42 protein-coding genes, 1 pseudogene and 1 CRISPR repeat array are annotated in these 57671 nt (G+C 65.1%); of the genes and pseudogenes, 27 read left to right on the plus strand and 16 right to left on the minus strand.

All coding sequences use genetic code 11. From position 1 onward, the window contains the following. Positions 1-55 precede the first annotated feature (55 nt). A CRISPR array of direct repeats spans positions 56-612; the repeat unit is 36 nt; unit sequence GCCGCAATGGAGCCCGGTCATTTCGACCGGGAAGAC. Between the two features lie 173 nt (positions 613-785). Together cas2 and GOAMR_RS08370 are read right to left on the minus strand one after the other, a co-directional pair. After that, on the minus strand, positions 786-1073 hold the full coding sequence (gene cas2, locus GOAMR_RS08365; RefSeq protein ID WP_005185534.1) for a CRISPR-associated endonuclease Cas2: 288 nt from the start codon (positions 1071-1073) through the stop codon (positions 786-788). Positions 1074-1079: 6 nt separating this feature from the next. Further along, a complete protein-coding gene (locus tag GOAMR_RS08370) occupies positions 1080-2732 on the minus strand; it encodes a CRISPR-associated endonuclease Cas4/Cas1 (protein ID WP_005185542.1) in 1653 nt (550 codons plus the stop codon). Positions 2733-3083: 351 nt separating this feature from the next. On the opposite strand from GOAMR_RS08370, the gene GOAMR_RS08375 reads away from it, so the two are divergent. The 4 genes from GOAMR_RS08375 to csb2 are packed head-to-tail and all read left to right on the plus strand — an operon-like array spanning position 3084 to position 10114. Then, entirely contained in the window at positions 3084-5492 is a 2409-nt protein-coding gene (locus tag GOAMR_RS08375) for a CRISPR-associated helicase/endonuclease Cas3 (protein ID WP_005185545.1), read from the plus strand. Then, on the plus strand, positions 5489-7708 hold the full coding sequence (cas8g1, locus tag GOAMR_RS08380; protein ID WP_005185548.1) for a type I-G CRISPR-associated protein Cas8g1/Csx17: 2220 nt from the start codon (positions 5489-5491) through the stop codon (positions 7706-7708). The genes GOAMR_RS08375 and cas8g1 overlap by 4 nt, the downstream gene beginning before the upstream one ends. A gap of 28 nt (positions 7709-7736) precedes the next feature. Further along, entirely contained in the window at positions 7737-8660 is a 924-nt protein-coding gene (gene cas7g / locus GOAMR_RS08385) for a type I-G CRISPR-associated RAMP protein Csb1/Cas7g (RefSeq protein WP_005185551.1), read from the plus strand. An 11-nt stretch (positions 8661-8671) separates the two neighbouring features. Continuing rightward, a complete protein-coding gene (gene csb2 / locus GOAMR_RS08390; RefSeq protein WP_005185554.1) occupies positions 8672-10114 on the plus strand; it encodes a type I-G CRISPR-associated protein Csb2 in 1443 nt (480 codons plus the stop codon). Positions 10115-10120: 6 nt separating this feature from the next. Here the strand turns inward: csb2 and GOAMR_RS08395 are convergent, their stop codons facing one another. The 5 genes from GOAMR_RS08395 to GOAMR_RS08415 are packed head-to-tail and all read right to left on the minus strand — an operon-like array spanning position 10121 to position 17613. Next, positions 10121-10609, minus strand: a complete 489-nt coding sequence (locus tag GOAMR_RS08395) for a hypothetical protein (protein ID WP_005185557.1) — start codon at positions 10607-10609, stop codon at positions 10121-10123. Next, positions 10606-11466 (minus strand): ParA family protein, encoded by an 861-nt coding sequence (locus tag GOAMR_RS08400; protein WP_005185560.1) that lies wholly within the window; start codon positions 11464-11466, stop codon positions 10606-10608. Before GOAMR_RS08400 ends, GOAMR_RS08395 begins: the two co-directional genes overlap by 4 nt. Positions 11467-11487: 21 nt before the next feature. Further along, positions 11488-14421: a Z1 domain-containing protein gene (locus GOAMR_RS08405; RefSeq protein WP_005185562.1), complete on the minus strand. Its 2934-nt coding sequence runs from the start codon at positions 14419-14421 to the stop codon at positions 11488-11490. Then, the gene (locus GOAMR_RS08410) at positions 14418-15857 is read right to left on the minus strand and encodes an ATP-binding protein (RefSeq protein WP_005185565.1); all 1440 of its coding nucleotides are present in this window, start codon (positions 15855-15857) and stop codon (positions 14418-14420) included. Before GOAMR_RS08410 ends, GOAMR_RS08405 begins: the two co-directional genes overlap by 4 nt. Continuing rightward, entirely contained in the window at positions 15850-17613 is a 1764-nt protein-coding gene (locus GOAMR_RS08415) for a hypothetical protein (RefSeq protein ID WP_244427346.1), read from the minus strand. Before GOAMR_RS08415 ends, GOAMR_RS08410 begins: the two co-directional genes overlap by 8 nt. Positions 17614-18080: 467 nt before the next feature. On the opposite strand from GOAMR_RS08415, the gene GOAMR_RS08420 reads away from it, so the two are divergent. From GOAMR_RS08420 to GOAMR_RS08505, 19 genes and pseudogenes are all read left to right on the plus strand, one after another. Continuing rightward, a complete protein-coding gene (locus tag GOAMR_RS08420; RefSeq protein ID WP_005185571.1) occupies positions 18081-19244 on the plus strand; it encodes an SPFH domain-containing protein in 1164 nt (387 codons plus the stop codon). A gap of 260 nt (positions 19245-19504) precedes the next feature. Next, complete coding sequence (locus tag GOAMR_RS08425) at positions 19505-20722, plus strand: TFIIB-type zinc ribbon-containing protein (protein WP_005185577.1); 1218 nt, start codon at positions 19505-19507, stop codon at positions 20720-20722. A 2-nt stretch (positions 20723-20724) separates the two neighbouring features. After that, on the plus strand, positions 20725-21195 hold the full coding sequence (locus GOAMR_RS08430; RefSeq protein WP_005185584.1) for a hypothetical protein: 471 nt from the start codon (positions 20725-20727) through the stop codon (positions 21193-21195). After that, on the plus strand, positions 21195-21767 hold the full coding sequence (locus GOAMR_RS08435; protein WP_005185586.1) for a hypothetical protein: 573 nt from the start codon (positions 21195-21197) through the stop codon (positions 21765-21767). The genes GOAMR_RS08430 and GOAMR_RS08435 overlap by 1 nt, the downstream gene beginning before the upstream one ends. Before the next feature lie 73 nt (positions 21768-21840). Then, on the plus strand, positions 21841-22650 hold the full coding sequence (locus GOAMR_RS08440; RefSeq protein WP_005185588.1) for an SDR family NAD(P)-dependent oxidoreductase: 810 nt from the start codon (positions 21841-21843) through the stop codon (positions 22648-22650). Between the two features lie 172 nt (positions 22651-22822). Further along, complete coding sequence (locus tag GOAMR_RS08445) at positions 22823-23869, plus strand: alpha/beta fold hydrolase (RefSeq protein ID WP_005185591.1); 1047 nt, start codon at positions 22823-22825, stop codon at positions 23867-23869. Positions 23870-23972: 103 nt separating this feature from the next. After that, positions 23973-24851, plus strand: a complete 879-nt coding sequence (gene scoE, locus GOAMR_RS08450; RefSeq protein ID WP_005185592.1) for a (3R)-3-[(carboxymethyl)amino]fatty acid oxygenase/decarboxylase — start codon at positions 23973-23975, stop codon at positions 24849-24851. 82 nt (positions 24852-24933) lie between these two features. After that, positions 24934-25464 carry an FcoT family thioesterase gene (locus GOAMR_RS08455; RefSeq protein WP_005185594.1) on the plus strand — a complete coding sequence of 177 codons (531 nt, stop codon included), beginning with the start codon at positions 24934-24936 and terminating at the stop codon, positions 25462-25464. Then, on the plus strand, positions 25461-27035 hold the full coding sequence (locus GOAMR_RS08460; protein WP_005185596.1) for a long-chain-fatty-acid--CoA ligase: 1575 nt from the start codon (positions 25461-25463) through the stop codon (positions 27033-27035). Before GOAMR_RS08455 ends, GOAMR_RS08460 begins: the two co-directional genes overlap by 4 nt. Before the next feature lie 3 nt (positions 27036-27038). Beyond that, positions 27039-28343, plus strand: coding sequence for a lipopolysaccharide biosynthesis protein (locus GOAMR_RS08465; protein WP_005185599.1), 1305 nt, complete (start codon positions 27039-27041; stop codon positions 28341-28343). 97 nt (positions 28344-28440) lie between these two features. Then, the gene (locus GOAMR_RS08470) at positions 28441-30927 is read left to right on the plus strand and encodes a LuxR C-terminal-related transcriptional regulator (protein WP_005185602.1); all 2487 of its coding nucleotides are present in this window, start codon (positions 28441-28443) and stop codon (positions 30925-30927) included. Next, positions 30924-33458 carry a LuxR C-terminal-related transcriptional regulator gene (locus GOAMR_RS08475; protein WP_005185605.1) on the plus strand — a complete coding sequence of 845 codons (2535 nt, stop codon included), beginning with the start codon at positions 30924-30926 and terminating at the stop codon, positions 33456-33458. The genes GOAMR_RS08470 and GOAMR_RS08475 overlap by 4 nt, the downstream gene beginning before the upstream one ends. A 190-nt stretch (positions 33459-33648) precedes the next feature. Continuing rightward, positions 33649-37869, plus strand: coding sequence for a beta strand repeat-containing protein (locus tag GOAMR_RS08480; protein WP_005185609.1), 4221 nt, complete (start codon positions 33649-33651; stop codon positions 37867-37869). Between the two features lie 490 nt (positions 37870-38359). Then, a pseudogene (locus GOAMR_RS25800) lies at positions 38360-38452 on the plus strand (ATP-binding protein); the annotation flags it as partial. 390 nt (positions 38453-38842) lie between these two features. Further along, on the plus strand, positions 38843-42541 hold the full coding sequence (locus GOAMR_RS08485) for a nitrate reductase subunit alpha (RefSeq protein WP_005185610.1): 3699 nt from the start codon (positions 38843-38845) through the stop codon (positions 42539-42541). Next, positions 42541-44205, plus strand: a complete 1665-nt coding sequence (gene narH / locus GOAMR_RS08490) for a nitrate reductase subunit beta (RefSeq protein ID WP_005185611.1) — start codon at positions 42541-42543, stop codon at positions 44203-44205. Before GOAMR_RS08485 ends, narH begins: the two co-directional genes overlap by 1 nt. Next, positions 44202-44861, plus strand: coding sequence for a nitrate reductase molybdenum cofactor assembly chaperone (narJ, locus tag GOAMR_RS08495; protein WP_005185612.1), 660 nt, complete (start codon positions 44202-44204; stop codon positions 44859-44861). Before narH ends, narJ begins: the two co-directional genes overlap by 4 nt. Before the next feature lie 3 nt (positions 44862-44864). Then, a complete protein-coding gene (gene narI / locus GOAMR_RS08500; protein ID WP_005185613.1) occupies positions 44865-45614 on the plus strand; it encodes a respiratory nitrate reductase subunit gamma in 750 nt (249 codons plus the stop codon). Then, positions 45611-46819, plus strand: coding sequence for an MFS transporter (locus GOAMR_RS08505; protein ID WP_005185615.1), 1209 nt, complete (start codon positions 45611-45613; stop codon positions 46817-46819). The genes narI and GOAMR_RS08505 overlap by 4 nt, the downstream gene beginning before the upstream one ends. Positions 46820-46962: 143 nt before the next feature. Here the strand turns inward: GOAMR_RS08505 and GOAMR_RS08510 are convergent, their stop codons facing one another. The 9 genes from GOAMR_RS08510 to GOAMR_RS08550 form a co-directional block, all read right to left on the minus strand. Then, complete coding sequence (locus GOAMR_RS08510) at positions 46963-48000, minus strand: NAD(P)H-dependent amine dehydrogenase family protein (RefSeq protein ID WP_170319133.1); 1038 nt, start codon at positions 47998-48000, stop codon at positions 46963-46965. A gap of 415 nt (positions 48001-48415) precedes the next feature. Then, positions 48416-48601, minus strand: a complete 186-nt coding sequence (locus tag GOAMR_RS08515; protein ID WP_005185621.1) for a type Z 30S ribosomal protein S14 — start codon at positions 48599-48601, stop codon at positions 48416-48418. Between the two features lies 1 nt (position 48602). Then, the gene (rplE, locus tag GOAMR_RS08520) at positions 48603-49181 is read right to left on the minus strand and encodes a 50S ribosomal protein L5 (RefSeq protein ID WP_005185625.1); all 579 of its coding nucleotides are present in this window, start codon (positions 49179-49181) and stop codon (positions 48603-48605) included. Between the two features lie 2 nt (positions 49182-49183). Further along, complete coding sequence (rplX, locus tag GOAMR_RS08525; RefSeq protein WP_005185628.1) at positions 49184-49501, minus strand: 50S ribosomal protein L24; 318 nt, start codon at positions 49499-49501, stop codon at positions 49184-49186. 1 nt (position 49502) lies between these two features. Further along, positions 49503-49871 carry a 50S ribosomal protein L14 gene (gene rplN, locus GOAMR_RS08530; protein ID WP_005185631.1) on the minus strand — a complete coding sequence of 123 codons (369 nt, stop codon included), beginning with the start codon at positions 49869-49871 and terminating at the stop codon, positions 49503-49505. Between the two features lie 201 nt (positions 49872-50072). Next, positions 50073-50393: a response regulator transcription factor gene (locus GOAMR_RS08535; protein ID WP_050942645.1), complete on the minus strand. Its 321-nt coding sequence runs from the start codon at positions 50391-50393 to the stop codon at positions 50073-50075. Between the two features lie 202 nt (positions 50394-50595). Then, entirely contained in the window at positions 50596-51642 is a 1047-nt protein-coding gene (locus GOAMR_RS23570; RefSeq protein ID WP_005185636.1) for a hypothetical protein, read from the minus strand. Next, positions 51639-52979, minus strand: a complete 1341-nt coding sequence (locus GOAMR_RS23575; RefSeq protein WP_005185639.1) for a sensor histidine kinase — start codon at positions 52977-52979, stop codon at positions 51639-51641. Before GOAMR_RS23575 ends, GOAMR_RS23570 begins: the two co-directional genes overlap by 4 nt. Beyond that, entirely contained in the window at positions 52976-53686 is a 711-nt protein-coding gene (locus tag GOAMR_RS08550; RefSeq protein ID WP_040514761.1) for a response regulator transcription factor, read from the minus strand. The genes GOAMR_RS23575 and GOAMR_RS08550 overlap by 4 nt, the downstream gene beginning before the upstream one ends. 124 nt (positions 53687-53810) lie before the next feature. Between GOAMR_RS08550 and GOAMR_RS08555 the strand changes: the two genes are divergently transcribed. The 4 genes from GOAMR_RS08555 (at position 53811) to GOAMR_RS08570 (ending at position 57637) form a co-directional block, all read left to right on the plus strand. Continuing rightward, positions 53811-54587 (plus strand): acetoacetate decarboxylase family protein, encoded by a 777-nt coding sequence (locus GOAMR_RS08555; RefSeq protein ID WP_005185642.1) that lies wholly within the window; start codon positions 53811-53813, stop codon positions 54585-54587. Between the two features lie 131 nt (positions 54588-54718). Continuing rightward, complete coding sequence (locus GOAMR_RS08560; protein ID WP_005185644.1) at positions 54719-55765, plus strand: alpha/beta hydrolase; 1047 nt, start codon at positions 54719-54721, stop codon at positions 55763-55765. 79 nt (positions 55766-55844) lie between these two features. Then, on the plus strand, positions 55845-56378 hold the full coding sequence (locus GOAMR_RS08565) for an MTB12 C-terminal domain-containing protein (RefSeq protein ID WP_005185647.1): 534 nt from the start codon (positions 55845-55847) through the stop codon (positions 56376-56378). A 230-nt stretch (positions 56379-56608) separates the two neighbouring features. Further along, a complete protein-coding gene (locus GOAMR_RS08570; RefSeq protein WP_005185650.1) occupies positions 56609-57637 on the plus strand; it encodes an alpha/beta hydrolase in 1029 nt (342 codons plus the stop codon). Positions 57638-57671: the final 34 nt, after the last annotated feature.

The raw sequence follows: 57671 nt of genomic DNA on the forward strand, positions 1-57671 counted from the left end.
CATTTCGACCGGGAAGACTCGAAGCCCGGCGCAGACCTCGTGTTCGGCGTCTACGGCCGCAATGGAGCCCGGTCATTTCGACCGGGAAGACCCAGCCTTTTTGGATCGACGGAAAGACTGTAGGCGCTAGTGCCGCAATGGAGCCCGGTCATTTCGACCGGGAAGACGCCATCTGTAAGGCGCTAGGCACCGCACTACTACCCGGCCGCAATGGAGCCCGGTCATTTCGACCGGGAAGACTCGGTGGTCGGTGTTGGTGTCGCTTGGCATGACCTGCCGCAATGGAGCCCGGTCATTTCGACCGGGAAGACCCGAAGACCCGGAGTTCTTCGCACTGTTCGCCGATGCCGACGCCGCAATGGAGCCCGGTCATTTCGACCGGGAAGACATGTAGCCGAGCAACTCGTCGACGCTGTCGATGTCGGCGCCGCAATGGAGCCCGGTCATTTCGACCGGGAAGACCAGCTTCCTGCAGAAGCCCCGGCACCCGAGCTGTCTCCTCCGCCGCAATGGAGCCCGGTCATTTCGACCGGGAAGACTTCTGAGCCGCGCATCGAGGTCAAGTGGGCCGACATGGCCGCAATGGAGCCCGGTCATTTCGACCGGGAAGACCGCTCGCGAGATTCACCCGTTCCGACCAGCGGAAACAGGGCACCTCGCGAGAGGTGGTTGGTACGGCATAGCCAGTCCTACGTTACACCAAGTATGAAGTTCTCAAACAACGCTCTGACCAGCGCGCGAGCACTGTCCAGGAAGTTCGACGCGGTCGGACCGCTCGCGGGGGATCACAGGACTGTCGTACCTGATGTGGGCAACGTGCGAGGCTTCCCGAGCTGGGTAACGGCTGCGGCACTGCCCGTGGTCCCGAGGTCGATCATCACGACGGAATCTTCCCGATAGTCCATGACTACATGGATATCACTTCGCCACTGAACCAGTTCAAGCTCCGACAGATCACAGAGGAATACTGAGTATTGCAAACGAGTTCCGTACGCCTCCATGACCTTACAGACCTGCCGCAGCCGGCGAGGTTCGCAGATGTCGTATGCGATGAGGTGTCGCCTTCTGGCCATGGCCACTCACCTCGTGACCATCGGGGTGTACTGCCGGAGTTCACCAATCAGAACTCCTGCCAGGATCCGCGCTTGAACATCGAGCACCCGCCGATATGAGATCTTGTAGCGAAACACCGGATGGGTTACCTGAACGTCCAAACGGCGCTCGTATGCCCGAATCACTTTGCGCCGCCCTTGCAACGTGAGCCAGCACCCGCGACTGCGCCTTTCGAAGTCGCCGCTGGTCACCTCACCGTTGTTGAGCATGCTGAGTATCGCCGAGTCCGCGAGGAGCGGACGAAACTCTTCCATCAGGTCAAGTGCGAGCGCCGGCCGCCCGTAGCGCGGCTTGTGGTAGACCCCGATGTACGGGTCGAGACCGACCGCCAAGCACACAGCCACAACATCCTTGACCAGCAGCGCGTACACGTAGCCGAGGAGGGCGTTGATGGGGTCCGGCGCCGGCCTACGCCGCCGCCCGTTCGTATCGAACTCTTCTGCAAGTTCGGCGTTTGAGTCGCTTACCATCCCACTGAACTCGCCGAAGTAGACCCGCGCCGCCGCGCCTTCAATCCCGAGCAGTTCCGCCGCCGATGCAGCCGAGCGAGCGCTCTCTGCCATCCCAGCAAGAGCTGAGAGCTGCGGTGACACATCGGTGCGAGCATTGCGCCGCAACAACGTTCGCGAGTTCTTGATCTTGCCCGCCACGATCGCCGTCGCGATCGCGAGTGAACGCTGCTCCGAAACCTGGGCTTGCGCGATCCTCAGCTGAACGTACTTCGACATCTCCCCTTGCGCCCACCCACGCAGCCAGCCGTTGTAGCTGAACCACAAGACCGGGACTCCCCTGCTCCACAGCTCGGTGAGAACCTGTGTACTCACCTGAACACTGCCGTACACGCAGAGTTGAGCGACGTCAATCAAGCGCACCTCTACCGGCGCGGCCCCTTTCTGGACTACGCGGAGCCGCCCGCCCTTAATGCCGACCGCCGCGCCCGGTGTCGTGACATACACAGGACGTGCGTCTGGATCTCGCGGAACGATACGTCGCGGGGGTTCATCGTCACGGCGCAGCAGCGCATTCGTCTCGTCCGGCATGCACAATCCGACGAGCGAACACCTCGGGCACCTGTTGCTGGCGACCAGCGGTAGCGGAGGCGTGGGCCGCGCGGCGACCTCCCGCGCTTCATCCGCCAACTCAATCGCCGCAGCGACCTCCACGTCACCAATGGGAATCGTTATCCGACGATTGATTTCCGCGTAGTACAACACACCACGGTCAACCTCGTACCCAGCGTCACGCAGCAGTGCCGCCTGTGCGTAGAGCTGCACGACATCCGCTGACCACGGGGCACCCGATTCCGACGGCTTGCCCTTCTTGGTGTCGACCGGGATCAGGGTGCCGTCGCCACCATCATCGACGCGATCGAGCACCGCAACCAGACCCAGCGCATGAGATTCGATCTGTAACGCCGTGACCTTGACTCCGTTCCCAACGTCCTCGGGTTCCGGAAGCGACCCCGCTCGCTTGTCAACGGCACGGTGGACAAAGCTCCCGTGCTCGGTGTCGTGGCTCGGAGCCCACCTCTTGTCGACCCATTCGAAGTAGAACAAGCGGGGACAGTACACATACTCATTGAGCATGCGGGCCGGCAACAGCTCGATGTCAGCCGTCATCCGATGGACTCCTCTCGCGGGGTCAGGCCTGAACGCGCATCACTCTCGCATGCACCACTGACATTCAGGTGTGTGTCTCACCAATGCCTGACGGAGTGCATCATTGAGAGAGGATCACGTGGCCCCGCGCTCTCCACGGCCGGGCTCCATTGCGGTTTGGACGACAGTTGCACACCGCCTGCCACCGTGGTCCGTCCGCTGGGAACATCTTCTTGGAAGAGAGATGTACCGTCATTAAATCTTACTTGACCATCGCTTGGGCTAGTGCATACACTCACACCTACCCCAGACGGTCTTGCACAACACAGATTCCACCAGAGGCCTACGACAAAGCAGGGAATCGAGGAGCGCATGGCGCAGCACTCAAGCTACGGCGATCTGTTTCGGGCGGCCATGAATGGCCAAGACCCGTACCCGTACCAGTGTGACGTCGCCTCAGGAACGCATCTGCCTGCACTGATCGACGTCCCACCCGGCCTCGGCAAGACCGCGGCTGTGGTTGTCGGGTGGCTCTGGTTCCGTCTCTTCCATCCCAGCGCTGAGGTACGGGAATCTACGCCGCGGCGCCTGGTCATCACCTTGCCGATGCGCACTTTGACCCGACAGACGTACACCGTTGTCCGTGACATCCTTGATGAGCTTCAACTCGATGTCGGGCTCGGACTGCTCACCGGTGAGTCCGGGGACCGGAAAACCAGGCCGTGGCGGCTGGAACCTCACCGCAATGTCATTCTCATCGGAATCACGGATATCGTCACCAGCAGCGCAATGTCGAGGTCGTACGGGTCCTCGCGGTCGTGCTTCCCGATCGACGCCGGTCTCATCTGGAATGACAGCCATATCGTGCTCGATGAAGTGCAACTCATACCCAATGCGACGGCGACCCTCCGCCAGATATCCGCATTCCAGACGCAGCACGGCGCCAGCAGATTCGGGTTGACATGCATGAGCGCAACCGTGACCAGAGCACTTCTCAGTACAGTCGACAATCCGTTCCCATCCGCCGACGAGACCGTCCGGATCGCAGAAGGTGACCAGCCCGAATCGCTCCTGCGCAGACTGCACAGTGCACGGACGATCATCAGGCTCGATGCGGACACCAAGAACGCGAAGGACTTTGCAGCGGAGATACTCCGGCTTCACAGGCCCGGAACGCTCACCCTCGTTGTCATCAACACGGTCGACCGTGCAACCGAAATCTACGTGAAGGCAACCACACTCGCACCAACTACCGGGCCTGCGATAACGCTCCTGCACTCCCGGTTCCGCCCGTACGAGCGGGACAGCTACATCGACCGTATCGGCACCGAGCCTCACGACGACATCCTCATCGCCACCCAGGTCGTCGAGGCAGGTATCGACCTGGACGCTGCCACCCTGATCACCGAGGCCGCACCGTGGTCATCGTTGGTACAACGTTCGGGCAGGTGCAATCGAGCAGGATGGCGCACCGACGCCACAGTGTACTGGGTGGTTCCTCCGTCCGCCGCACCGTATGAGGACGACGATGTCGATGCGACGGTGGCCGCGCTGACGGCAGTCGACGGCGAATCGGTAACCAACGCCGAACTGCTGGCAATACCGGCCAACGAAGCGATTCCGCTCGTACCAGTTCTGCGAGAAAGCGACTTCGAGGCGCTGTTCGACACAGCTCCTGACCTGAGCGGCAACGACTTCGACGTCAGTCCGTACATCCGGGATTCCGACGACATGGACGCCCAACTCACATGGGTCGACCTTGAATCAGCGCCGCCCACACCCGACACAAAGATCCCGGACCCGCAATTCCGCTGCCGCGTGCCGCTGAAGAAGGTCTTGGACGTTGCGACCCGAGCCACAAAGAGGAAGACGATCTGGTCCTACGCGCATTCCGAACGGAAATGGGTGCAGATCAGCAAGATCCGTCCGCCTCGTCCTGGCGAGATCCTACTTGTGGACAAATCCGCAGGTCTGTACGACCCGCACAAGGGCTTCGACCCGAAGTCTGACAAGCCGGTGACCATCCCCGAGCCCGATGACGCGTCGTCACGTGAGTACCGCCTCATCGACAGCGCCGTGACGTCGGACAGCTCCGACGCGGACGGCGGATCGATCGACCACTCCCAGTGGCTGTCACTCGACCAACATCTCACCGAGACGCAGGCACAAGCACGCGTGCTCGTCGAGAACCTTCCGCTGGAGTCCGCACTCAGGGACGACGTAGTCCTCTCGGCGTACCTACACGACCTGGGTAAAGCCCATTCCACGTGGCAGAATGCGCTGCAGGCCACCGGAGAGCCACCGGACCGGAACATCGCGTGGGCCAAGTCCCCCGGTACGTCCCGGCTCGTCTACGAAGGTGATATTACGAGCTTCCGCCACGAACTGGCCTCGGTCGCGATCCTCGATGCCGAGATGTCACATCTCCTCGATAAGGCACACGACCGCGATCTGGTTCGCTACCTCATCGCCGCGCACCACGGTAAAATCCGCATGAAAGTCCGCGACCTCGACGGCGCCGCGACCGGCACCGTGTTCGGAATCGCCGAAGGTAGTGCCGATGTATTCCCCGTCCTGGATGAGCCGGCGCAGCAGGTGTCACTGACAACCGATCAGTTCCGAACTGTCAACCCAGGCGGGCAAGGCTGGGTCGAGATGACCGCCGACCTCATCGAGCGATACGGTCTGTGCCGCCTGTCATATCTCGAAATGCTTGTGCGTGTTGCTGACTGGCGCGCAAGCAGCAGACGATTCCAGATACCTGAGGGGGCAGCGCAATGACAGTCACCACAATCCGCGGCGCGGCCGGGGGCAATCTGCTGCGCTATTTGGCCGCCACCGGTGTATTCAAAGCCGTTTCACGGCAGGCCGACTCACGAGCCACCGCCCGTTTTGTCGGCACCGACCTCGAAATCGATTCGACTGTAGATGATCTCACTCACTGGCTGACCAGCGACTACACGCCCATGCCGCTATTCAGCCCATGGAACGAGGGTAGCGGCTTCGGCGCGAAGGACAAAGCACCCAAAGAGCATATCGCACGGATTATTGCCGCAGGTGACCGACGATTCGATGAGTTCGTTGCGACGTTCAGAATTTGTGAACCCTTCGCCGCCGATTTCCGCGCGGAAGGTCCGAGTAAGGACAAAGCACCGCTGGTCCTGCGGCTCCGCAACAACTGCCCGCCACGGATGGTGGAGTGGATCGACACCGCCGTCGTGGTTCTCGGCGACGGAGAGCTGGCCTTCCCGCCGATCGTCGGCACCGGCGGCAACGACGGTAGACTCGATTTCTCTACCAAATATCACGAAGCCATATCGAAGCTCATCACCACGACGCCCAAAGAACTACGACGCTCCGAGATTCTGGCGCAGAAATTCGTGGTCGACGATCGAACCGGTCTCAGCAAGGGAGCTCCTGGGCAGTTCGATCCGGGAGCAGCGGGCACACCCAACACCTCGCCCTTCGGATCGAGCGACGGGATCGTCAACGAGTGGGAGTACGTCTTGATGATGGAGGGTGCAACAATGTTTGCGTCCTCACCCGCGCGCCGGTTCTCGATGGACGCCCCGCAAGCGGTCAAGGCTCTGAACTCGTCAGCCAGGGTCGCGATGACCTTCTCGACCTTTGGTTCCGACCTCGGAATGGCGGCCGGCAGCCCGAGCGAAGAGAACCGCGGCGAACTGTGGACACCGCTCTGGGAGGATCCGGTCCGGCTGCGTGTGCTGCAGGAACTGTTCCGTGAAGGGCGTGCCGTGTGGAATGGAAGGACCGTTGTCCAGTCGCCGGACATGTATTGCGCCATCCGTTCGGGTGGGACGTCGGACGGATTCTCATCTTTCGACAGATTCACGTTCAGCCGCCGCAACGGGCTGGCGTTCAGCGCGATTCGTGCGGACAGTGTTCGCCCTCGAAAGAGTAACCCGCTTCTTCGACTCGCGGCGGCAACTGAAGACTGGCCGCGTCGCGTCGCACGCGGCAGCGAGGTTCCGGCGACGATCACTCGCCACACGCGAGCTTACGAAAACGCACGCTTCCGGCTCGCCACAGACTCCGGAACGTCACAGATCCGGGCAATGCGAACCATGCTCGCGTCGCTGACACTGGCCGAATCGGCCGTTGGACGTAGCACAACCACGCGCGACAACCACAGCCCCCGCCGGTGCCCCGGCGCCGGCGTCCTACTCGACATCATGCGGTCCGAAGATGCGTTTGGTGACACCTTGACGTCCGATATTGCCTTTCGTCTGGGACTGGGATTGGCGTCGGTCCGCACCCCCCGTGACTCGTCCGTACCTCGCGGGCGGGGCCTCCGGGAGCTCCTGCTGCCGATTTCCTCATCCGCAGGTGTCCAGGTCTGGACCGATTCCGCGATAATTCCGGGACTCGGGATCAAACCACTCGAGTCGCTGCTCACCGAAGCTCTGCGGTGGTACACGCAGTTCCGCGAATCCGGCTTCGACGCAACGACCCTGTCCTGGATCGGGTCGACCGGACCACGAACAGGAGTCAGAGTCAGCTGCCACGACCTCAGCAGGTGGATCGCCGACCGTCGGCTCGATGACGAGGTTCTGCAATGGACACTCGCGCTGATGGCCTTGGACTGGACCGGAATCGACTACAGACTTAACACATCCACGAACGGCCCACTCGATCCGGCATTCGCGGTGTTCGCATACTTGCGCAATGGAGTGCGACCCCCAATCCACGCGGTATCCGACTCGTTGAACGACAAACGCGGCGGTGTGGCACTGACTCCCGAGATCGTCTCGGCGCTCGCGGCGCATCACCCGTCCACGGCACTCGATCACGCACGCCGCAGGCTACGTCAAGTCGGCTGGGGAACAGCCGACTCCGCGTTCATCGGACACACGGACAGTTCCGGAGGCCACCGAATCGCCGCGGCGCTCTTTCCGAACTCATTCCTCGGATCCGAACATGAGCACTTTGTGTATCAGCTGCGACCCGCACCATCAGACAATACCCACGACGAGTAATTCAGCATCGCCTCTAGGAGAACAAGCCATGTCCCAGGTTTCCGCTTCGCGCACCCGCTACACATTTGAACTGGAGCCCATCGCCGGCAGAAGGTTCCAGCCCACCGGCTTCCCCGACCTCGGGCCTGCCATCTACCAGGTCCCCGGCAGGACGAACGACGACCTCATCGTGGAGTCCGCTCAGTCGATGGCGAACCACCTTGAAGGCACAACCTGGAACACTGCGCAGCAGAAGCCCGCAGAGGAGCTCGCAGCGCTGCCCTATGTTCGAGTGGTCAATCCCGACGGCGAGTTTCTGACTTCAAGTCGCCTCGAAGCGCACCGTCTTGCCTCCGCCTACGTCCTCAATGGAAAGGTGGACGGGTCACCGATGAAGGAAGTACTCCCCGAACGTTTTGGGTTGGTCAAGGGCAAACCACTGGACATGGCCTGCGTCTACCGTGAGGTGTTCGCTCTCGACCCGTTGAGCTTGGTCCACGGCGTATTCTTCGCACAGAAACCGTGGGCGTGGCAGCCCAAGGTCGCACGAGCGATCACTGCGTTCATCGAGGCCACGAATGTCGAACCCGCTGTCAGTGGCGGCGTCAAGAAAGACTCGGTCAACAACGAGGCTGAAAAGGGCAAGCGTGACGCCAAGGAAGGCTACGGGATGGTGCCCCACCACCGGACGGAGTACACCGCCGAAACCATCACGATGTATACCGTCATCGATGAGCAACAGTTTGCGTCCTACGGACTTTCACCTGCCGCGACCGAACTGCTGTCCGCAGTCGCCAACTGGGAGGTCGCAACCCTTCTGAACAGCGGGCTGCGTCTGCGTACAGCCTGCGATCTTGTCGTCGCCGGTGGCGACACACCCCCGTCTGTGAACGCTGCCTCCGACCGCCTGGCTGCCGCGGTCGCAGCCGCCTCAGACGATCTGGGCACCATCACCGAAGTCACCTTCTCCTGATCGGATCACAGATGGGTACAACCCTTTCCATCGAGTTTCCGTTCGGTAGGTACCACGCGACCCCGTGGAGTCAGGGCCCCAACTCCGGCGATGTCGAATGGCCACCATCGCCGTGGCGGCTCTTTCGTGCGCTGATCGCCGTCGGTCACACGAGATGCCCCGATGTGACTCCGGAAAGCATCGATTCGCTCCTCATCGAACTCGGAAATCCCGATGCCTACCTGGCCGGCGAACTCTCTGTGGGTTCGACCCGGCACTACATGCCCGACATTGCACACAGCACCAAGGAGCCAGGGCGCACGGACCTGGTGCTCGACGCCTTCGGAGTCTCAAGCGGTCCGCTGACCGTCAAGATTCACTGGGACAGGACCCTCTCGGAGAGCGCTGAGCAAACGCTCCGAATACTGGCCGACCGCCTGCCTTACCTGGGGCGAAGCGAATCGATCTGCACAGCGAAACTCGATGACCACGACCACTGTCCCGACAGCCGGTGGTGGCGCAAGGGGATTACCGGCGACGATTTCGAGTTCAAAGCCCTGCTGGGGGTCGATGGCCCTCCGGTGCGCAACCAGCTCGAAGCCACCACCACCGCCACACGCAAGCGTGGCGACGTGTATCCGGCCGGCTCGGTCCTGATCTCCTACGGACGACAGCGCCCCGCCAGGAGTCCTGCCGTGGTTCGGCCGCACGCCCCGAAGGTGACCGCGATCCAGTTCCAACTTGTGTCGTCGGTGCCCATGCGGATGCGTAACGCGATCCTTCTCGCCGACACATGCCACGCGGCTCTGCGCAAGCAGCTCGACACCGCACAACAGGACAGCCTGGAACTACTTGTCGGCCGTGATGGTGATAGTCCACGTCGCCAACAACACGACCACACCCACATCCTGGTACACCCGGCAAGCATTGCTGATAGCCCTTACGAAGCAGCCGCCACCGCAGATCTGCTGACGCTTTGGATTCCTGGGGGAACCACCGGTGAACTCGCCCAGTCCATCGTTCGGCAGTTGCGCAGAGTCCGCACAGCCCGCGAACATCTCGAGGACCGCTTCCCGGAGCAGCGACTTCTGCTCGTCGGCGTGGGAACACTCGATGACGTTCTGCCGGAGGCACTTTCCCAGACATCGACGCGTTGGCGTTCGCTGACTCCGTATCTCCCCGTTCGCCACAGGCACCGGCGGCAGACGGAGCATGAGCATATTGCCGCCGACTTGGCGAAGGAGTGCTCTTACCGAGGGCTTCCTGACGTCGCCTCGGTGACTGTTATCGAGTCCACCGAAGCTGCACGCAATCTCAGCCAGTTCAGAAGGTATCGGGTCAACGAGCGCATGCCGAAGCAGCGTCGGGGGGTGTACCTCGAGATCGACTTCAGGGAACCACTGACTCAACCAGGGCAGGCTGTTGTGCTCGGACAGCTCTCGCACTTCGGGTTCGGGTGGTTCGCTCCGGTCTGAACCCGCTCAGCGGAACACGCTGCCCTTGTTCTCGGAGGCCTCGACGCGTTCGATGATCCAGGTGACCAGGACCTCGAGTTTGCGTTTGCGGCCGGTCTCCTTGCGGGTGTCGAGTTCCTGTTCGGCGATGATGTCCCGCAACTGGTCCACGGTGAGGGCCGTCAGCCTTGCCGACAGTCCGCCAGCACCGGACTCTCGGTACACCACAAAGGGATCGAACGCGCCCGGCGCTCGTGTCACCCTAGGCTTCGCCGGTGCCCTCCGGCGCGGCACTGAAGTCGCCGGTGCGGGCGCACCGGCCGGTTGGTCGATGAGGGCAGCCACCGAGTCCGCGAGTGCCTTGGCGAAACGAGGTGAACGTTCGGCCTCGGCGATCACCGCGTTCGCGACCCCTGCGATCAGCAGGGCTGCCCTCGGGTTCTTCGAGTCGAGTTGTGCCAGAGCGCCACTCACGGATTGGTACTCGACGCGCCGGCGGCTGTCGTCTGTGCTCACTTGATCTTCTCCCGTGCTTCGGTCATAACGTCGACGGTCAGCCCGCGGAACTGATCGAACTGTCCCTGGTTGCCATACTTGACCTTCAAGGTCCCATAGGGCGCGAACTCCGCGGCCGCCGCTATGGCGTTGGACTCGTTGATGTAGTTCGGCAGGACGTGCTGAATGGTCGGGTCGCGGCGCAGCCGCTTCGTGGTCGAACTATGCACAGACGAGTTGGACTTGTACTTGGTGATCACCACGCCCAGTTCCACGATCGTTCGGCCGATCTCCTCGCCGAACCTGCGCACCCGATTCTGAATCTGGGGAATGCCGTACGTGGACAGGAAGTCCGGGATCGTGGGAATGATATAGGCATCTGCGGCCGCCAGGCCGTTCAGCGTGACCGGGCCGATGTTCGGTGGGCAGTCGATCAGCACGAAATCGTAGTAGTCGACGACTGGTGCGATCGCCTCCCGCAGGAACTGGACGCCCCCATCCGACCTCTCCTGTGAAACCCGCAATGCGCTGAGGTCCTCCTGAAGTTCGATCAGGTCGAGGGAGGACGCCAGGAGGTCAACGGTTGTCACCTTCTTGACCGGTGACACGCCCCGCTGGATCGCCGTCTCCAAGTGGAAGTACTCGTTGTTGCCGTTCACCGCGTCGGCGAACAGGGACGCCAAGGTGTCGCCGCGCTTGTTCAGTTCCGCCCACTGCTGCTCACTGATCATCATCGTGGTCAGGTTGATCTGCGAGTCGAGGTCGATCAGAAGGACCCGCTGCCCGAACTCCGCGGACATGAACTCGGCCAGCCCTGCTGTCACTGTTGACTTGCCGACACCACCCTTGAGGCTGATCGTCGCGATCACCTTGGCCATCGTGTGTTCCTTCCCTCTCAGCTACTGCGCATCGACGATCGCCCCGGCACCCGACTTCTGGGCGGTGAACCCGATCCGGGGACTGGGACAGGCAGCGTACGGCAGCGCATACGTGAACAGCGTTGCGACGTCACGTGCATCGACCGCACCTTTCGCAACATCCTTGATATGCCGCTTCGACGGCGGATCACTCGCGAACAGCAAGATCATCCCGCCCCTCGTGGGTTTGCGGAGCTTGCGTGCGAGTGGACCACCGACGTCCTTCTCGGGGTGACCCGCGATGTGCTCGATCGCGTCCCGTTCACGAACCGCCGTTCCCGTGAAACCGGTCCGGTACTGGGCTTCTTGTCGTTTGCGGTTGACGATCGGAAGCGCGGTGGGGTAGCCGCCGATGCTCACCTTCGCGCGTGTTTTCGGTATGGGCAGCAAGACCGCGAAGTCATCGAGCAGACCGTCGTCCATCGCCCGTTCGAACGCTTCACGGTGTGGGGCGAAGTCCCAGTTGCTGTCCCAGACGAACTGATCAACGGCCTCGAAGATCTCACCGGCGGAAACGATTCCGTAGCATGCGGTGAAACTTCTCGACTCTCCATCCTTGTCCTTGAAGAAGAACTCTCCTTCGTCACCGAGCTGGTCGAGGATCGGCCGGGCCAGGTCGAAGTGTTTCACGTTGTTGGACCCGTCGTTGCGCGGGCCCTGCATCGTGAAGCTAAAACTCTGACCGCCGACACTGCGGTAGGTCATCTTCGCGTTGTACATCTTGTTGGCCGCTGTCGGTTTCAGCCACGGCAACCGCTGGAACACCATCGGCGGAATGTCGCGCGGGATGACCATTGGCTCGCCGGCCTCGTTCATACCCTTGAAGCGGTCCAGTTCGTCGCGGAAGTCTTCCTCGTCCTCGACGATCGCCTCGAATGCCCGGTACAGGTCGAATTCCTTGCCGGCCGGTCCCGGCACCTCGCGTCCGATGTACAGCCGGACCAGGTCCCGGTAGCCCGGCCGGAATCCGAACCATCGGCCCATCTGCATCAGTGTGTCGGCCTGGGCGGTGCGCCGCGTGTAGTAAGTGGTGGTCAGCCCTTCGACGGTGAATCCGCGGCTCAGTTTGGTGCCGCCGACGAGGATCTTCCATACACGGTGTTCCTGGAAGTTCAGCGGCTCCTGCAAGTAGTCCTTGTCCGCGTCACCGTTCACCACAATGACCGGACGCAACCCTTCGCCGATTTTGTCGCAGGCCTGCCCGATGTACTCGACGAGTTTATCGAACGACGCGGGATTCGACGAGGCAGGGTCGGCCCGCGCTGCCGATACCGGCTTGAAGTCGTTCTCCCACAATGCTTTGAGTCGGTCCAACCCGGCGGCACTGCTGTACCCCGCGGACTTCCACAACGCCGTGAACTCGTCGGCCAATGCGGAATGCTCGGCCTGCTTCACCGACTCGTGGACCAGCATCGTGTGATGCCGGAAGTCCCCCGCGTCACCACAGCTCATCCGGAACAGCTTTACCGCACCCGACAGGACGTAGGCATCCAGCGCACCCAGACGTTCGGCGTCCCTGTCGTCGTCGCACTGTGGGCGCAGATCCCGGACGAAGGCACGCTCATTGGAGTTGGCGGGGGTCTTCTCCACTCCGTACCCGAGATCGCCCTCACGATCGTGGAAGTCGGCGCCGCCCATGTAGTTGTCCGGCCGGGGCAGGCTGACGATGAAATCTGTGGGGAAGATGTTCTCGGAGTCGTCGGGGTCGACGAATACGTTCGCGAACGGGGTGGCGGTGTAGCCCACGTACTGGCTTCGTCGCAGTAGTTCCAGCAGGTTGGAGATCTGCTGGTTGATCGCCGTGCGCTCCACCTTCCCCGCGGCGAACTTCTTCGGGTTCTCGGTGTTCACGGACGCCTGGTCGGCTTCGTCGTCGATGATCAGCGCCGGAATCTGGTCGTGCGGCGTCGGGATCTTCCGCATATCGGCGACCAGCTTTTTGAGCACCGTCGAGTTCTTCTTGACCACCGCGACCCGCACATTGCTCGGATACAGGTTGGCCGAATCGATCAGTGGCAGAGAGTGATCCACGAACTCGTAGTGCAGGGTGCCGATACCTTTGGCCAGAGCCTTGTAGTCGTCCACCACGCCTGTCAGCCTCCTGATCGCCGGCGCGTCATTGGAGTGGTTGGGATCGATGATGTGACGCAGGAACTTGCCGTCGAGCCAGTCCTCGTCGTTCTCGTACTCGGCCTCGTCGATGTTCTGCATACCGATGAGCTCCATGTCGAGGCGCCGCTGGGTCTGGGTGCGGAGCAGTTCGATGGTGCCGGTCAGGACAATGATCAGCCGGTAGCCGGCATCGATCGCCTTGGCGACGACGCCGGTGAAATTTGCGGTCTTACCGCTCTGCACGTAACCGACAACGAGACCTTTGGACTGGTACGGTTCGGGCCGCGTCGGGTCGGCGAGCCTGCGCACGACTTCCGTGGTTCCCACATGGAGCGAATCGATCGTCTCCTGCGACCACCCCTTGCGGGCAAGAACACCTTGGTAGGCCCGCCAGTAAAAGCCTTGTGCAGTACGCCGTTCCGGGGTGTACCACGGTTCCCACGGCTGCTGGGCGGCGATGACGGTGGGCATTCCCACCAGTGGATAGGACTCGGTCAGCGCCGCATATGCGGCGGCGGGGATTCCCAGGCGCGAATAGATCAGCTCACGGCGCTCCGGGGAGTTGGGCAGTGTGGCCGAGACCCAACCGGCGACCGACTCCGCATCCCACAGTGTCAAGGCTTTCCGGACCGACGAACGCACCGCGGTCACCTTCTCGTCGACGAGCACGTTCACAAGGGACTCGATCTCCACGGGGCTGCCACCGGCTCCCACCACCCTGCCCGACACCGCGCCGAGAAGCAGCGACGGCGCCATATCCGTTGTGAATTCACGTACCAGCGCATCGATCAGAACGTCGATCATGGTTGCCTTTCGCTCTCCGCCGCCAGCGCCTCGACCAGCACCTGCTGCCAGGCGTCCATCTGCTCCTGTTGCCGGGCGCTATGCCGGATTCCCGTGAACATGTCCTGCGTCAGCAGGAACATCAGTGTCCGCAGGAAAGGCACGTCGACGCCGGTGGTTCGTCGCCCGCCGAGTGCTCTGCGGAACCTGGCGTTGAGCCACAGATTCCGGTTGTCGAGGTCGACCTCGAATACCCGGTCGGTGGGGAGGACGCGCCAACCGATCGCGACAGGGTCTGCACCGGAGGCGAACGTGAACGAGTCGGCAAACTCCTCCAGCACTTCGTCCGGTAGCCCCGACGCCGGCTCGACGATGGTGATCGGTCGTCTGGTGAGCTTGCGTGCGGCTTTGAGCGCGGAAGCTGACGCGTCGAGATACTGACCGGTGATGACGTCGCGCAGCGCGCTGACCAGCGTCCCGCCCACAGTGACACCGGCCTTCTCGGGGTTGACCGTCACATGCGTGCGCAGTTCGGTGCCGACGTCGACAGCGACTCGCGCCAACCCCCATTCGGGTCTGGGTTTCACCACATCGAGCCACCCACCGGGCTGCAGAAGACGGTCGTTGCGGTACACGAATATGCCTTGGGATTCCCTGCCCGGAAGACCACGGATCTTGAACTCCGGCAACGAGACCTTAGCAGGCCAGATGTGCAGGTCGATCGTCGGCATACCAGGCAGCGACAGCGCCACCTGCTGCGGGTACGCGGCATCTCCGGACCGCTTGTACCCGAACGGATCCACTGCCCGCACTGTTCGTGGCGCACCCGCGCGCCCGGCGAGCTCATCGTAGACATCGACCCCGATCGTCAACCCTTGCACGATCAGCCGGTGGAATACCAGGCCAAGCTGGTCTTGCAGGTCTCCGATCGTGGATTCGAGCCACTCGGTGTGCTGCTCCGACTCGTCTCCGGCGGGAAATGTTCGTATTCCGCGCCATTCAACGATTGTTCCGGTGGTCATCGGAAACCGGGGTGTGGCACCGGCAAGCACCTTCCCCGCGTCATCGGATGAGAAGTCCTCACGGACCGGGGCGTCCATGCGGTCGGTGACCGACACTCGCCTCCCGGCAGGTTCGGCGTTCTCCGCTCGCGAATACACGGTGAAGGTGTCGGCCTGGCTGATCGACGCGGCCTTCATCCCGACACCGAACATGCCTTGATCGGAGTCCTGGTACGCCCGCTGCACCCCGTACTCCATCGCCGCCTCCAACGTGGTGCCGTCCATACCGGAACCGTCGTCGATGATGCGCAGTCCGCTGATACGGCTACCGGTTTGCAGGAAACGGACGAGGACGTGACCGGCACCGGCATCGATGCTGTTGTCGATGATGTCCGCGACGGCCGTGACCAGCGTGTGATGCAGTCCCAGCGCACGGATGATGCTCGGATCAGCCACGCGCGGTCCTCACCCAGGCAGCTTCTAGCACGTCGGCGACAGGCTCGTCGATCGCCTGGAATACACGGAGAATCCTGCGGGGCTTGGCATCCGGGGCCAGTCCCGCCGCCGTCGCCAGCACGCCCAAAAGTTCGGGACCCGGAATGGCATCCGGCCAGGGGTACCCGATGAGTGCGGCCGCCACCCGTATAGGCTCGTCTGTGGGCGGCTTGACCACAGCCCGGACATCGAAGCCGGTGGTATCGGACACGGTTAAGAACACGTCGTCACCCACCTGGCAATCCAGGTCCGCCAGAAAACGGCGGACGGTGCCGAAGGTGGGACTCTTGCCCGTCCACCGCAAGACCTGTGTGCCCAGCGGACTCGCAAACTCTCGGATGGTGCCCTGACGGCACCCGAACGCATTCGCCACAGCGATCGGGAGTATCAGGCCCGAGCCCCGCAAGTGGTCAGGGGTGACGGTAATCCGAAAACACCACGCGTCATCAACTCGGTAGAGCCGTTTCACCGGGCGCATCTGCCGATCGGCTTCGCTCGGCGCACTGCCCGAACCGTCTGCAGACGTGAGATTCCACAACCCACGGTCGTCCTCGCTGACCCGCCCGTCATTCCGCAACGCCCGGACCAGCTTCATGCGCGCTCCCGCGAATCCGATCACGTCAATGAGGTCTTCGACGCTCACCGCGTGTCCGACGGCCTCGATGGCGCCGACGGCATGGTCTCCGAGTGTCGCCGCCATCAGCAATGCGTGACCGGCCGCGAGCGGGATCGCGCAACGTGCCATCCAGGACTCGGTGTGTGCGGCATCGAAGTTCAGTGCCGAGGCAACCCGGTCCAGCGGTATGACGCCGTTCACCGATTCGAACTCCCGCAGCGTGTCGATGGTCGCGGCCTTCGACGTCGCCAGGTCCGGGGCAACCGCCCATCCGTCGATGACCTCGAAATAGTCGTCGATACGGTCCAGCGCCAGCCATAGCGGCACGTCCAGCGAAGGCACCTGTTCCGCCAGCACCGGGAACCGGTCAAGGAGCGCGTCGAGCGGAGCGGCAGGGTCGATCTCGGCGCGTATCCCAGCGATGAGACCTCCGGCCGCGGTACCGAAAACACATGCGGCGGTGAGCTGGTCCTTCAATTCGGCAACGATGGTTCCGGCGCGGCTCTTACTGACGTGCAACAGCGAGCTGAGTTGCCCGATACTCACCGGCGGGTCCGCCATCAGATGCCGCCGGAGCACGATCTCCTCACGCTCATCGAGTTGCTCGACGAGGTTGTCGATCTCATCAACCGGGTTCTCGCGGGCAACGCCGCGGAAATCATTCGCGTTGAGTGCTCCGATACGGCTGACCGCCTCGTGGACGTCCTCAGGCGAGTTGTCCTCCACGTGAGCCTCGATCAGCGGACGATCCGGGGCGCCGCGCAGCATACGCCAGCGGGACAACACCCGGAGGTCGTCGACGAGTTGCGTCACCGCCGAATCGTCGCCGTCCGCATCGTCGGAGACACCCACATCCGGTTCGACGAGAATCGCCGCACCCACGACCCCGGCCGCGATCTGCTGCACCGTGTCCGTACTGGTTCCCTTGAGTTCGAGAAGTGTCTCGGCGTCGGCATCGAGGAGCGCGTCGACGAAATCCCGGTTCGCCAGCCGGCGCACCACAGTTTCCGCCCGCGCGGGCAGGTGCAGGGCCCCCAGTGGAGTGGACCGTTTCAGATGCGGGGCAAGATCGCCAAACGGAACGCGTCGGTGGTTCCGCACGATCAACCGGCCGAGGTTGTCGACGAGCGCGTCGAGTTCGGTGTCCGACCGCGTGGCCCGGGGCGAGTCCGAAATCCACCAGTCGAGGACGTCGGTTACCAGCTTTTCGAGCTGTGCCGCCTTTGACGATTCGTACTCGTTGAGCCACGGCAGGAGGTCGATCCACAGGTCACCGCTCAGTGCGGTGTCCACACGTTCATCGAAAGCGAACATCTGCGGTGACGACTCCCTGCGACAGGCCGGTGACGATATGGTCCTGACCGTGCGGTGAACAACCGCATCGGCCGATGGTATACGGCCATAACGGGCGCTGCGTGGTCGCAGGTGGTTTTTGGTCCCATCGACTCACGGGGCCGTCGTGGTCCGGCCACTCATCCGTTGGCACGACATCGTCTCCCGCACCCCGGTCGGAGTGACTAGGCTGGCTAAGGCTCCTGACGCATCACCTACCGGAGGACAGCGAAGACATGGGCGTGATCTCCAAGCTCAAGGGCGAACTCGTCGACATCATCGAATGGTTCGACGACACTCGCACGACGCTGGCGTGGCGTTTCCCGCGCTACAACAACGAAATCAAGAACGGTGCTCAGCTGATCGTCCGGGAGGGCCAGCAGGCGGTGTTCGTGTACCGCGGACAGCTCGCGGACACGTTCGGGCCCGGCAATTATGAGCTGACCACCGAGAACCTGCCGATCATGTCGACCATCCAGGGGTGGAAGCACGGGTTCAAGAGCCCGTTCCGGTCGGAGGTGTACTTCATCAACACCCGCCCGGTCACCGAGCTGCGGTGGGGCACTCCGAACCCGATCACCATCCGCGACCCTGATTTCAAGATGGTTCAGGTGCGCGCCAACGGTATGTGTGTGGTGCGGGTGGCCGATCCGGGGATCTTCCTGCGTGAGGTGATCGGCACCGACAGCAACGTCAACATCGACGAGATCTCCGAGTTGCTGCGCCGCATCATCGCGCAGGCGTTCTCGGACATGATCCTGCAGACGGGCGTCGGCGTGATCGACCTGCAGGGCAAGGTCGGTGAGCTGTCACAGAAGCTGAAGGCGTTCGTCCAGGAACGTGTCGACGACGAGTACGGCCTCGGCATCGAGGACATTCTGCTCAACGTGTCGCTGCCGGAGGAAGTCACCGCGGCGATGACGCGCGGTGTGGCACGCGGCGTCGAGGAGCAGGGCTTCCTCAATCAGGTCAACGACATGCAGCGCTACCAGCAGGGCAAGCTGGGTGAGGCGATGGTCGCGGGCGCGAGCAATCCCGGCGGCAGTTCGGTGGGCGATTTCCTGGGTGCGGGCATGGGTATGGCGCTCGGTCAGCAGATGGGGATGGGCGGCGCGGTCGCCGGAGCTCCGCAGGCCGCACCGGCTCCCGCCGCGGCACCCCCACCGCTGCCGACGGCCACCCAGTACCACGTGGAACAGAACGGGCAGGCCGGCGGACCGTTCACCGCCGCGCAGCTGCAGCAGTTCATCGCGGCCGGGTCGGTGACCAGGCAGACGCTGGTGTGGTCGGCGAACATGGCCGGCTGGACGGCGGCCGGTTCGGTCGCCGAGCTCGCGGCGCTGTTCCCGGCGGTTCCGCCGCCACTGCCGCCGCAGGCACCGCCGGCTCCTCCGGCCTAGATCCGCTCCGGTCCAGATCCACAGCCCAGGTCCAGCGCCGGACCTGAACCCGTCGCGTTCTTGTCCGAGAGGAGTCCCCGATGACCACTCCCCCCGCGCCGCCACCCTTGCCGTCCGACGGCCCGCCCCCACCACCGCACGGCGCCCCGCCACCGCTGCCGCCCACCGGTGCGGGTAACCCGCCACCGATGCCCCCGCGGCAACCGCCGCCCGTGTCACAGGGTCAAGCGCCGCCCGTCTCACAGGGTCAGGCGCCACCCATGTCGCAGCGGCAGGCGCCGCCGGTGTCGCAGGGTCCGGCCGGACCGCCGCCGCAAGGCAGGCCACCGGCTCCGGCCGCACCACCGGATCCGAAGTCGGGCAGGGCCGGCCAGTATCACTCCACCGAGGACACCCGCACCTTCCCATGCGCCAACTGCGGCGCCAACCTGGTGTTCGATCCGGCGACAGGGGTGCTGCGCTGCCCGAGCTGCAACAGCACCCGCGAGATCCCCCGGTCCGACGCCAAGGTCGGCCTGCACGATCTGCGTGATGCCAAGATCGCTGCCGTGGGCACCCGCGGCCTGCTGTCGGCGAACGACCCGGCCGCCTCCGACGAACATCAGGTGGTATGCCAGAACTGTGGCGGCACAACGGTGTTCACCGGAACACTGACCGCCACGCGATGCCCGTACTGCGCCTCACCCATTCAGCGCGACGACATCCAGGACGCCCCCAAGACGCTGCCCGTCGACGGTGTGGTGCCGTTCGGTGTCGACGACAAGCAAGCGCGGCAGAATATCGAGAAATGGATCAATTCGCGCTGGTTCGCGCCGACGGAGTTCAAGAAGTACCGGACGCTCGGCTCGTTCTCCAGCGTGTACTTCTCCTATTTCAGCTACGACACCACCGCCTACACCCGGTATTCGGGTGAGCGCGGCGACGACTACACGGTGGTGGTCGGCGAGGGCGACAATCGCCACACCGAGACCCGCACCCGCTGGACCCACGTCCGGGGCGAGGTGGTGGACAACTTCAAAGATGTTGCGGCCCTGGCGAACAAGGGCGTCGATCCGAAACGCGTCGAGGAACTCAAACCGTGGCCGATCGACACCGCACGACCGTTCACCGGCGAATATCTCGCCGGCCATCTCGCCCGCACCTATGAGATCGGCCCGGACGAGGGGTTCCAGCTGGCCCGCCGCGAGGAGATCGACTCGGCCATCACCTCGACGGTGCGCCGCGACATCGGCGGCGACAAACAGCGCATCTCGTCGTCGGAATCGCGGTTCAACCCACTGCAGTTCCGGTATCTGTTGTTGCCGATCTGGTTGCTGACGGTGGTGTACGACTCGAAACCGTTCCAGGTGTACATCAATGGCGTGACCGGTGAGGTGCAGGGTTCGCGGCCGTACAGCAAGGTCAAGATCATCACGGCGATCGTCGCCGCCATCATCGCCATCGCGGCGATAGTGATACTCGTACAGGCGGTGAGATAGCGGTGGGAATTCTGGTGCTGATCGCCGTACTGTTCGTCATCGTCGGCGTCGTGGTGGCCGCGGTCGCGCTGTTCCTGATGTTGCGCAAGTCTTCTCAGACACAGTTGCAGAAGTCGACGCAGCTCTACCCCGGCAAGATGATCGAGGCCCCCGATGGCTGGGCGCTCGGCCATTCCCCGGAAGCCCGGCTGTTCCGGCGCATCCGGGATGCGGTCACCCCGCTGCACAACGCCACCGGCACCGACATCTCGCTGATCGACGGCCGGGTGCAGATCGAGTTGGCCGCCGACGACGTCGCGCAACGCCTGGTCACGCTCGGCACCGTCGACCGGGCGGTTGCCCAGCCGGTGCTGGCGCGCGCCGAATGGTGGGTTGCCGCACTGGAGTCGGTGGCCGGCAAGCTGATCCTCGGGCAACATCTTGAGGTGGGCGAACTGGATCAGGTCACCAAGCAGAATCCGTTCTCGGGATAGTGTCCGGCACCGAGCGGCGTACTGTGCCGCGCTGGTGGACACCGGCGATGATTGTCGTGTGTGTGGTCACGGCGGCGCTCATGTCGGTGGCGGTGGCGTCGACCCTCCGATGGATCGACTGGTTGTGGTGGGCGGCAGCGTTTCTCGCCCTTCTCGTGGTGGGCGTGGTGTGGCTTGTCCTCGCCGTCGTGGGGCTGCGGGCACGGCAGTGGGCGCTGCCGCTGGTACCGATCCTCATCGTCGTCGTACTGGCGGTACCCGCCGCCGACAACCATGCGCTGCGGCTGGCGGTCTGGTTGTCACAGTCGCAACTGCGCGACGCCGCACGTGCCTGCGATCCGGGTAGTGCAGGCTGGGTGGGACTCGTCCGCATCGAGCGTGCGGACCGTTCCAGCCATCCCCGGGGACAGTGCGAGCTGCGCCTGCACGGCCACTTCTTGAACACCGAGAGCGTGGTGTACAGCCCAGACGGCCGTCCCCGCGACTTCAGCAGCACGGTGTCGGAACACACCACTCGCACCACCTTCCACCCGCTGCCCGGCGGCTTCTACCTGCGTATCGACGAGTGGTGATCCACGATCATACCGTTCTCCCAACCGAATGCCTTACAGTAAGTAATTTGAGGCACAGTGGAGAGGATGACACGTGGATCTGGGATTTGCCGGCGCCGTAGTGGTGGTCAATGGCGGCACCAAGGGAATGGGCCGGGCGGCAGCCGAAACCGTTGCCGCCGAGGGCGCGAAAGTGGCGCTGCTGGCCCGTGGTGAGCAGGGACTCAACGACACCGCCGCGAGGCTGACCGAACTCGGCGCCCCCGACGTTCTGCCGATCCCCACCGACCTCAACAGCCGCACCGACATCCAGGCCGCGTTCGCAGCCGTCGGTGACCGCTGGGGTGTGGTGAACACCCTGGTCAACGCCGTGGGCCCGGTCGACGTGGGCATCGGCCCCCTCGACACCATCGACGACACCAACTGGCACGCCACCTTCGACATCGGCACGCTCAGCGCCGTCAAGTGCGTCCAGGCGGCACTGCCGCTGCTCCGCAAGGCCGAGTGGGCGCGCATCGTGAACGTATCCGCGCATTCGGTGCGCCGCCAGTCGCCCACGTTGATCGCCTACACCGCCGCCAAGGCCGCGCTCACCAGCGTCAGCAAGAACCTGTCGCAGACCCTCGCGCCCGAGGGGATCCTGGTCAACACCGTCTCCCCCGGCTCGTTCCTGTCGCAGGGCCTGCGCGATTTCCTGTCCCGGCTCCCCGACGATCGTCGCCCCGACCTCGACGACCTGTACGCGGTCATGGACGCGATCGACGCCGAGTTCGGCCACCCCGCGTTCATCCGGCGGGCGGCCCTGCCCGCGGAGATCGGGCCGGTGATCGCGTTCGCCGGATCCCGCGCCAACACCTACATGACCGGCGCCGACCTCAACGTCGACGGCGGCTCGGACTTCTGAGTTCCAGCTCCGGCCCACCCCGCAACCAGGCGATTTTAACCGCTCTTGACCCTGAGAGTCCGCTGTGAAAAGATTCGCGGCGTCAGGCTTTTAGTTAGGTGAGCCAAAGCAAACCTAGTCCGGCATCGTCGGCGTCAGGTTGCGGCCGTCGGGGTATGTCAGGAGGAGCGCGATGCCGCTGGACCGACGAGTCCTTCGCCAGGCATCCGCGGACCGTCCGGCAGGCTCCACAACCGAGCAGTTGCTGGCACGACGCTGGTCACGCGCACTCGGCGGCGTCGAGGTGGGCCCCGACGACACCTTCTACGACCTCGGCGGATCGTCGCTGCAGGTGGTCGAGATGCTCGACGAGTTCCGCTACGACTGGGCCGTCGCCCTCGCGCCCGCCGATCTGGTCGAACACCCGACACTGCGTGCGTTCGCCGCCCATATCGACGACGTCCGCACCCGCGGGTTCCGCGCCCGGACGTCGACGACCATCCGGCTGCAAGAAGGCTCCCCCACCGGGCCGGCACTGTTCTGCGTAGCCGGCGCCGGGGCGTCGACGCTCAGTTTCGTCCGGCTCGCCGCCGCGCTCGAACCCGACGTCGGCGTGTACTCGCTGCACGGGCGCGGCCAGGAGACGCGGGGCATTCCCGAGCTGACCATCACCGGACAGGCACGCCGCCAGGTCCGCGAGATCCGCAAGATCCAGGCCGACGGCGTGTACCACCTGACCGGACATTCCTCGGGAGCTGTCGTCGCCCTCGAATGCGCACGGCTGCTGCGCGCCACCGGAGCCCAGGTGGCCCCGCTGGTGCTGATGGATCCACGGGTACCGGCACGTTCGGCACCGGCGGTCCCCTCCACGACGCCGGCGGCACCGGCGCGGGCCGCAGCGAGGCCGCCGGTGCGCGAGCGACTACTCACCCACGCACGTGTCCTGGCCTGCGGAATCGTGCAATTCGACGTGAAGACGCAGCAGGACATCACCTGGGAACGCGGACGGCGCTCCCACGATCGCCACCGGCTGTGGCCGTTCGATCACCCGATCACCATCGCCTTCAGCACCGAGTACACCGACCACAGCGATCAGTGGCGCCGGTTCACCTGCGCCCAGACGGATTTCGTCAAGATCTGCGAGCGGCACAACGACCCGCTGCGCGACACCTTCGTCGCCACGCTCTGCGCCGATCTGATCACCGAGCGCACCCTGGACAGCCTCAGCCACACCCCATGACGGCCCTTTCGCACGCACCCTCCGGGCACCCGTGATCGGTTTGCAAAGAAATGGTAAATAGTGTTAGCTAAGGCTTACCTAATACCATGAGTGATGAGGCGTTATGGAGTTTTCAACCGCATCGGCAGATCGGCTCGGCGTCACGGTTCGTGGACTGATTCCGCAGGTCGCCACCGACGATGACATCAAGCAATTGCACGACGCCGTGTTCGAGCACAAACTGGTCATTCTCAAGAACCAGGACCTGCCCAGCGCCGACTACCTCGAGTTCGCCCGCCGATTCGGTGACGTGGTCCGCTACTACGAGCCGATGTATGAACACCCCGAACACCCGGACATCTTCGTCTCGTCGAATGTGCCGAAAGACGGCAAACAGATCGGCGTGCCGCGTACCGGAAAGTTCTGGCATTCGGACTACCAATTCCGGCCCGACCCGTTCTCCATCACCTTCATCTACCCGCAGGTGATACCGGCGAAGAACCGGGGCACGCACTACATCAACATGGCCGACGCCTACACCCGGCTACCCGAGGACCTCAAACGTGAGATCGAGGGCACCTACAGCGTTCACTCGGTCCGTAAGTACTTCAAGATCCGCCCGAGCGACGTCTACCGTCCGCTGAGCGAGGTCATCCGCGAGGTGGAGACCAAGACCCCGCCGCACATCTGCCCCACCGTCGTGAAGCATCCGCGCACCGGGGAACCCGTGCTGTACATCAGCGAGGGATTCACCGTCGGGATCCAGGACGCCGACGGCAACGATCTGGGCGAGGACCTGCTGCAGCGCCTGTTCGAGGCCACCGGGCAACTCGACGACACCTGCTCGCAGCCCGGCACCCACCTGGTGACCCCGGAGCCCGGTGATCTGCTGATGTGGGACAACCGTTCGCTGATCCATCGCGCGCTGCACACCCCGACGCCGGAACCGACTGTGTCGCACCGGGTCACGGTGTCGGACGGCGCGACCCTCCAGCCCGTCTGAGAATCGCCCGCCTGACCGGTGAGGCCGGGCCGGACGTCAACGTCTCCGGCACCCGGCCGCATCTCACGATTGGATCACCCACATGACCATGACGCTCCCCGAGCATCATCACCAACCCTCCGACACTGAGCTTTTCACGCGGGTCATGGCGCCGTACGCCGCCAAACGGGCCATCTATCTCACCGGGCCGCCGGTGGTGACCATCGAGTCCGGACACCTGTGCAGCACAGGCCGTTTCAGTATCGCCGAGCCGTGCTACATCGACGACACCGGCCACTTCAACGCCGCCGAGTTCATCATCTGTTACAACCAGCTGATGTACCACACCCTCGCGGTGGCGGTGCGTGACGAGCTGACGCCGCAGTTCGCGGCGTGGACGCTGGAGGACTACTGGGCCAAGCAGTTGCCCGACGTCCTCATCGTCGAGATGTCATCCAGGTTCACCCGGCCTATCGCGTCGCTGGCGTTCACCGGCACCTTCACGGTGACGTCGGTGATGGCGACCAGCCGGCTTCTGGTGCTGGACACGGAGATCGGTTTCACCGACGATACCGGCGGCCGGTGCTCGGGAACAATCCGGCTGGCCGTCGTGCAACCCCCGGTCAAGCAGTGACCGGCGTCGCCGAGCAGGCCTCGCCGGACCGGCTCTGGTTTCCCGAATGCCGCACCCTGGCAGGAACTCTCGCCTTTCACGCCGCCCGGATCCCTGGTCACCCGGCGGTGGTGACGGCGGACTCGTCGGTCAGCTACCGCGAACTCGACGCGGTCAGCAATCGCCTGGCCCGCGCCCTCACCGACGCGGGCGCCGGTGCCGGCACCCGTATCGCGGTGATCGGGCACGAGAGCGCCCACTACTACGAGTTGCTGTTCGCCGTCGCGAAGATCGGTGCGGTGCTGGTTCCGGTGAACTGGCGATTGTCGGCGCCCGAGGTGGCGCATATCCTCAGCGACTCGCAGGCCATGTTCCTGTTCGCCGACGGCACCGGCGGAGAGCTTCCCAGCACCGGATCCACCAGCGTCATCGGTTACGACACAGACTATTACGCCCGGTGGATCGACGGCTTCGACGATGCGCCGGTGGTCCCGGACACCTCCGAGACCGATCCGATCGCGCAGTTGTACACCAGCGGCACCACCGGTCTGCCGAAAGGTGTTGTGCTGCCGCAACGCAGCTTCTTCGCCATCGGCGACCTGCTCGCCGGGGCGGGCGTCGACTGGATCGACTGGCACAGGGGCGATGTCAGCCTGATCGGGCTGCCCGGCTTCCACATCGGCGGATTGTGGTGGGCCATGCAGGGTTTCCGGTCGGGCATCACCAATGCCGTGATGCCGTACTTCAGCGCCGAACACGCACTGGCGCTGTTCTCGCGGTATCAGATCACCACCGGCTGCATGGCGGCGGCCATGATCCAGATCCTGCTCAGCGACCCATCGGTGTCCCGGCGCACCTTCGCCTCGCTGCGCAAGGTGATCTACGGCGGCTCCCCCATCAGCGAGGATCTGTTGCAGCGGGCGATGACGATCCTGCGGTGCGATTTCGCCCAGATCTACGGACTCACCGAAACCGGCAACACCGCGGTGTGCCTGCCGCCTGATCAGCACCGGCCGGGAACACCACGGATGCGGGCCGCCGGACGGCCCTACCCGGGTGTGGAATGTCGCATCGTCGGCGACAACGGCGAGACGCTGCCCGTCGGCGCCGTGGGCGAGGTCCAGCTCAAGACCCCGGCGCGCATGCTGGAGTACTGGCGGCTGCCGGACGCCACGGCGGCCACCCTCGTCGACGGCTGGATCATCACCGGCGACGCCGGCTACCTGGATGCCGACGGCTATCTGTACATCCACGACCGCATCAAGGACATGATCATCTCCGCGGGCGAGAATGTGTACCCCGCCGAGATCGAGAATGTGCTCGCCGGACATCCGGCGGTGCACGATGTGGCGGTGATCGGGGTTCCCGACGACCGGTGGGGCGAGGCCATCCACGCGTTCGTCACCGCGACCGCCGGTGCCGAGATCGACACCCGGTCGCTGGTGGAGTTCGCGTCGAACCGTCTCGCCGCGTTCAAATTGCCGGCGAAATATCACCTCGTCGATTCGATTCCGCGTAATCCCAGTGGCAAGATTCTGCGTCGTGAGTTGCGTGCCGAATTCTGGTCGGGCCGCGATCGTCAGGTCAATTAGGCCGTGACCGACCGCGTCGTCGCCCCTACCGAACCTGCCGACCCCGCACCGGCCGTCCGGTCCCGTTGGCAGAGCCTGGAATTCAACTCGACGGCACTCATGGCGGCCGGGCTGATCAACAGCGCCCTGGGTCTGGTGTTCTGGGCGCTCGCGGCCCGCTTCTTCGTCGAGGCCGAAGTGGGCCGGGCCGGAGCCGTCATCAACACCGCGGTGATGTTGTCGACGTTCGCGAATCTGAGCCTCGGCGCGCTGTACGAACGGTTCCTGCCGCTCGCGGGACACCGGACGGGCGGGTTGCTGATCCGCGGCTACCTCGCGACCGGACTGTTGGCACTGGTGCTGGGCACGGTGTTCATCGCGGTCGGCCCCGCCGACGAGCTGTTCACGTCGTCGACGGGCAAGGCGATGTTCCCGCTGTGCGTGGCGGTGCTGGCCGCGTTCGCCCTGGCCGATTCGGTGCTGGTCGGGCTGCGCGTGGCGAGGTGGGCGGCGGTCAAGAACGTCTGTCTCGCCGTGCTCAAGCTCGCGATCTTGTGCGGGCTCGGCCTGACCGTCGCCGGCGACGGTGGGTCGATGGCCGGGCACACCGCGATCGAGGTGTCGTGGGTGCTCACCGCGGCGGCCGCGGTACTCGGCGTGCAGACGGTGGTGGTGATGGCGGTGCGCGCCCAGGCCCGCACCGAAGCGTCGTTGCCGGCGAACCGGGAGCTGCTGAGCTACTTCGCGAGTACCTTCGGCATCTCCGCGCTGGCGAGCATCACCCCGCTGGTGCTGCCGCTGCTGGTGGTGGTACACGCGGGCGCCACCGAAACCGCGTACTTCACCGTGTCGTGGACCATCGTGTCGGCGATCCTGGTGGCGATGCTGATGGTGTGCGGACCGTTCATCGCCGAGTCCGCCGCGCACCCGGAACAGCTCGCGACGCTGCTGCGCAGGTTTCTGCGCATGTTCGGCCTGATCAGTGTCGCGGCGTCGGGCGCGCTGGGACTGGGCGGGCCGATCGCGCTGTGGCTGGTGAGTCCCGGGTATGCGGAGAACGCATGGGCGCTGATGCTGTCGGCCGCTCTGGTGCCGATCGCGAGTGCGCCCGGTGTGGTGTTCGCGTGTCTGTGCCGGGTGCACCGGACGATGTTGCCGGCCGTGGCACTGCAGGTGGTGTCCACCACCGGCGTCATCGCGGGTTGTCTGTGGGTGATCCCGCGGCACGGCATCACCGGCATCGGCTGGACCTACGCCGTGGTCGAGACCGTCGGATCGCTGCTGATCGCCGTCCCGCTCTGGCGCAGGCTGCGCGCCGACCTCGGGTGACCCGCCGGAGAACCTGTCCATTCGGACACCGTTCGGGCTAACATCGCGCGCACACCTGTCGTTCGGCACCATCCGCACTCATCATGTGAGAGTGTCGATGTCTCTTGCCGAGCTGCGCGGCGCCCAGGCGCTCAACCGGGCCACAGCCGGCCGCGGTGCCCTCCCCCAGGGCTGCGTTGTCGTGGGCGGCGCGGGCGCGGGTAAGACGACGGCGCTGGCAGCACTTTCCGCTCGCCTCGACGGGCCGGTCGTGCGGATATCGGGCACCCTCGGCAGCCTGCGCCACGCATTCCCGGATCTCCCCTGCGACGAGGGCTCCGCGCGCTGGGCGGTGGCCGGCCGGCTACGGGCCGACGGTGCGACGCTTGCCGTCGATGACGCGCATCTGCTCGACGCCGAGTCGGCGGCTGTGGTGCACGCCCTCGTTGTCCACGACCGTATTCCGGCTTTCCTGAGTTGCCGCACCGAGATCCCGGAAAGTCCGGGGCCGACCGCGATCATCGCGCTCTGGAAGGACGGACATCTGCCGCGTCTGGATCTGGCCGACCTCGCCGTCGACGAGGCCACCGACTATGTCCGGCACGCGCTCGGCCGGACTCCCACCGCGGCCGGCGTGGCGCGGCTGTTGCGCTGGTCGGGTGGCTGTGCCGCGGCGTTCGTGGAGGGTGTCGAGCTGTCGATCGAGCGCGGGTGCTGGGTAGGCGCCGGCGAGGTCGCGGTGTTCCGCTGGACGCCGGCGCTCACGCCGCGGCTGCGGGACCAGTCGTGCGCCGAGTTCGCGGCCCTGCCCGAGCGCGTCCGGCAGGTGGTGGCTGCCCTTTCGGTGGCCACGACGGCATCCGAATCCCATTGCGATGGAAGCATTCCCCTCGACGCGGTGCTCGCGGTGTGCCCGTTGGAGGACCTGGTGGCCGCCGAACGGTGCGGGGTGCTCGACGCCGACCGTCACCACGTGCGCCTGCGCAAACCGTATCTCGCGTCGTGGGCGGCGTCAGGAACGCGGGAGCTGACCGCGGCGACGTGGGCGGCGACGCTGGCCGACGGATGCCTGAGGGCGGCCCGCCGCACCGGGCACACCGCGCCGTCGCGTGACGAGGCCGACCGGATCCTGATTCTCGCCGGCGAACTCAGCAGGCTGACGCTGCAACCCGATTCCGCTGTGCTGGCCGCCGCGTCGGAGGCGGCGTTGCGTCAGGGTGAGCATCTCGCCGCGGTCCGGCTCGGCAGCGAATGCGCTGTCCGCCCGGAGTCCGTCGGCTGGGCCGCACTGCATCTTGCCGACGTCGGTACGTTGCGGGACCTGCTGGCCGCCCCTTCGCCCGGCTATCCGGCACTCGCCGCCGTCGCCGGCTGCGCGGAGGTATGGGGTGCGCGTGGTCCCGCCGAATTACGTGTTCTCACAGCCACTCCCGAGTCGGCGGTCAACAAGGCACTCGCCGCCGACCCGACAATGGGCACCTGGATCGCGGCGTTCTATGCCAACGCCTTCGCCGTCGCGGGCGATATCGATGCGGTGCGCACAATCATGGCGCTCGTCGGACCGGACCGGGACGGACCGCCGCTCACCGATCCCATGTTGAGCCTGTACACCCGCGGTACCGAAGTTGTGGCGCTGCGCCTTTCGGGGGATGTGGCCCGCGCGTGCAGCGCCGCTGACGCATTGCTCCGCGACACCCGGACCTCGCCGCCACGTGTGCGCGCGATGGCCGAGCTGGTGGCGGCGGCCACCTTCGTCGAGTCCGGGCAGTTCACGCAGGCCCGTGCTCGTCTGCACGACGGTGCCGAGATCTTCGTCGACTCCGTGGGGCGGCACCTGTTCGGCGGCCTGAACGCCCGGATCGCGGCGATGGAGTCAGGCATTGTCGACGTCGGGTTCGCGACTGCGACCTCCGCCGTTCCGGGCGGCTCGGCGGTCCTGTCGTTCACGGCGATGGACACCGTGAACCGGGCGTGGGTGCTGGTGGCGGGCGAGCAGACCGACACCGCGGTCGAATTGTTGCAAGACGCCGCGCACGAGGCCGTCGCCAGTGGTGCGCCCGCGGTGGCGGCGGATTGCGGCGAACTCGCCACCCGGCTGTGCTCGCCGGACGACGCGTGTGTTCCGACCGCGCTACGCGCCCTGGCCCGGGAGCACAATCCGCTCAGCAGGTTCGGTCTGACGGTGCGGTACGCCGATGCCTGGCAGAACCGTGACGGTGAGGCATTACTCAGCATCGCACGGGATTTCGAGACGGCTGGAAATCTGCCGACCGCGGCCGACGCCGCGGCCCAGGCCGCGCAGGTCTTCGAGGAGGAGCACGACGCCGAGCCGGCGGCTGGAGCCCGGACCTACGCCCGGAGGCTGGTGCGGCGGATCGGGCCGTTGAGATCGCCCGCACAGCAACGCATCGAGGCCGACAGCCGGTTGACCCACCGGGAACGGCAGATCATCGAACTCGTCAGTCAGGGCTTGTCCAATAAGGAGATCGCCTGCCGGCTCGAACTGTCGGTGCGGACCATCGAGGGTCATGTGCTGCGAGTGTGCGCCAAACTCGGCGCGCGGTCGCGCAGCGAGGCCGCCCACCTGTGGAGTCCGTCGGTGTGAGCCGGCAATGGCCGTACCTGCCGCGTTCTGCCGAGTCGGTGGCGATCCTCACGGCGCTGAACGACCGGCTGCCGGTGGTTCTCATCGGCCCGGCGGGTATCGGCAAGACGACTCTGACGCGGGCGGCGCTCACCGAGTCCGGGAGATCGGTCGGCTGGGTGATCGGGTCGGCGTCGGCGCGGGCGACCGCGTTCGCGGCGTTGACACCGATGGTGCACATCGACGGAACCGGTGACGTGCGTGGGGTTCTCGCCGCCCTGACGCAGCGGCTGACCGAGGACGATGCCGTGCTGGCTGTCGAGGGTGCTGATCAGCTCGACGTGGCGTCGGCGACCGTGCTGGCGCAACTGGTCCGGTCCGGGGACTGTCCGGGGATGGTGGTGATGACCCGTTCGCCCGATCTCGACGCGGTGGATCCCGGGCTGGTGTCGGCACTGTCGGCCGCCAGAGCAGAGCGCGTTGTGCTGCCGCGGCTTTCGGTGGACGAGGTCACCTCGGTGGTGGGCGATTTCCTCGGTGCGCCTCTCGATTTCGCCGATATAGTGCGGATCCACGAGGCCTGTGCGGGCAATCCGTTCTATGTGCGGCACCTGGTCTCCGGGTCGGCGGCGGCAGGTGTGCTGGAACGCCGGGACGACGGAACATTCGTCCTGGCAAGTGAGTTCACCGTTTCACCGGAACTCGATGCGATTGTCGGCGACAGCATCGATGCGGCCACACCGAATACCCGGAAGTTACTGGAGTTCCTCGGGATTCTGGCGCCGCTGCCGGTGGCGACGGTGTCGGCGCTGGGTCTGGACGGCGCCGTCGAGGCGTCGCCGCCCGACCTGCTGGCCTCCGACGGCAGGCTCGTGTTTCCGGCGCACGCGATCATCGGCGATGTGATCCGCGGCAGGCTCGGGACGCTGCGCCGCGCGCAGCTGACCACCGAACTCGTCGCCGCTATGGACGCCACGGCATCATCTGCAGTCGAGGTGTTGCACCGTGCCCGGCTCGCCGACGACATCGGCCTCCAGTTGCCGGCACAGACCAACCTGGAGGCCGCGGCAACGGCTTTCAACCATGGTCAGTTCGAGCTGTCCGAACGGTTGGCGTTCTTGTCGGCCGCCGCGGATTCGTCACCGTTCGCGCGCTGCCAGCAGGTGCGGGCGGTGGCCGCACAGGGTGAGGGGATACGGGCACAACGCCTGCTCGACGAGATCGTCGTCGACGAACTCGATGAGGCCGGCCTCGCGACGTATCTGGTGACCTCATGCGTGCACTTTTCCACGGCACTGGGCGAACACGACAGGTCACTGGCACTGCTGGACACGCTCGGTCCCCGGATCACCCTGCCTCCGTTGCAGGGCGCCACGCATGCGATGCGGGCGATCATCATGCTCAACGCCGGTCGCCTCGCGGGCGCATTATCCAGTGCGCGAGCATGTTTGACCGGCGATTGGGATGGCATGGTATGGGCCGCACTCGCGCGGTATGTCGAGGCCGAGATCCTTCGCAGGCTGGGCGAGACGCGAAGGCCCGTGGCGATCGCGGAGGATGCGGTGCGATTATCGGAGGCGGCCGGTCCGCTTGTCGGCGTCGGTGCCATGCACACCGTGACACTCGCCCACTTGGCGCGCGGACGGCTCGATGAGGCTGGTGCGCTGGCCGATCGTTTCGCCGACAACGTGGCCCTCCAGTCACTGCCCCGGGCGGTGGCGTGTTCGACGCTGACGTTGGTGGCGATCGCCGAAGGCAGATTCGGTAAGGCGCAGCGATTGGCGCTCGACAGCTTGCACGCACTCCCCGACAATGACCGCAGTGGTCTCGGCCGCGGGGTGGCAGCGTTGCTCTGTGGTATCCGGGCGCTCTTCGGCGATGTCGAGGGCAGTCGCTGGGCCCGGAACCAGTGCGAAGCGGCAACGCTTCGCGTCGAGGGCTGGGACGAGGTGAATCTGCTGCAGTGTGAGGGCTTCGTACGCGCGGCGGGCGGTGAGATCTCGGCCCCGATCGCCGGATTCCGATCGGTGGCCGGGATCCTCTTCGCGCACCAGCAGATCCACGATGGAATGAACTACCTGTACTGGGCGGTTCGTTTCGGAGATCGGGACGCGGCCCGCCAGCTGTGCGATAGCCGATACCGCGGGGAAGGAGTCATCGCCGATCTCATGGCGGCACATGCTCGCGCCTTCCTGGACTCGGACGCAGCCGGGTTGCGCGATGTCAGTGACAGTTTCGCCGGCCTCGGGTTCATCCCCTATGCGGCCGATGCCCTGGCACACGCGATGGTGGCGTTCCGGCGCAATGGATCCCCCAGCAAGGCAGCCGAACTCGTGCCCCGGCTGGCCTGGCTACGACAAACAGCCGAGGACTTCCGGTCGCCCGCCATTTTCGCGGCTGAGGCCGGAGTCGTTCTTTCGCCTCGCGAACTGGAGATCTATTCGATGACCAGGGCCGGACGCTCACGCGCCGACGCGGCACAGACACTGGGCCTGCAACCGTCGACGGTGACCGCCTACCGGTCGAGGATTCGCGAACGATTGAGTTCGTGAGCAATGATTCAGATTGTCGCTCAAAGGGTTACATTTCACTTCCTTAACTTCGCACACGACCACCGGCGACCAGCAACAATGCCTGACTGAGTAGTGATTGCACGGAAGTAGGTAGTCGAGTGAGGTACCGGGCGCACTCCCGGAACGACGATCGTTGACGTGTTCGGTTGTCCAAAGCCTGGAGTGTCCCATGCGTATCTCGCACAAGAATCGTGCCCGCCTGATCGCCGCAGCCGCCGGCGTCAGCCTGTTCCTCAATCCCGGCCAGGCCGCCGCGGACGACGACACCGGCTCGGGTACGGGCTCCGGCGCGTCGTCCCATTCGGACTCCAGTGGCGGCACGAACACGTCGGGCGGGAATTCCGCGTCAGGGGATTCCCAGTCGACGAGTTCGCCTGGTGACTCGAACCCGGCAGGCAACTCCGGCACCACAGGCGGTGCGGGCGGGTCTGATGTCACAGGCGGCCCGGACTCCACAGGCGGCACCGACAACACCGCATCCGACGCCGGGCCCTCCGATGACACCGACTCCGGCAGCGGCTCAAGCCCGGACAGCACCGGCACCTCAGGTAACACCACACCGGCCGACACCGACACCACCCCGTCAGACACCACACCCGCCGACGCCGTTCCGTCCGGCAACGAAACAGCAGGCACCACAAGACCACCCACCGAAACCGACCACACCGAACCGCCGGCACCCGCCGACACCACAGTCACCCCCGACACCACCAACACATGGACCGAACCGACCAACACCCCGACCGCACCCACCACCACGGGCGACACCACCCCGACGACTTCCACTGCGGAGAGCACCAGCCCGGACGCCACCGGCACAGCCGACACCGACACCACACCACCCATCGGTGACGCCGAGACACCGGGCGACAACTCCGGTCCCTCCGAACCCGATCCGACCACACTGCGCCCCCTCGGCTTCACCGCCCCGGCCTTCGCCGAGGAACCCGAAACCACCGGTGAACCCGAAACCTTCAGCAACGCGGTCTTCTTCGCCCCACCACCGGCGACCACACCGCCGGCAGCACCGGCCCCTGCCACCCCGCTGACCACCCTGCTCACCTTCTTCGGCATCCCCCCTGTCGGCGGCCCAACCGCCCCCACAGCCCTCACCACCCCCGCACCCTGGACCCTGCTCTGGTGGATCCAGCGCACCCAATCCCTCCTCAACAACCAAACCCCCACCGCCACCTCGGTTCTCGACCCTGTGACCGACGGCTACACTATCAGCCTCACCACTGACGATGCCGATGGCGATCCTGTGGCCACCACCGTGTACCACCAACCCACCCACGGTACGGTAGTCAAGAACAGCGACGGCGCCTTCACCTACACCCGCGACCAGAACAGCAGTGCGGCAGACCAATTCACCATCAAAGTCTCAGACAACGGCCCCCACCTGCATGGTCTGGCCACAGTTATCGGCCTGTTCACCGGCCACGATCCGCACTCGACGTACGTCACCGTCAATATCCCCGAGGGCACTGCCGCACCCGCCAACAGCGCACCGGTGATCGACGCGATCGACTACAGCCCTCAGGGCAGTGATGGCGTCATCACCGGAACCACCACCGCGACAGACCACGACGGCGACACCGTCACGTATACCTACACGTGGGACACCACCAAGGGTGCCATCGACTACGACACCGGCACCGGTGCCTTCACTTTCACCCCCACGTACACGGCCCGGCATGCCGCGGCGTCTGACAACGCCACCCCCGGCGACAAAGCCCTCACCGTCACGGTCAACGCATCAGACGGAACCCTCAGCGACACCGAGAACTTCACCCTCGACATCCTCGCGGCGAACGAATCCGTCGCGAGCAACGCACCGACGTCGCCACTGGGCACCATCGACCGCGATATGAATGCCGCAACCTACGGCAACACCACAGGGTCACTGTCCGGTATCGCCACCGACGCCGACAACGACACCCTCGCCTACTCGGTGACCACGCAAGGGGCGAACGGAACCGTCACCATCGTCGGCGACAGCTTCACCTACACCCCTGACAGCGCCAACCGGGCCTTCACCGACACGTTCACCGTCACCGTCGACGACGGGCACGGCAGCACCACCGACGTCACCATCACCGTCGACACCGTGCCCATGTACTACCACCACATCGACCCCACCAACCAGTTCTGGGATCCGTCGGACGCGGGCTTCCTCACCACGATCCCCGCCATCGTCAACCCCACCGGAGTTGTCGACTACCACGTCGACGAGACGGGCAACATCATCGTCAACAACACCGGTTCCGACCCGATCATGCTGTGGTCCATCACCAATGACGAGGTCACCGCCCTCAATGCCGGAGGACCCGCCACGTTCGAGGCGCTCGTCATCGCATCGGGTTCGTCCGCGACGATTCCGCCGCGCGCCGGCAGCACCCCGTTCATTTGGGACCAGATCATCCTTCTGCAGGCTCCCCGAGGAGCTGAACCCATTTTGCTCGGCCAGATCGTCCTCAATGACGGGACTATCCTCTCCGACGACGGTATCCCGCAAACCCCGGTGGAGGTGACTGTCACCCCCGGAAGCAACGGTGCGGTCAACGGAGTGGTGAACGGGCACCAGGCCGGAACCACCTATTCGGTGCAGGGCGGCACACCCACCGGCGGCGGCTACCTCACTCCTGACGGCGGAACCGTCGTCTTCGATAATTCATCGGGAACCTTCGTGTTCACTCCGGAAGGCGAAGACCAGTATTGGGCGGGCGGAGGTGGCCCTACCACCCAGGCGTTCGTCATCCTCGCCGACGACGGCGTGAACCCGCCCCGAGCCATCGCCGTCACCGTACCAATCGACCCGATCGACCTGGTCGTCATCGACATGACAGGCCTGAACTCAACGGATTCACCGCGCTATTCCTACGGCGTATCCGACACCTCGGGCACCCCGATATTGACTGTTGTGGACCGGACCACTGCGCAAAGCCACGCCATCGCACTGCCGTCCGGGCATGACAACACTTCGACGGTCACCTTCAGTGCGGACGGTGGTTACGCCCACATCACCAACTCGGGCGGTTCGACGGTCAGCGTCATCGACCTGACCACGAACCAGGTCATCGGCACCTACATCGTCACCGACAACGGCGACGGCACCAAGTCCCTGGCGTGGACCGGCGGCACCCCCTCCGGTTTTGTGATGGCAAGCTTCGTCGATAACGGCCCGATCACCGGAGCCGATTTCAGCATTGGAGCCGAGGGCGATCAGGCGATCATCGTGGCCACCCAAACGGACGGTACTTACACCGTGTACCTTGCTGATTCGCGGACCGGTGACCGAACTGCCCTGTCAACCGCCAATCCCCAGAACGGAACCGGAACGCCCACGGTCACCTTTATCGGCAGCACCGGGATCGCGCTGCTCGCCGATGGAACAACGGTCACCTCCATCTCCGTCACCGACTTCGCTGTTCTCCAGCAAACCGTTGTCGGTGGCGATCTGGCGTTCGACTGGGTTGTGAATCCGAACAGTCAGTTCGCCTACGGCGTCACTGCCGACCCAACCAGCCCGGTGACGTCCGTTACCGTCGTTGAGCTCACCACCGGAACCATCACGGAGATCGCGGTTCCACCGACCTCGGCGTACGCCATCGACGCCAACGGTTCTGCGCTGTACACCTATGTACTCGACCCGTTCACGTTCTCCACGCAGGTCACCCGGACCCCGTTCGGCGATGCGGGGAATGCAATCAGCGTCACCGTGCCCGGTGCGGTTGCTGGCAACGTTCCCGAACTGTCGTGGTCGTCCTTCGATGATGCCGGGAACTACTACCTGACCACTGTCGATGTGAGCGTCGTCGCGGGCGTTCCCACTCTCGGTGCCGTCAAGGTTCACGTCTTCGATCAGGCGATGAACGAGATCGACACGATCGTCACCGACGTACCGTCCGGCCAGGTGGCAGCTATGACCTCTGTTGCCGACGGCACCGTCTACCTCATGGTCGCGGATCCCGGCAGCGCCCAGAACACGTACACGATCCACCGTGTAAGTGCCGATGGGTCGGTTGACGACCTCGCCGACGGTGTCGGCTGGGTGACCGCCGATCAGCAGCACATGTTTGTGCTCCGGACCAACGACGGCTCAGGATACAACACATTCAGCGTTCTCGACCTGACCACGGACACACAATCCGCACCGATCAGCGTCAGTACGAGTTACGACGGAGAGTTCCGGGTTTTCGAAGGCAAGTACCTCGCGATCGCCTATCACGCCGGCAGCAATGTGTACGTCCACATCCTCGATGTCGACGGGAACGCGACAGATTTCGTGATCGGCGCCGACGACTTCGAGGGCCTCATCTATCTCGACGATCAGTTCTCCGTGATCACCTCCGGCGGCGGCTACACCCAGGCCACACTGATCCGGGCATAGTCCGACACCCTGGCAGTCACCTGAGCAACCCGTGCTCGCAGGTCGCAACGCCGATCCTGCGGGCGCGGGTTGTCCGGCCGTCCCGGACTGGACCGGCAGGATCATCGGAACGGTCACGGTCGTTAAGGCCGCCTGCCGGCGCACGGACCTGTTGGACCCGGCCAGGTGGCGGTCTACGTCCAGGCCCTGGCTATTGACGGTGCAGTCACACAACGATGGCAGTCCGTTCTCGATCGTGTCGGTACTGAAATCGGCCTCACAATCACGTCAAAATCGCTGTCACGGTTGGTATTTCGCCTGAAGCGCCCGAGTCCTCGTCAACCACAGGTAGTTTGGCTGATTCGGGAAGGGATATTGGACACCGAAATGGCGGGATCGACCCAAACACTTCGCGACGTTTGGCGTGGCGTGACACCCGTCGTCGCCAGCACCTGGAAAGCAATCTCCGACAAGCGGTAGTAATCACTCGTATGGCGACCGCATGGCCCGCGTGGTTGATCTCGTGGTCGTCACAACGGGCACGACCGCCTATAGGCGCCCAGACGGGATCGCCGTGGTGCCACTCGCACTCCTCGGCCCATGACCCGAGGATGGATCACTCGCTCAGCTCAGAAGGCATCGCCAACCCACACACATGCTGCAGGATCTGGATTCCGGAGCTGACAGCGTCGATCTCGTCCCGATCGCGGACAGAGGAGACGCGACCCCTCAATTGTGTCGGGAACGAAATACACCTCACAGACGCGTCTAAATAGATGTGAAATACGAGTCTTCCCTACCAATTTTCTGGGCAACGCTCGAGATTTCGCCGATCCATAGGGTGAAAGGTAGGACCAATTCGGGACTTTTGCCACTGTGCCTGACGCGTGCAGGCAGAGACTACTGGCATGCAGTTCACCGCAACCACTCTCACGAGGCCGAACCCGGATAACGGTGTCCGACAAACGGTAGTAATCGCTCGTAGGGTGAGCCCATGGCCCGCTCATCTGATGTTCAGGGGAAGGCCGCGACGGCACTCCTCGACCTCGGCCGGTTCTTCACGCGCTGGGACGAATCCGACGACGCACGCGCCGTGTTCCGCGAAGGCGGCCGCGCCGGTGACGTGTTCTACCGCGACCGGTGGAGCCACGACAAGATCGTCCGGTCCACGCACGGCGTCAACTGCACCGGCTCGTGTTCGTGGAAGGTGTACGTCAAGGACGGCATCATCACCTGGGAGACCCAGGAAACCGACTACCCGTCGGTGGGCCCGGACCGGCCCGAATACGAGCCGCGCGGCTGCCCGCGCGGTGCGGCGTTCTCCTGGTACACCTACTCACCCACCCGTGTCCGGTACCCGTACGCCCGTGGCGTTCTCGTGGAGATGTTCCGCGAAGCCAAAGCGCGACTGGGTGATTCGGTACTCGCCTGGGCCGATGTCGTCGGCGATCCGTTGCGCAGGCGCGCCTACCAGCAGGCCCGCGGCAAGGGTGGCCTGGTACGGGTGAGCTGGGAGGAGGCGATCGACATCGCCGCCGCCGCGCACGTGCACACCATCAAGACCTATGGCCCCGATCGCTGTTCCGGATTCTCCCCCATTCCCGCGATGTCGATGGTGTCCCATTGTGTGGGAACCCGATTCATCCAGCTCATCGGCGGGGTCATGACCTCGTTCTACGACTGGTATGCCGACCTGCCCGTGGCCAGCCCGCAGGTGTTCGGCGATCAGACCGACGTCCCCGAGTCCGGCGACTGGTGGGATGCCACGTATCTGATGATGTGGGGGTCCAACGTTCCGGTCACCCGCACCCCGGACGCGCACTGGATGGCCGAGGTCCGCTACCGCGGCACCAAGGTGGTCACCGTCAGCCCGGACTATGCCGACAACACCAAGTTCGCCGACGAATGGCTGCCCGCCCAGGCAGGGACCGACGCCGCCCTCGCGATGGCGATGGGGCACGTGATCCTCAAGGAATTCTTCGTCGACGCCCGCACCGAGTTCTTCGACAAGTATGTGCGCACCTACACCGATCTGCCGTTCCTGATCCACCTCGACGAACACGACTCCGGTTATGTGCCTGGCAAATTCGTGACCGTCGACGACCTGGGCGAGGAGGGTGACGACGCCGCGTGGCGGACGGTGCTGCTCGACGAGGCCACCGGCGAGACCGTGATCCCCAACGGCTCCATGGGTTTCCGCTATTCCGACGACGGCAACGGCAAGTGGAACCTCGATCTCGAAGGGGTGACGCCGGCGCTCACGCTGTACGAGCGGGACGGTGCCGAACGTGTTCCGGTGTCGTTCGCCGCCTTCGACACCCCAGACGGCAGCGGCGTGGTCACCTCCCGCGGGGTGCCCGCCGTCCGCGTCGGCGGACGGCTGGTCACCACCGTCTTCGACCTGATGCTTGCCCAGTACGGCGTCGCCCGCGACGGCCTGCCCGGGCGGTGGCCCACCGGCTACGACGACGCGAACGCGCCCTACACCCCGGCCTGGCAGGCGGAGATCACCAGCGTCCCCGCCGAGGCCGCTATCCGGGTGGCCCGCGAGTTCGCACAGAACGCCGTCGACTCCGACGGCCGGTCGATGATCATCATGGGCGCCGGCATCTGCCAGTGGTTCCACGGCGACGCCACCTATCGCGCCATCCTCACCCTGTTGCTCCTCACCGGCTGCATGGGCCGCAACGGCGGCGGCTGGGCCCACTATGTGGGGCAGGAGAAGTGCCGGCCCATCACCGGCTGGATCTCGCTGGCCAACGCGCTGGACTGGTCGCGGCCACCGCGCACCATGACCGGTACGTCGTACTGGTACATGCACACCGGGCAGTGGCGCAACGACGGCTACTCCACCGCCTCGCTCGCCTCTCCCTTGGCGACGGGTGCGCTCGGCGACCGGCACACCGCCGACGCGATCGCCCAGTCGGCACGGCTGGGCTGGATGCCGTTCTACCCGCAGTTCAGCAGCAACCCCCTCGACGTCGCCGACGAGGCCACCGCAGCCGTCGACACCGGTGCCGCCGACAACCCGGCCGCCTATGTCGCCTCCCGGCTGCAGGACGGGACGCTGACGCCCGCAATCAGTGACGTCGACGCCCCGGAGAACTGGCCGCGCACCCTGGTGCTGTGGCGGTCCAATCTGCTCGGCTCGTCGGCCAAGGGCAACGAGTATTTCCTGCGGACGCTGCTCGGTACCCACCACAACGTGCTCGGGACCGAGAACCCGAACGCCCCGCGGCCCACCGACGTGGCCTGGCACGAGTATCCGCCCGAGGGCAAGCTCGATCTGCTGCTGTCGGCGGATTTCCGGATGACCTCGACCACTCTGCTCTCGGATGTGGTGCTGCCCGCGGCCACCTGGTATGAGAAGCACGACCTGTCGTCGACCGATATGCACCCGTATGTGCACGCCTTCTCCCCCGCCATCGACCCGCCGTGGGAGGCGAAGTCCGACTTCGACCTGTTCCACAAACTGGCGCAGCGCCTTTCGGAGCTGTCCGGCAAGCATCTGGGGGTGCGTAAGGACCTGGTGAGCGTGCCGGTGCAGCACGACACCCCCGGCGAGATGGCGCAGCCACACGGCCGGGTCCTGGACTGGCAGGGCGGTGCCCACCCGGTGCGGCCCGGCAAGAACGCCCCGAACTTCGTGGTGGCCGAACGTGATTACACCGCGATCGCCGACAAGCTGGCCGCCGTCGGGCCGCTCGCCGACAAACTCGGTTTCACCGTCAAGAACGTCACCTTCGACCTCAAAGAGCAGACCGAGAAGCTCGCCAAGGCGAACGGGGTGATGCTCGGCGGCGCCGCCGACGGCCGGCCCGCCATCGACACCGACGCCAAACTCGCCGAGGCGATCCTGACGCTGTCGGGCACCACCAACGGCGAACTCGCCGTGCAGGGTTTTCGCACCCTGCAGAAACGTGTCGGATTCCTGCTCGAGGACCTCGCGCGCGGATCGGAGGAGAAGCGGATCACCTTCGCCGACACCCAGCGCGCGCCGGTACCCGTCATCACCTCCCCCGAATGGTCCGGGTCGGAGACCGGCGGACGACGCTACGCCCCGTTCACGGTGAACATCGAACGGCTCAAACCCTTTCACACCCTCACCGGCCGCATGCATTTCTACCTCGATCACGACTGGATGATCGACGTCGGCGAATCGCTGCCCACCTACCGCCCGCCCCTGGACATGCACAAGCTGTTCGCCGAACCCACACTGGGACCGGATGGGGCACAACAGATCACGGTCCGCTACCTGACCCCGCACTCCAAATGGTCGATCCATTCGGAATATCAGGACAACCTGTTCATGCTGTCGCTCTCCCGGGGCGGCCCCACCGCGTGGATGAGTCCGGACGACGCCGCCGCCATCGACGTCGCCGACAACGACTGGATCGAATGCACCAACGCCAACGGGGTGCTGGTGTGCCGGGCCGTGGTCAGCCACCGGATGCCCCAAGGCGTTGTGTACGTGCATCACGCACAGGAACGCACCATCGACGTGCCCAAGTCCGAGGCCACCGGCAGGCGTGGCGGCATCCACAATTCGGTGACCCGGCTGCTGGTCAAACCCACCCACCTCATCGGCGGTTACGCCCAGCTCTCGTACGCGTTCAACTATCTCGGACCCACCGGCAATCAGCGCGACATGGTGTCGACAATCCGCAAACGCAACCAGGAGGTGACCTACTGATGCGCGTCATGGCTCAGGTCGGGATGGTGATGAATCTCGACAAATGCATCGGCTGCCACACCTGCTCGGTCACCTGCAAACAGGCGTGGACCAACCGCGCGGGCACCGAGTACGTGTGGTTCAACAATGTGGAAACCCGCCCCGGCCAGGGCTATCCACGCCGCTACGAGAATCAGGAGAAGTGGCGCGGCGGTTGGAAACTCAACCGGCGCGGCAAGCTGCGGCTGCGCACCGGCGGACGATTGCAGAAGCTGCTGACCCTGTTCGCCAGCCCGGTACAGCCCACCATCGACGACTACTACGAGCCGTGGACCTACGACTACCAGACACTCGTGGAGGCACCGCTCGGGGACGATTTCCCCGTCGCCCGGCCCAAGTCGCTGCTCACCGGCGAGGACATGAAGGTCTCGTGGTCGGCCAACTGGGACGACAACCTGGGCGGCACAAGCGAACTCGGCCACCTCGACCCGATCGTCGCCAAGCTCCGCAAGGAGTCCGAGGAGGCGATCAAGTTCAGCTTCGAGCAGACGTTCATGTTCTACCTGCCGCGCATCTGCGAACACTGCCTCAACCCGTCGTGCATGGCATCGTGCCCGTCGGGAGCGATCTACAAGCGCAGCGAGGACGGCATCGTGCTGGTCGATCAGGACCAGTGCCGCGGCTGGCGCCAGTGCATCACCGGCTGCCCGTACAAGAAGATCTACTTCAACCACAAGTCGGGGAAAGCCGAGAAATGCACCCTCTGCTATCCGCGGGTGGAGGCCGGGCTGCCGACGGTGTGTTCGGAGACCTGCGTCGGCCGGCTGCGCTACCTCGGGGTGTTCCTCTACGATGCCGACGCGGTGACGGCCGCGGCGTCGACACCCGACGAGAAGGACCTGTACCAGGCACAACTCGACCTGCTGCTCGACCCCGACGACCCGAAGGTCGCCGCCGCCGCGCGGGAGAACGGCATCAGCGACGACTGGCTGGCGGCCGCCCGCAAATCACCGGTGTACGCGCTGGCCAAGAAGTACAAGGTGGCGCTGCCGCTGCATCCGGAATACCGCACCATGCCGATGGTCTGGTACATCCCGCCGCTGTCCCCGATCGTCGACCTGCTCGCCGATCAGGGCCACGACGCCGAATCACACACCAACCTGTTCGGCGCCATCGACGCGCTGCGGATCCCGGTCGAGTATCTGGCCGAACTGTTCACCGCCGGTGACACCGCCGTCGTCGACGGGGTGCTGCGCAAGCTGGCGGCGATGCGGTCGTACATGCGTGATGTGACCCTAGGCCGCGAGACCCGGCCCGAGATCCCGGCCGCGGTCGGGATGACCGAGGAGCAGGTGTACGAGATGTACCGGCTGCTCGCCATCGCCAAATACCAGGACCGCTACGTGATTCCGACCGCGCACAGCGAACAGGCAGGCGGTCTCGACGAGGCGGCGTGTTCGCTCGACTTCGACGGCGGACCGGGCATGTTCGACTCGGGGATCTTCGGGGAAGCCAGCGGGCGTCCGGCCCCGGTATCGGTGGAAACCTTCCACGCGCTGAAACAGCGGCAGACCAGCGACTCGGCCGCCGGGAAATCCGCGCTCGCCGGTCGCACCAACCTTCTCAACTGGGACGGCAACGGAGTACCGGCCGGATTGTTCCCCGACAAGGAGTCACGGTCATGAGAATCCCTGTGCTGCAACGGAAACCCGCGGCCACCGACTGGCGGGTGGTGCACCAGGTCGCGTCGTGGTGCCTGAGCTACCCTGACGACCAGCTCCTGGAACTGCTGCCGACGCTGCGCGCCGCCCTCGACGAACAGCCCGACAGCGAGCCGGTGGCCCTGCTGGCCGGTGTCGTCGACACACTGCTCACCACGTCGCCCGACGATCTGCGCCACAGCTACGTCGACGTGTTCGACCTGTCCCGCAAACACACCCTGTACCTGACGTACTGGACCGACGGCGACACCCGGCGGCGAGGTGAGGCACTGGCCGCGGTCAAACAGCTCTACCGTGACAGCGGATTCGTCACCGATCTGCGCGGCGAACTGCCCGACCACCTGCCGATCGTCCTGGAGTTCTGCGCCCGCGCCGACCCGGAAGGCGGTGTCGCCTTTCTCGGCCGATACCGCACCGCGCTCGAGCAGATCGGGCGGGCCCTGCGCGAGCGGGGCAGCGGGTACGCCGACGTCCTCACCGCCCTCACGCTGACCCTGCCGGAGGCGCCGGACACGTTCGCGCCCGCGCCGGCGCAGATTCCGGTCGAGACGGTGGGCCTGGAACCCTACGACCCCCGCCTGCTGCCGCTGAACCCGGTGGCCGGACCGGCCCGGAGGTAACCGATGGATATCGTTCTGTGGGGTGTGATCCCCTATGTGACCTTGCTTCTCGTGATCGGTGGCACCATCTGGCGGTACCGTTACGACAAATTCGGCTGGACCACACGCTCGTCCGAGCTCTACGAGTCTCGGCTGCTGCGTATCGCCTCACCACTGTTCCACTACGGCATCCTCGTGGTGATCGCCGGCCACGCCATCGGCCTGGTGATCCCCGAATCGTGGACCGAATTCTTCGGCATCTCCGAGGACCTCTACCACTGGACGGCCGCCATCTCGGGCCTCATCGCCGCCGCCGCGACCGTGGTGGGTTGCGCGCTGCTCATCTACCGGCGCAGACGCACCGGGCCTGTGTTCATGGCCACCACCCGCAACGACAAACTCATGTACGTCGTACTCGTCTCCGCGTTGCTGGCAGGCACGTTCATCACCCTCGTCGGCGCCGTCGACCCGCACGGCGAGGGCGTCAACTACCGGGAGACCGTCGCCCCCTGGTTCCGGTCGATCTTCTACCTGCACCCCGATATCGACGCGATGTCCGAGGCCCCGTTGCGCTTTCACGTGCACGTACTGATCGGGATGGCGCTGTTCTGCCTTGTCCCGTTCACCCGTCTCATCCACATCTTCACCGCGCCACTGCATTACCTGTTCCGGCCCTACATCGTCTACCGCAGCCGCGACCGGATGCCCGCCCCGGGCGCTCGGCCGGCACGACGTGGTTGGGCTCCCGTCGGAGTGAAGGATCGCGACCAGTGACCACGCAAACGCCCGCCCCGGTAATCACCGCCCGCGCCCAGGCCACCAACCTGGCCCTGGCCACACTCGCATTCGCCATCAGCTTCTGGGCGTGGAACCTGGTGGGACCCTTGGCCATCAGATACGCCGCCGACCTCGACCTGTCCGCGGGCCAGAAGTCGATACTCGTCGCGATTCCGGTGCTCGTCGGATCGCTCGGCCGCATCATCACCGGCGCGCTCACCGACCGCTACGGCGGCCGCACCATGTTTCCGGCACTGTTGCTGCTGACGGTGCCGTTTGTGTTGCTCATCGCCGTCGCCGGCGAACTCGACAGCTATGCGATGCTCCTGGTGATCGGATTCTTCCTCGGCGTAGGCGGCACCACCTTCGCCGTCGGTATCCCGTTCGTCAACGCCTGGTACGACCCGGCCCGACGCGGTTTCGCCACCGGTGTTTTCGGCGCCGGCATGGGCGGTACCGCACTGTCGGCATTCTTCACGCCCCGATTCGTCGACTGGTTCGGGTACTTCGCCACCCACGTGATCATCGCTGTCGCCCTGGTGGTGGTCGCCGTGATCTGCCGGATGTTCATGCACGACTCACCGCGGTGGTCACCCAATCATGACCCGGTGATCCCCAAGCTGACCGGCGCCGCCAAACTGCCCATCACCTGGGAGATGGGATTCCTGTACGCGGCAGCGTTCGGTGGGTTCGTCGCCTTCTCCACCTACCTGCCCACCTACCTCAACGATGTGTACGCCATCGACGCGCAGGGTGCGGGTACCCGCACCGCCGGATTCGCGATCGCCGCGGTGATCGCCCGGCCCTGCGGTGGAGTGCTGGCCGACAAGTTCGGGCCGCGCCTGATCACCTTCATCTCCTGCGCGGGCGCCGCGATACTGGCCATCTGGATGCTCACCGAACCACCACTGGAAATCCCCGCCGGCATCAACTTTGTGCTGATGGCACTGTTCATGGGCCTCGGATCAGGGTCAGTGTTCACCTGGGTCGCCCAGGTTGCGCCCGCCGCACGAGTCGGATCGGTCACTGGAATCGTCGGTGCCGCAGGCGGACTCGGCGGCTTCTTCCCACCGATAGTCATGGGCGCCACTTACGACGCCGACGCCCACAGCTACACCGTCGGCCTGGCCCTGCTCAGTGCGTTCGCGGTGGCCGCCGCCCTGATCACGGCCTTCGTCATACGTAAACAAGACCGCACCTGACGAATCCCGGACCCAACGCGTGAACCTTGCTGTCGGTTCCGGAATCCAGCACCGGCAGCAAGGTTTTCGCCTAGGTCGAGTAGCTAGTTGCGGACCCACAGTCCTACGGGCGCAGCAGACAGCAAAACCCCCAGCGCCTCAGATCAACGCGACCAGAGACCTACGGGCGCAGCAGACAGCCCCGCGTCGTCGAGACCGAGGATGCCGGGGGACGCCGCGCGGACCGCGGGGATGGCGTGGACCGCGGGCATCGCGGTCATGGTGTCCCAGTCGTGGTTGCCCCAGGAGTCGGGCGGCAGGAACCGGACGCGGGTGTCCAGACCGGGTTCGCCGTCGACGGTGATGCGGTAGTGGTCGTCGAGGAACTGCCAGTCGCAGTTGAGATCCGGCGTCAGGTACCAGGCGACGTCGGACCTCAGGACGACGCCGGTGGGGGTGACGCCGGTCCAGCCACCGCGCAGCGCGGCAAGGGTGTCCTTCTCGATCGTCATCCAGCCCAGATCGACGGTGCTTGCGGCGGTGGCATATTCGATGGTGAAGTCGACGCTGTCAACGGTGGTGTGCAGGGAGGCCGCGAGACGCTCGACGGCGTCGCGGAAGCTGAGCAGCGCCATCTGCGCCATGTCATGGGAGTCGGGTGGCTCGGGCTGGCCGATGCCGAACATCTGCCAGGTCTCCGGGGATTCGTACACCGAGACGTCGGCTGACTCGGAGATCGTCACCGAGCGGACATCGCGGCAGACCGCAGTCATCGCGGCGGTCACGGTGTTGATCCAGCCGGGATTGACGCCACTGATGTAAAGCGAACTGTTGCCCTTGTCGCACGCCTTGCGCAGGCGCTCGGAGACCTCACCACGCAGACCGCCGACGTTGAGCAGCAGGTTGGTGCTGACCACGTCCAGCCCGTTCTCGAGCAGGGTCGTCAGGTGATCGAGGTCGGCCAGTTGCGGGGTGTACAGCACGACGTCCGCGTCGCTCGCGAGGATGTCCCCGATATCGTCGGTCGCGGCGATCCCTACCTCCGGCCGTCCACACAGGACGCCGGCGTCGGTGCCCACCTTGTCCGGTGAGAACGCGTACACCCCGGCGAGTTCGAGACGCGGGTCGTCGAGGATGCCCCGTAGGCTCAACGAACCGACCTTGCCCGTGGTCCACTGGACCACTCTGTGACGTTGCTGCACATCCATCGGGCTGATGCCTCCGAAATCATTTGGGCTGGTTGATGATCAACTGACAACTTCGAGCTCGCCGACGCAGGCCGGACGACGAATATTGCCCACCGAGGTCACTCCGGAACCTTGATACCCCGGATGGAGAATACAATTCTCTGTGATGTAAATTACATTACGCCGGTCTACCGGGTCAACGATGCAAGTTTGGATCCGGCGCGCACTGCTCGACCCATCACCGACGGATTGGACAACAGCCGCAGCAAACCGGTGTGTGTGACCCTGCAGAGAATGAGGTCCTCGGTCTGACTGTCGAACCATCCGGATGCGTAGCGAACATCAAGAATCGAAACGCGACGACCCCACCTTCAACTGCATCGAAGGTGGGGTCGTCGGATGTCGTTACCGGCTCAGTGAGCCGGAGGCGTCACCAGCTGGACTTCTGCACGCCCGGCAGCTCGCCGGCATGAGCCATGTCGCGCAGGCACACGCGGCACAGGCCGAACTTGCGGTACACCGAGTGCGGACGGCCGCACTTGTTGCACCGGGTGTAGCCGCGCACGGCGAACTTCGGCTTCTTGGCGGCCTTGTTGACCAGAGCCTTCTTTGCCATGTCAGGCCTCCTTGGCGTTGTTGTCTTTGAACGGGAAGCCGAGGTGACGCAGCAGCGCACGGCCTTCGTCGTCGTTGGTGGCGGTGGTGACGACGGTGATGTCCATACCGCGCGGACGATCGATCTTGTCGATGTTGATCTCGTGGAACATCGACTGCTCGTTCAGGCCGAACGTGTAGTTGCCGTTGCCGTCGAACTGACGGTCCGACAGGCCGCGGAAGTCGCGGATACGGGGCAGCGCGATCGACACGAGACGGTCGAGGAACTCCCACATCCGGTCGCCACGCAGGGTGACGCGGGCGCCGATCGGCATGCCCTCACGCAGCTTGAACTGCGCGATCGACTTGCGGGCGCGACGGATCTCCGGACGCTGACCGGTGATCAGCTCCAGGTCGGCCACGGCGCCGTTGATCAGCTTGGCGTCGCGGGCGGCATCGCCCACACCCATGTTGACGACGACCTTGACCACGCCCGGGATCTGCATCACGTTGGCGTAGTCGAATTCTTTGTTCAGCTCGGCCTTGATTTCCTCGCGGTAGCGGGTCTTCAGGCGGGGAGTGACTTTTTCGGTGGTGGTCATGCTCAGATGTCCTTCCCGCTCTTGCGCGAGATCCGGACCTTCTTGCCGGACTCCTCATCGATGCGGTACCCGACGCGGGTGGGGTTGCCGTCGGAGTCCACAACCATCACGTTGGACACGTGGATGGGGGCTTCCTGAGTCACGATGCCGCCGGAGGAGGCACCGCGCTCGTTGGCCGACGCGGCGGTGTGCTTCTTGATTCGGTTGACGCCCTCGACCAGGACACGCTGCTGCTTCGGGAAGGCCTGGATGACCTTGCCCTTGGCGCCCTTGTCCTTGCCCGAGATGACGATCACGGTGTCACCCTTGTGCACCTTCATGTCAGATCACCTCCGGTGCCAGCGACACGATCTTCATGAACTTCTTGTCACGCAGCTCGCGGCCGACGGGGCCGAAGATGCGGGTACCGCGCGGGTCGCTCTCGTTCTTGAGGATGACGGCGGCATTCTCGTCGAAACGGATGTAGCTGCCGTCCGGGCGGCGACGCTCCTTGACGGTGCGGACGATGACGGCCTTGACGACCTCGCCCTTCTTCACGTTGCCACCGGGGATGGCGTCCTTGACAGTGGCGACGATGACGTCACCAATGCCTGCGTAACGTCGCGACGATCCGCCGAGCACGCGGATGCACAGGATTTCCTTGGCACCGGTGTTGTCGGCGACGCGCAGACGCGATTCCTGCTGAATCACAGTGCGTAGTCTCCTTGACCTGGAACTTTATGTGCGCCGGATTTCCGACCCGACGCACACGGTCTGTCGCCACCGGACACGCGCCTGCCACCGGAAATCACCGAGGTGAGGAGCCGGAGGGGGTTCGCGAACCGATTCACGACGCACGCAGCGCCGTAGGCAACCCGTCAAGTGTAGAAGACTCGCAGGTAGAAACCAAATTCACCATCTATCCAGGCTGGTGTAACCGTCCTGGAGGGCCCGGGCGAACAGGTGGGTCTTGGTGGGGGCGGTACGGCCGGCCGCCGCGTACTTGGCCCGGATACGGGCGAGGTGGGTACTGACCGTGGACGCCGAGATGAACAGGGTGTCGGCGGCCTGTTCCTTGGATTCCGACGCGAGCCAGGTGAGCAGCACCTCGACCTCACGGGCGGACAGGTCGGGTTTGGTCAGCTGACCGAACACCGAGTCGGGGCGGTAGTCGGCCAGGCGCGCGAGCGGGGCCTCGCCCGACACGTCCCGACGCAGCGGCGCCCGGTTCATTCCCGCGGTGCTGTGCCGCACCGCGCGGGCCGAAGCCCTGCCATCAAATCCCATGTCCTAACCCCCTACGGATCGGCTTTGAGTCTTTATGAGAGACGACACCGGGGAGGGTGGTCTCACATGTGGCCAAAAGGCTATCGGGCAGGCGAACTTGGACGCTAGACCCAGAAATAGGGTCATCGGGGCCGCAACCGGCAAACGCTCAGGTCAGAGAGCCGTCGACACCGAATTCGAGACGAACACCACCGTCCGGCGAGCGGGAGACGACGGTCGCAAGGTGCTCGCGGCCCATCGGCAGGATCCGTACCGTCACCTCGTCCGGGCTGTCCGCCCCGGCGATGACCTCGATCGCCGCCTCGTGCACCCGTTCGAGCGCGTCCCGCATGACCTGTCCCCCACCGGACCGGTCGTCGAGCAGGGTCACCCGTACCCCGCGATCGCGCGCCGCCCAGACGGTGTCGGACAGTTCGGGGGTGTCCAGGCTCGGCGCCCGGATCCCGTCCCGCAGCCGGGCCTGGATGAGCCGGCAGCGATGGACGTCGGCGGCGGTGAACTCCTCGCCCGCCGCGATCCGTTCGAGCATGTCGCGGGTGTCGTCGTCGAGCCTGCCCAGTTGGGCGTCGCGTTCCCGCAATGCCGCGGCCTGCGCCGCCGCCGCGGCGGCCTCCTGCATGATCTGCGTGCGCATGTCCATCACGGCCGACACCGCGGGCCGGGCGATGATCCCGCACAGGCCGACCACCGCCAGGGCCGGCGCGAGATTGAAGTGCTGGACCAACTGCGGCACCGGGTCGATACCCGCGACCGTGGCCACCGACCAGCCCACGAGGATGTGCACCCCCATCGCCACACAGGTCAGCACCACAGCTCCGCGCAGGAACAACAACACGGCGCTCAGTGACCCGACGCCGATCAGGGTGAGCGCACCGATACAGGCCTGCCCGTCATAGGCGAGGAGGATCGCCGGATACGTCGTCATGGACAGCCCCGCGGCGAGCGCCGCGCTCCGGGTCTCGATCGGGTCACCCGGTGCCCGCGCGGCAACCTCGATACCGATGGTCGCCAGCATCAGGCCGGGTACGTAGATCCACCAATTCACCGGCGTCGGATCGACCGCCGCGATGATCACGCACATGACCACGAAGAACATGACCTGCAGCGCGAACCGGTACGTCCGCAGGCCCATCGCGTCGATCAGACCGTGTCGGCCCGGATCGAGCAGGTAGCGCTGTCTCAGCATCGACGTCATGAGCCGCTCCAGCCGACCTGCACCGTGGTACCCCGGTCGATGACGCTGCGCAGCCTGCCCCAGCCGCCGTCGATCAGCGCCATCCTGCGACCGATACTGACCGCGATACCGAGCCTTTCAGGAGGAACGGCGTCCGCATCGAAACCCTTGCCGTCGTCGGACACCGTCACGCGGACAAACCGGGACCTCATCTCGATGAGCACGGCGATGTTCGCCTCCGGACCGGCGTGCCGCAGGCTGTTGCGTACCGCTTCGCCCATGGCCTCGGTGATCGCATGGACCACCGGTGACGGATAGGACACCGGTCCGGAATCGTCAGCGCCGGGATCTTCAAGACCGGGAACTTCAAGATCGGGAACTTCCGGATCGGGACCGCGAGAGGCATCCGCGCCGAGCTGGGCCTCGACTCGCACTTCCACCCGGTCGCTGAGACCGGACACCGCATCGCGCATCCGGGCCAGGGCCTCGGTCCCGCCGAGCGTTGCCCCATCGGTTCCGCCCGAGGCCAGCCTGTCGAGTTCGCTCAGCGCGGACCGCGCCTGGGTGATGGTCGTGTCGCTTTGCGGACCCGGTTCGGCCGCGATGAGCGTGGCGATGACGCGATCGTGGACGAGGGCGTCAAATCGGGCGCGTTCACGGTTGCGCGCGACCAGTCCCGCCTCGATGACGGCCTCCTCGATCGCCAGCGCCCGCGCGCCGTCGTATTCACGGACCGTCTCCAGGGTCTTGTACGCGAGAGACAGCAGCAGTCCGGCGAAGATCAAGGGCCAAATCCCGGTCGCGATCAACTCCCGGCTCAACCCCTCCGCCGCCGTCGCGGCGTTCATCCAGACGCACCCCACGATGCTGGCGATGAGCACCAGCATCGCCTTCCCGAACGATCGGGTGATCACGGTCGCGAACGCCGCCATGCCGGCCAGCGTGGTCAGCCAGTTGACCGGCGTGTCCTCAATCCGCACACCGTCCCAAGCGGCAAACCACAGCCCGATGTCCGCGAAGTACGCCCACACGTAGCCGTTCGTGCCGATTCCCAGCAGGCGCATGTTGCGATTCCACGCCGCGATCGCCACACCGATGGTCGGAACGGTGAGCAGCGCGAGTGCCACCGGGTCGAACCATGCCGCCGCGTGCTCGGTCGGCATCGCCGGGATGGCGAGCCCCAGACTCACCAGCACACCGCTGAGCAACAGGTAGCCGCCGAATACCTGCAGACGCGCGGTCTGTGAGGCGACGATCCTCTTGCGATCGGTGCGCGGGCGCATCAGGATCTCGGCGACACGCGCCCGCAGCATCGTCTGCCGCTCCCGCCACCCTGCCGGCGGGTGTCCTGCGGTCAACGGTCGCCGTCGGCGGGTCCGGCGAGCCTGTCGGATCCGCGTTCGGGTACCGGCAGCCAGCCGTCCTCGACGGCACGTTTGAACAGGTCGACCTTGGTACGGGTGGGCCTGCCCGCGTCGGCGTACTTCTGCCTGATCCGTTTGAGGTACTCGTTGACCGTGTCGGCGGTGACGCCGAGTTCGCGGCCGACGGTCACCGACGTCTCCCCCGAGGCGTAGAGGGCGAGAACCTTCTGCAACTGTGGGCTGAGGTCGACCGCGGCCAGTTCCGGATCGCCGTCGATGGCGGCGGCCCACTCGGTGGTCAGCACCTCGTTGCCCTGGGCGGCGGCGCGGATGGCGCCGATGATCTCGGCCTCCGACGCCGACTTGAGCACCACTCCGAGCACGCCTGCCTTGGCCGCCGAACGCAGCAGCGCCGGGTGTTCACCGGAGGTGTACACCACCGTGCCGATCCCCGCGTCGGTCAGACGGTTCACATTCTCCCTGGGAGTGGACGCGTCACCGAGCCGCAGATCCAGGATCACGATATCCAGACCTTCGTTCTGCAGTTGCGAGTGCGCGAGTAATTCGTCGACGGTGCTCGCCGCGCACACGAGTTCCAGGTCCGGTTCCGATTCCAGCAGCCGTTCAATGCCCCAGATCGGCGATCGGTGGTCGTCGACCATCCCGACCCGCAGTACTCGGTCGCCCGATAGCCCCGTCATGGGTGTGGAGTTTAGTGCCCTGGGGCGCCGGTCCGATCGGCCACTCGGAAACTGCCGCGCATGGCATCATCAACAAAAGAGAACATGTTCTAGTTTTCTTCCCGATCACTCAGGAGCTGACCCGATGCCGCCGGCGACCCCCACTACCCACAAGGTCCTCGACCAGACCGTCACCATGCCTGTCCACATCCGTCACGCCACCTGCTTCGTCGCGGGATTCACCGCCGACGCGGACGCGGCATCGGCGGCGATCGCACGGGCGGGCGACGGCACCGCGCGCTTGCGCCCGCTGCAGATCCGGCCCGGCCGCACCATGTGCATGCTCGTTTTCGTCGACTACATCGACGGTGATCTCGGACCCTACAACGAGTTCGGGGTGTGCTTCCTCGTCGAGGATCCCGCCGACCCGCCCTCATCCAGGCTGGCCGCGCTGCGTTCGCTCGCCAAGGGCGATGCCCGCGCCCTCATCCACCGGCTCCCCGTCGACGGCGAGTTCACCATGGCCGCGGGCCGCGGCATCTGGGGCTTTCCCAAGATCCTCGCCGACTTCGACGTCGACCACGACTCCCCCACCAAACACGGCCGGGTCAGCGCCGACGGCCAGCTGATCGTCGACCTGTCCGTCCGCAAGGGCGTGCCCGTCCCCGATACCACCGGCGAGACGGTTCTCAATGCCTACTCGCAACTCGACGGTGTGCTGCGGTCGACACCGTGGCGGATGACCGCGACAGCGAACACCCGCACCCGGATCGGCGGCGCCTCGCTCACCGTCGGTGACCACGAGATCGCCCAGGAACTGCGCGGGCTCAAGCTGAGCAAACATGCCCTGATGACCAGTTCCGTCGGGCATCTGGAGATGACCTTCGGCGATGCGGAGGAAGTGGACACGACACAGGAGTGAACCCGCTCCACCACGGTGACAAAGACATGCAGCCGATGTGTCGTGTCCGCGCGAACCGTTAGAATCGCGCAACAGTGCGGCCATGCCACGACGCATCACCACCTGGGCCGCTCACACCAGGATGGAGCGAGATGACTTTCCACACCGCCCGGCCACGCCCGCACCAGCCGGGTCGTACTTCGCTGACCACGGTCGTCACGGCCCTGTCGGCCGTCTTCGCGACCGTGCTCGCGATGATCGCGGGGGCCGGTGCTGCGGCGGCCGCCCCCTCCCACATCGTCTACAACACCAAGGTCGACGACCAGCAGGTGACACTCACCGTCTACTCCGCATCGATGGACAAGAACATCCCGGTCACCGTCCTGGTGCCGCGCAACCGGAACCGGCCCAGCCCGACTCTGTACCTGCTCAACGGCGCCGGCGGCGGCGAGGACGGCGCGCAATGGGACCAGAGGACCAAGTACAAGCAGTACTTCGCCAAGGAGAACGTCTATGTGGTGACCCCGATCGGCGGCGCGTTCTCGTACTACACCGACTGGCAGAAGGACGACCCCCAGCTCGGCCGCAACAAATGGACTACCTTCCTGACCAAGGAACTCCCCCCGCTCATCGAGTCGACCTTCAACACGAGCAAGGTCCGGGGCATCGCCGGCATCTCGATGGCGGGTACCTCGGTGCTGGGTCTGGCGATCGCGGCGCCGAGGCTCTACCGGGCGGTCGCCGGCTTCAGCGGCTGCGCCCGAACCAGCGATCCACTGGGGCAGGAGTACATCAAGACCGTCATCGGACTCCGCGGCGACGCCGACGTGACCAACATGTGGGGCCCGCTCGACGGTCCGGGCTGGAAGGCGAACGATCCCTATCTCAACGCCGGCAAGCTGCGCGGCACCGGGACGAAGGTGTATCTGACCGCCGGTACCGGTCTGCCCGGGCCGTACGACCGGTTTGACAATCCCCGGGTCGAGGGCAGCCCGCTGGTGTTCGCCGACCTGATTGTGCAGGGCGGACTGATCGAGGCGGCCGTCAATAAGTGCACCCGCGAGGTCGCGGCCCGGCTACGTGCCCTCAAGGTGCCACTCGACCTGCGCCTGCGTCCCAACGGCACCCACTCATGGGACTACTGGGAGAGCGACCTCAAGGCCACCTGGCCCAAGCTGCGTGTCGACCTGGGAGCCTGACGGGCTTAGTAGGTTGCCCTGAGACCACTTTCGATGCGGCTAGATTGATGGTGGCCAACCCGAATACGAGGAGTGACAGATGAGAATTCGACAGTCCGCCGCGGCCGTGGCGATCGCCGGCGCGGTGGTGCTCGGTATCGGCGCCTGCTCCGACGATGCCGACGACACCAGCACCTCGGCGAGCACCTCGCAGGCCGCCGACGCCTCGGCTCCCGCATCCGGGTCGGCACCTGCGGACGAGTCCGGCGCCGAGACCCCCGCCTCCGAGCTGACCAGCGAGAGCGCACAGCAGATCCTGCGCGTCGCGGTCGATGCCAAGTCGAGCAAGGAGGATGTCGAGAAAGTCGTCGACACCACCATCCCCGGAACCGTGATGATGGTCCAGGCATACGCGAAGGCGTCCAACGCCGCCGGCTACACCCCCGACATCTACACGGTCAAGAGTGTGGCGGTCACCGGAGACAAGGCCGAGGCCACCATTGCCGTCAAAAGCCCGCACGCGCCGATGCCCGTCGACGTCAAGCTGAACTACGCGAAGATCGACGGCCAGTGGAAACTGAGTTCCGACGCCGTCAAGATGCTCGCCTCGTTCGGTCAGCAGTACGGAGGCTGATCCGGTCCCGCCCGGGCCTGTCCGATCAGTCGTCCTGCCCGAATCAACCGTTTGGGGGCTAACGTCTGCCCTTTTGGTGACGATAATGGTACAAGTTTGACGCTGAGCGGTTATTCCTATGCCGCCGCTCGACGTAAGCGCTGCCACAGCTACTGTGAGGCGGGGATTCGGGACACAGTCGGTGCCCCGGGGGTTGTCGTGCCACTGCGCGACAAGAACGGAGACGGTTGATGATTTCTGGGAAGACGCGCGCACCGGGCCTGCGCACACGGCTGCTGACCGTCACGGTGGCAGCCGCTGCCGCGGCCATTCTGCCGCTGGCTTCGGGCGGTGCGGCGGTCGCGGCACCCGAGAAGCCCAGCAGCATCACCAAGGTCACCGACGTCAACCCGCGGGAAGTCACCCTATCGGTGTACTCGAAGTCGATGGACAAGAAGATCGACGTCTCGGTCCTGGTGCCCAAGGACCGCAAGAAGGCCGCACCGGTCCTATACCTGCTGCAGGGCGCCAACGGCGGCATCATGAACTCCGGCTGGGCGGGACAGACCAAGTTCAAGGAGTACTTCACCGACAAGCAGGTGTACGTGGTGTCCTTCGTCGGCGGTCAGTATTCGTACTACACCGACTGGCAGCGTGATGATCGCAGCCTGGGCCGCAACAAGTGGGCCACCTTCATCACCGAGGAGCTTCCCCCGCTGATCGCCAAGCAGTTCAGCACGACGGGCGCCAACGCCGTCGCCGGCATCTCGATGGCCGGCACGTCCGTGTTCAATCTCGCGCTCAAGGCGCCCAAGTTGTATCGTTCGATCGCCGCCTTCAGCGGATGTGCCCGCACCAGCGACCCGCTCGGCCAGCAGTACATCAAGTACGTCGTCGAGCAGCGGGGCAAGGCCGACGTGACCAACATGTGGGGTCCGCTCAACGGCCCGGGCTGGCGGGAGAACGACCCGTACATCAACGCGGCCAAGCTGCGCGGCACCAAGATCTACATCACCTCTGGAACGGGCATCCCCGGCAAGCACGATCAGATCGACTACATCCACGACCTCAACGACGCGTTCTTCTGGTCGGATCGGTACGTCGCCGGCGGGTTCATCGAAGCCGTCACCAACCAGTGCACCCATCAGATGGTCGACCGCCTACACCAGCTCAAGATCCCTGTGACGGTCAACTACCGCCCCACGGGCACGCACTCCTGGGGATACTGGGAAGACGACCTGCACACCACCTGGCCGAAGATCGAGCGCGACCTCCAGTGACCAGCAGTCGCTGACCACTCAGACGGAACAAGGT

The sequence above is a fragment of the Gordonia amarae NBRC 15530 genome, from assembly GCF_000241345.1.
GTDB lineage: Bacteria > Actinomycetota > Actinomycetes > Mycobacteriales > Mycobacteriaceae > Gordonia > Gordonia amarae.

Excerpts from the sequence above, each read along its gene's own strand:
- cas2 (WP_005185534.1), bottom strand. The coding sequence starts at position 1,073 with ATGGCCAGAAGGCGACACCTCATCGCATACGACATCTGCGAACCTCGC.
- GOAMR_RS08370 (WP_005185542.1), bottom strand. The coding sequence starts at position 2,732 with ATGACGGCTGACATCGAGCTGTTGCCGGCCCGCATGCTCAATGAGTAT.
- GOAMR_RS08375 (WP_005185545.1), top strand. The coding sequence starts at position 3,084 with ATGGCGCAGCACTCAAGCTACGGCGATCTGTTTCGGGCGGCCATGAAT.
- cas8g1 (WP_005185548.1), top strand. The coding sequence starts at position 5,489 with ATGACAGTCACCACAATCCGCGGCGCGGCCGGGGGCAATCTGCTGCGC.
- cas7g (WP_005185551.1), top strand. The coding sequence starts at position 7,737 with ATGTCCCAGGTTTCCGCTTCGCGCACCCGCTACACATTTGAACTGGAG.
- csb2 (WP_005185554.1), top strand. The coding sequence starts at position 8,672 with ATGGGTACAACCCTTTCCATCGAGTTTCCGTTCGGTAGGTACCACGCG.
- GOAMR_RS08400 (WP_005185560.1), bottom strand. The coding sequence starts at position 11,466 with ATGGCCAAGGTGATCGCGACGATCAGCCTCAAGGGTGGTGTCGGCAAG.
- GOAMR_RS08405 (WP_005185562.1), bottom strand. The coding sequence starts at position 14,421 with ATGATCGACGTTCTGATCGATGCGCTGGTACGTGAATTCACAACGGAT.
- GOAMR_RS08420 (WP_005185571.1), top strand. The coding sequence starts at position 18,081 with ATGGGCGTGATCTCCAAGCTCAAGGGCGAACTCGTCGACATCATCGAA.
- GOAMR_RS08425 (WP_005185577.1), top strand. The coding sequence starts at position 19,505 with ATGTCGCAGCGGCAGGCGCCGCCGGTGTCGCAGGGTCCGGCCGGACCG.
- GOAMR_RS08445 (WP_005185591.1), top strand. The coding sequence starts at position 22,823 with ATGCCGCTGGACCGACGAGTCCTTCGCCAGGCATCCGCGGACCGTCCG.
- scoE (WP_005185592.1), top strand. The coding sequence starts at position 23,973 with ATGGAGTTTTCAACCGCATCGGCAGATCGGCTCGGCGTCACGGTTCGT.
- GOAMR_RS08455 (WP_005185594.1), top strand. The coding sequence starts at position 24,934 with ATGACCATGACGCTCCCCGAGCATCATCACCAACCCTCCGACACTGAG.
- GOAMR_RS08470 (WP_005185602.1), top strand. The coding sequence starts at position 28,441 with ATGTCTCTTGCCGAGCTGCGCGGCGCCCAGGCGCTCAACCGGGCCACA.
- GOAMR_RS08480 (WP_005185609.1), top strand. The coding sequence starts at position 33,649 with ATGCGTATCTCGCACAAGAATCGTGCCCGCCTGATCGCCGCAGCCGCC.
- GOAMR_RS08485 (WP_005185610.1), top strand. The coding sequence starts at position 38,843 with ATGGCCCGCTCATCTGATGTTCAGGGGAAGGCCGCGACGGCACTCCTC.
- narH (WP_005185611.1), top strand. The coding sequence starts at position 42,541 with ATGCGCGTCATGGCTCAGGTCGGGATGGTGATGAATCTCGACAAATGC.
- narJ (WP_005185612.1), top strand. The coding sequence starts at position 44,202 with ATGAGAATCCCTGTGCTGCAACGGAAACCCGCGGCCACCGACTGGCGG.
- narI (WP_005185613.1), top strand. The coding sequence starts at position 44,865 with ATGGATATCGTTCTGTGGGGTGTGATCCCCTATGTGACCTTGCTTCTC.
- GOAMR_RS08515 (WP_005185621.1), bottom strand. The coding sequence starts at position 48,601 with ATGGCAAAGAAGGCTCTGGTCAACAAGGCCGCCAAGAAGCCGAAGTTC.
- rplE (WP_005185625.1), bottom strand. The coding sequence starts at position 49,181 with ATGACCACCACCGAAAAAGTCACTCCCCGCCTGAAGACCCGCTACCGC.
- rplX (WP_005185628.1), bottom strand. The coding sequence starts at position 49,501 with ATGAAGGTGCACAAGGGTGACACCGTGATCGTCATCTCGGGCAAGGAC.
- GOAMR_RS08535 (WP_050942645.1), bottom strand. The coding sequence starts at position 50,393 with ATGAACCGGGCGCCGCTGCGTCGGGACGTGTCGGGCGAGGCCCCGCTC.
- GOAMR_RS23570 (WP_005185636.1), bottom strand. The coding sequence starts at position 51,642 with ATGACGTCGATGCTGAGACAGCGCTACCTGCTCGATCCGGGCCGACAC.
- GOAMR_RS08550 (WP_040514761.1), bottom strand. The coding sequence starts at position 53,686 with ATGACGGGGCTATCGGGCGACCGAGTACTGCGGGTCGGGATGGTCGAC.
- GOAMR_RS08555 (WP_005185642.1), top strand. The coding sequence starts at position 53,811 with ATGCCGCCGGCGACCCCCACTACCCACAAGGTCCTCGACCAGACCGTC.
- GOAMR_RS08560 (WP_005185644.1), top strand. The coding sequence starts at position 54,719 with ATGACTTTCCACACCGCCCGGCCACGCCCGCACCAGCCGGGTCGTACT.
- GOAMR_RS08565 (WP_005185647.1), top strand. The coding sequence starts at position 55,845 with ATGAGAATTCGACAGTCCGCCGCGGCCGTGGCGATCGCCGGCGCGGTG.
- GOAMR_RS08570 (WP_005185650.1), top strand. The coding sequence starts at position 56,609 with ATGATTTCTGGGAAGACGCGCGCACCGGGCCTGCGCACACGGCTGCTG.